This window comes from Sphingopyxis sp., from assembly GCF_016463645.1.
Lineage (GTDB): Bacteria > Pseudomonadota > Alphaproteobacteria > Sphingomonadales > Sphingomonadaceae > Sphingopyxis.
The window spans coordinates 1-49,802 of sequence record NZ_JAEMQX010000017.1 but is presented as its reverse complement, the minus strand read 5'-3'; the positions used below and the strand labels follow the sequence as shown (position 1 = coordinate 49,802).

The 49,802-nt window shown below is 64.1% G+C and carries 49 protein-coding genes and 1 pseudogene; 16 read left to right on the top strand and 34 right to left on the bottom strand.

What is annotated here, in order from left to right; genetic code table 11:
- A partial coding sequence (locus JHC57_RS06340; protein ID WP_294029161.1) for a hypothetical protein occupies window positions 1-190 on the top strand: 190 nt, incomplete at its 5' end.
- Between the two features lie 74 nt (window positions 191-264).
- Here the strand turns inward: JHC57_RS06340 and JHC57_RS06335 are convergent.
- From JHC57_RS06335 to JHC57_RS06325, 3 genes are all read right to left on the bottom strand, one after another.
- Window positions 265-1,467 (bottom strand): CoA transferase, encoded by a 1,203-nt coding sequence (locus JHC57_RS06335; RefSeq protein ID WP_294029160.1) that lies wholly within the window; start codon window positions 1,465-1,467, stop codon window positions 265-267.
- Window positions 1,468-1,541: 74 nt separating this feature from the next.
- Window positions 1,542-3,059, bottom strand: coding sequence for an aldehyde dehydrogenase family protein (locus tag JHC57_RS06330; protein WP_294029159.1), 1,518 nt, complete (start codon window positions 3,057-3,059; stop codon window positions 1,542-1,544).
- The gene (locus JHC57_RS06325; protein ID WP_294029158.1) at window positions 3,029-4,621 is read right to left on the bottom strand and encodes a GMC family oxidoreductase N-terminal domain-containing protein; all 1,593 of its coding nucleotides are present in this window, start codon (window positions 4,619-4,621) and stop codon (window positions 3,029-3,031) included. Before JHC57_RS06325 ends, JHC57_RS06330 begins: the two co-directional genes overlap by 31 nt.
- A gap of 237 nt (window positions 4,622-4,858) precedes the next feature.
- Here JHC57_RS06325 and JHC57_RS06320 point away from each other — a divergent pair.
- A pseudogene (locus JHC57_RS06320) lies at window positions 4,859-7,210 on the top strand (TonB-dependent receptor).
- A gap of 141 nt (window positions 7,211-7,351) precedes the next feature.
- The gene (locus JHC57_RS06310; protein WP_294029155.1) at window positions 7,352-8,920 is read left to right on the top strand and encodes a class I adenylate-forming enzyme family protein; all 1,569 of its coding nucleotides are present in this window, start codon (window positions 7,352-7,354) and stop codon (window positions 8,918-8,920) included.
- 96 nt (window positions 8,921-9,016) lie between these two features.
- Here JHC57_RS06310 and JHC57_RS06305 read toward each other — a convergent pair whose 3' ends face one another.
- Window positions 9,017-9,805: an aldolase/citrate lyase family protein gene (locus JHC57_RS06305; protein ID WP_294029154.1), complete on the bottom strand. Its 789-nt coding sequence runs from the start codon at window positions 9,803-9,805 to the stop codon at window positions 9,017-9,019.
- A 220-nt stretch (window positions 9,806-10,025) separates the two neighbouring features.
- Here JHC57_RS06305 and JHC57_RS06300 point away from each other — a divergent pair, with 220 nt between their 5' ends.
- Genes JHC57_RS06300 through JHC57_RS06275 form a run of 6 tightly spaced genes read left to right on the top strand, consistent with a single transcriptional unit; the run spans window position 10,026 to window position 15,359 of the window.
- Window positions 10,026-11,594 (top strand): AMP-binding protein, encoded by a 1,569-nt coding sequence (locus JHC57_RS06300; protein ID WP_294029153.1) that lies wholly within the window; start codon window positions 10,026-10,028, stop codon window positions 11,592-11,594.
- Window positions 11,591-12,889 (top strand): Rieske 2Fe-2S domain-containing protein, encoded by a 1,299-nt coding sequence (locus JHC57_RS06295; protein ID WP_294029152.1) that lies wholly within the window; start codon window positions 11,591-11,593, stop codon window positions 12,887-12,889. The genes JHC57_RS06300 and JHC57_RS06295 overlap by 4 nt, the downstream gene beginning before the upstream one ends.
- Window positions 12,886-13,389 (top strand): aromatic-ring-hydroxylating dioxygenase subunit beta, encoded by a 504-nt coding sequence (locus tag JHC57_RS06290; protein WP_294029151.1) that lies wholly within the window; start codon window positions 12,886-12,888, stop codon window positions 13,387-13,389. The genes JHC57_RS06295 and JHC57_RS06290 overlap by 4 nt, the downstream gene beginning before the upstream one ends.
- Before the next feature lie 4 nt (window positions 13,390-13,393).
- The gene (locus JHC57_RS06285) at window positions 13,394-14,575 is read left to right on the top strand and encodes a thiolase family protein (RefSeq protein WP_294029150.1); all 1,182 of its coding nucleotides are present in this window, start codon (window positions 13,394-13,396) and stop codon (window positions 14,573-14,575) included.
- The gene (locus JHC57_RS06280) at window positions 14,572-14,970 is read left to right on the top strand and encodes an OB-fold domain-containing protein (protein WP_294029149.1); all 399 of its coding nucleotides are present in this window, start codon (window positions 14,572-14,574) and stop codon (window positions 14,968-14,970) included. Before JHC57_RS06285 ends, JHC57_RS06280 begins: the two co-directional genes overlap by 4 nt.
- Complete coding sequence (locus JHC57_RS06275; RefSeq protein ID WP_294029148.1) at window positions 14,967-15,359, top strand: VOC family protein; 393 nt, start codon at window positions 14,967-14,969, stop codon at window positions 15,357-15,359. Before JHC57_RS06280 ends, JHC57_RS06275 begins: the two co-directional genes overlap by 4 nt.
- Here the strand turns inward: JHC57_RS06275 and JHC57_RS06270 are convergent.
- Both JHC57_RS06270 and JHC57_RS06265 read right to left on the bottom strand, forming a co-directional pair.
- Window positions 15,356-16,474 carry a phosphotransferase family protein gene (locus tag JHC57_RS06270; RefSeq protein ID WP_294029147.1) on the bottom strand — a complete coding sequence of 373 codons (1,119 nt, stop codon included), beginning with the start codon at window positions 16,472-16,474 and terminating at the stop codon, window positions 15,356-15,358. The two genes, JHC57_RS06275 and JHC57_RS06270, sit on opposite strands and share 4 nt — an antisense overlap.
- 128 nt (window positions 16,475-16,602) lie before the next feature.
- A protein-coding gene (locus JHC57_RS06265; RefSeq protein WP_294029146.1) for an IS3 family transposase occupies window positions 16,603-17,774 on the bottom strand; the annotation gives its coding sequence in 2 pieces (ribosomal slippage) (window positions 16,603-17,510 and window positions 17,510-17,774; 1,173 coding nt in all).
- A 267-nt stretch (window positions 17,775-18,041) separates the two neighbouring features.
- Here JHC57_RS06265 and JHC57_RS06260 point away from each other — a divergent pair.
- Window positions 18,042-18,827, top strand: a complete 786-nt coding sequence (locus JHC57_RS06260) for a helix-turn-helix transcriptional regulator (RefSeq protein WP_294029145.1) — start codon at window positions 18,042-18,044, stop codon at window positions 18,825-18,827.
- A gap of 31 nt (window positions 18,828-18,858) precedes the next feature.
- Entirely contained in the window at window positions 18,859-19,854 is a 996-nt protein-coding gene (locus tag JHC57_RS06255; RefSeq protein ID WP_294029144.1) for a LysR family transcriptional regulator, read from the top strand.
- Between the two features lie 131 nt (window positions 19,855-19,985).
- Here JHC57_RS06255 and JHC57_RS06250 read toward each other — a convergent pair whose 3' ends face one another.
- Genes JHC57_RS06250 through trbL form a run of 5 tightly spaced genes read right to left on the bottom strand, consistent with a single transcriptional unit; the run spans window position 19,986 to window position 24,249 of the window.
- Complete coding sequence (locus JHC57_RS06250; RefSeq protein ID WP_294029143.1) at window positions 19,986-20,207, bottom strand: DUF2274 domain-containing protein; 222 nt, start codon at window positions 20,205-20,207, stop codon at window positions 19,986-19,988.
- Window positions 20,207-21,394, bottom strand: a complete 1,188-nt coding sequence (locus JHC57_RS06245; RefSeq protein WP_294029163.1) for a TrbI/VirB10 family protein — start codon at window positions 21,392-21,394, stop codon at window positions 20,207-20,209. The genes JHC57_RS06250 and JHC57_RS06245 overlap by 1 nt, the downstream gene beginning before the upstream one ends.
- Before the next feature lie 35 nt (window positions 21,395-21,429).
- Entirely contained in the window at window positions 21,430-22,284 is an 855-nt protein-coding gene (gene trbG / locus JHC57_RS06240; protein ID WP_294029142.1) for a P-type conjugative transfer protein TrbG, read from the bottom strand.
- On the bottom strand, window positions 22,281-22,964 hold the full coding sequence (gene trbF, locus JHC57_RS06235; protein ID WP_294029141.1) for a conjugal transfer protein TrbF: 684 nt from the start codon (window positions 22,962-22,964) through the stop codon (window positions 22,281-22,283). Before trbF ends, trbG begins: the two co-directional genes overlap by 4 nt.
- Window positions 22,965-22,968: 4 nt before the next feature.
- Entirely contained in the window at window positions 22,969-24,249 is a 1,281-nt protein-coding gene (trbL, locus tag JHC57_RS06230) for a P-type conjugative transfer protein TrbL (RefSeq protein ID WP_294029140.1), read from the bottom strand.
- A 638-nt stretch (window positions 24,250-24,887) separates the two neighbouring features.
- Between trbL and ltrA the strand changes: the two genes are divergently transcribed.
- Window positions 24,888-26,414: a group II intron reverse transcriptase/maturase gene (gene ltrA / locus JHC57_RS06225; RefSeq protein WP_294029139.1), complete on the top strand. Its 1,527-nt coding sequence runs from the start codon at window positions 24,888-24,890 to the stop codon at window positions 26,412-26,414.
- Between the two features lie 136 nt (window positions 26,415-26,550).
- Here the strand turns inward: ltrA and trbK-alt are convergent, their stop codons facing one another.
- The 6 genes from trbK-alt to trbB are packed head-to-tail and all read right to left on the bottom strand — an operon-like array spanning window position 26,551 to window position 31,527.
- Window positions 26,551-26,793, bottom strand: a complete 243-nt coding sequence (gene trbK-alt, locus JHC57_RS06220; RefSeq protein WP_294029138.1) for a putative entry exclusion protein TrbK-alt — start codon at window positions 26,791-26,793, stop codon at window positions 26,551-26,553.
- A 1-nt stretch (window position 26,794) separates the two neighbouring features.
- On the bottom strand, window positions 26,795-27,511 hold the full coding sequence (gene trbJ / locus JHC57_RS06215; RefSeq protein ID WP_294029137.1) for a P-type conjugative transfer protein TrbJ: 717 nt from the start codon (window positions 27,509-27,511) through the stop codon (window positions 26,795-26,797).
- A 5-nt stretch (window positions 27,512-27,516) separates the two neighbouring features.
- On the bottom strand, window positions 27,517-29,961 hold the full coding sequence (gene trbE, locus JHC57_RS06210; RefSeq protein WP_294029136.1) for a conjugal transfer protein TrbE: 2,445 nt from the start codon (window positions 29,959-29,961) through the stop codon (window positions 27,517-27,519).
- Window positions 29,958-30,227, bottom strand: coding sequence for a VirB3 family type IV secretion system protein (locus JHC57_RS06205; RefSeq protein WP_294029135.1), 270 nt, complete (start codon window positions 30,225-30,227; stop codon window positions 29,958-29,960). Before JHC57_RS06205 ends, trbE begins: the two co-directional genes overlap by 4 nt.
- A complete protein-coding gene (locus JHC57_RS06200; protein ID WP_366928529.1) occupies window positions 30,227-30,550 on the bottom strand; it encodes a TrbC/VirB2 family protein in 324 nt (107 codons plus the stop codon). The genes JHC57_RS06205 and JHC57_RS06200 overlap by 1 nt, the downstream gene beginning before the upstream one ends.
- The gene (trbB, locus tag JHC57_RS06195) at window positions 30,547-31,527 is read right to left on the bottom strand and encodes a P-type conjugative transfer ATPase TrbB (RefSeq protein ID WP_294029134.1); all 981 of its coding nucleotides are present in this window, start codon (window positions 31,525-31,527) and stop codon (window positions 30,547-30,549) included. The genes JHC57_RS06200 and trbB overlap by 4 nt, the downstream gene beginning before the upstream one ends.
- A 218-nt stretch (window positions 31,528-31,745) precedes the next feature.
- Between trbB and JHC57_RS06190 the strand changes: the two genes are divergently transcribed.
- The 4 genes from JHC57_RS06190 to JHC57_RS06175 all read left to right on the top strand — a co-directional run bounded on the left by JHC57_RS06190 (window position 31,746) and on the right by JHC57_RS06175 (window position 34,106).
- On the top strand, window positions 31,746-32,264 hold the full coding sequence (locus JHC57_RS06190; protein WP_294029133.1) for a helix-turn-helix transcriptional regulator: 519 nt from the start codon (window positions 31,746-31,748) through the stop codon (window positions 32,262-32,264).
- Window positions 32,265-32,324: 60 nt separating this feature from the next.
- Window positions 32,325-32,654, top strand: a complete 330-nt coding sequence (locus JHC57_RS06185; RefSeq protein ID WP_294029132.1) for a hypothetical protein — start codon at window positions 32,325-32,327, stop codon at window positions 32,652-32,654.
- A complete protein-coding gene (locus tag JHC57_RS06180) occupies window positions 32,638-33,171 on the top strand; it encodes a hypothetical protein (RefSeq protein WP_294029131.1) in 534 nt (177 codons plus the stop codon). Before JHC57_RS06185 ends, JHC57_RS06180 begins: the two co-directional genes overlap by 17 nt.
- Before the next feature lie 95 nt (window positions 33,172-33,266).
- A complete protein-coding gene (locus JHC57_RS06175; RefSeq protein ID WP_294029130.1) occupies window positions 33,267-34,106 on the top strand; it encodes a JAB domain-containing protein in 840 nt (279 codons plus the stop codon).
- A 54-nt stretch (window positions 34,107-34,160) separates the two neighbouring features.
- On the opposite strand, the gene JHC57_RS06170 is transcribed toward JHC57_RS06175, so the two are convergent.
- From JHC57_RS06170 to JHC57_RS06090, 17 genes are all read right to left on the bottom strand, one after another.
- Window positions 34,161-34,586 carry a ribbon-helix-helix protein, CopG family gene (locus JHC57_RS06170; RefSeq protein ID WP_294029129.1) on the bottom strand — a complete coding sequence of 142 codons (426 nt, stop codon included), beginning with the start codon at window positions 34,584-34,586 and terminating at the stop codon, window positions 34,161-34,163.
- Window positions 34,583-36,568, bottom strand: a complete 1,986-nt coding sequence (locus tag JHC57_RS06165) for a conjugal transfer protein TraG (RefSeq protein WP_294029128.1) — start codon at window positions 36,566-36,568, stop codon at window positions 34,583-34,585. The genes JHC57_RS06170 and JHC57_RS06165 overlap by 4 nt, the downstream gene beginning before the upstream one ends.
- Window positions 36,569-36,584: 16 nt before the next feature.
- Window positions 36,585-38,330, bottom strand: coding sequence for a DUF3363 domain-containing protein (locus JHC57_RS06160; RefSeq protein ID WP_294029127.1), 1,746 nt, complete (start codon window positions 38,328-38,330; stop codon window positions 36,585-36,587).
- A gap of 223 nt (window positions 38,331-38,553) precedes the next feature.
- Window positions 38,554-39,291: a lytic transglycosylase domain-containing protein gene (locus tag JHC57_RS06155; RefSeq protein ID WP_294029126.1), complete on the bottom strand. Its 738-nt coding sequence runs from the start codon at window positions 39,289-39,291 to the stop codon at window positions 38,554-38,556.
- A gap of 3 nt (window positions 39,292-39,294) precedes the next feature.
- A complete protein-coding gene (locus JHC57_RS06150) occupies window positions 39,295-39,624 on the bottom strand; it encodes a DUF736 domain-containing protein (protein WP_294029125.1) in 330 nt (109 codons plus the stop codon).
- A 10-nt stretch (window positions 39,625-39,634) separates the two neighbouring features.
- Window positions 39,635-40,210 (bottom strand): S26 family signal peptidase, encoded by a 576-nt coding sequence (locus JHC57_RS06145; RefSeq protein WP_294029124.1) that lies wholly within the window; start codon window positions 40,208-40,210, stop codon window positions 39,635-39,637.
- Window positions 40,207-40,734: a DUF2840 domain-containing protein gene (locus JHC57_RS06140; protein ID WP_294029123.1), complete on the bottom strand. Its 528-nt coding sequence runs from the start codon at window positions 40,732-40,734 to the stop codon at window positions 40,207-40,209. The genes JHC57_RS06145 and JHC57_RS06140 overlap by 4 nt, the downstream gene beginning before the upstream one ends.
- Window positions 40,734-40,985 (bottom strand): helix-turn-helix domain-containing protein, encoded by a 252-nt coding sequence (locus tag JHC57_RS06135; protein ID WP_105999327.1) that lies wholly within the window; start codon window positions 40,983-40,985, stop codon window positions 40,734-40,736. The genes JHC57_RS06140 and JHC57_RS06135 overlap by 1 nt, the downstream gene beginning before the upstream one ends.
- A 119-nt stretch (window positions 40,986-41,104) precedes the next feature.
- Window positions 41,105-41,572 carry a DUF2285 domain-containing protein gene (locus JHC57_RS06130; RefSeq protein WP_294029122.1) on the bottom strand — a complete coding sequence of 156 codons (468 nt, stop codon included), beginning with the start codon at window positions 41,570-41,572 and terminating at the stop codon, window positions 41,105-41,107.
- A gap of 103 nt (window positions 41,573-41,675) precedes the next feature.
- Window positions 41,676-41,873 carry a DUF6499 domain-containing protein gene (locus JHC57_RS06125; RefSeq protein ID WP_294029121.1) on the bottom strand — a complete coding sequence of 66 codons (198 nt, stop codon included), beginning with the start codon at window positions 41,871-41,873 and terminating at the stop codon, window positions 41,676-41,678.
- A gap of 186 nt (window positions 41,874-42,059) precedes the next feature.
- Window positions 42,060-42,377 carry a DUF736 family protein gene (locus JHC57_RS06120; protein WP_294029120.1) on the bottom strand — a complete coding sequence of 106 codons (318 nt, stop codon included), beginning with the start codon at window positions 42,375-42,377 and terminating at the stop codon, window positions 42,060-42,062.
- A gap of 293 nt (window positions 42,378-42,670) precedes the next feature.
- Window positions 42,671-43,129 carry a hypothetical protein gene (locus JHC57_RS06115; protein ID WP_294029119.1) on the bottom strand — a complete coding sequence of 153 codons (459 nt, stop codon included), beginning with the start codon at window positions 43,127-43,129 and terminating at the stop codon, window positions 42,671-42,673.
- 132 nt (window positions 43,130-43,261) lie between these two features.
- Window positions 43,262-43,426, bottom strand: coding sequence for a hypothetical protein (locus JHC57_RS06110; protein WP_192878823.1), 165 nt, complete (start codon window positions 43,424-43,426; stop codon window positions 43,262-43,264).
- 238 nt (window positions 43,427-43,664) lie between these two features.
- Window positions 43,665-44,981, bottom strand: a complete 1,317-nt coding sequence (gene mauJ / locus JHC57_RS06105) for a methylamine utilization protein MauJ (protein WP_294029118.1) — start codon at window positions 44,979-44,981, stop codon at window positions 43,665-43,667.
- A 92-nt stretch (window positions 44,982-45,073) separates the two neighbouring features.
- Window positions 45,074-45,391, bottom strand: coding sequence for a DUF736 family protein (locus JHC57_RS06100; RefSeq protein ID WP_294029117.1), 318 nt, complete (start codon window positions 45,389-45,391; stop codon window positions 45,074-45,076).
- Window positions 45,392-45,576: 185 nt separating this feature from the next.
- The gene (locus tag JHC57_RS06095) at window positions 45,577-48,786 is read right to left on the bottom strand and encodes an error-prone DNA polymerase (protein WP_294029116.1); all 3,210 of its coding nucleotides are present in this window, start codon (window positions 48,784-48,786) and stop codon (window positions 45,577-45,579) included.
- On the bottom strand, window positions 48,783-49,802 hold a 1,020-nt coding region (locus JHC57_RS06090; protein ID WP_294029115.1), incomplete at its 5' end, for a DUF6504 family protein. The genes JHC57_RS06095 and JHC57_RS06090, both read right to left, overlap by 4 nt.

The window sequence follows — 49,802 nt, the reverse complement described above, 5'->3', positions numbered from 1 at the left end:
TGCCATGGCCGCTCAAATCCTCAATGGATTTTGCAGAACTCTCCGCACACTACCCGATCTTCCCGCTGGCGGGAGCAGGCTTCTGCAGCACGTTGACGGCTATACGGCGACTATCAAAGCCGGTGCAATCAGCTATCGTGACGGTATCCCAACTGGCGAACTTCGCGGAAAGCTGCTGCGGCGTAGCTAGGGAATATTGGCCTCAGCCGGCGTGTCATGCCGAGCGCTCAAGCCCGCGCTGGCACGGCAGCTGGCAATGCACAGTCAGAGCGTCGGCTGCTTGATAACCTTACTCGCGCGCAAATCCGCAATTTCCTCAGTGGTCAGCCCGTGTTCGCGCAAGATCGCTTCGGTATGTTCACCTGCGAGCGGCGCCCGTGCGAGCTCGGTCCCGTCCTCGAAGCCGGGGAGACCTGGAATGCGCGGGATGGGAAGCGGCGTGGCGATGCCGGGCTGACTCAACCGTTCGAAAATGCCGGACGCGACAACGGCCGGGTCGTCGAGGAACTCGGCGGACGTCTTCACTTCCGAATTCAGAATGTTGAACTCGGTTAGGCGGTCGCACCAATATGAATTGGACCTGGCCTTGAATGCGTCGCGGACCTGGCTCAACAGTTCGTCGCCATTCTCGGTGCGGGAGGCTGGTGTCCCGAAGCGCGGATCATCGCCCAGTTCGGGTCGCTCGATCGCGTTGCAGAATTCCTGCCATGGCCGATGTTCGAGTATGCTGATCACGACCCAGCCATCGCTAGTCTGGAAGACGTCGTTCGGCGGCCGTCGCGCTGGCGGACGACCATCGTTGAGCAAGCCTTGCAACATGGAGTAAAGATTGAGCCACGCGGCACATTCGATAAGCGAGATTTCGATGTAGCGACCGTGCGGCTGATCGAGCCGGCTATACAGCGCGGTGGCAATCGCCTGGAACGCGAACAGCGCGGTCATTACATCGACCGGTATCGAGCGGACGTTCTGAGGCTTTCCGCCCGGCCCGGCGTTGTTCGCCATGACGCCGGTGAATGCCTGCAAGATCGGATCGGTGGCGGGGCGGTCGCGCATCGGGCCCGACTGTCCAAAGCCCGACAACGAGACATAGATGGCACGCGGGTTTCGCTTCGCCACGGCCGCATATCCAAAGCCCAGGCGTTCGATGACCTTTGGCCGGAACCCCTCCATCACGACGTCCGCATCCTCAATGAGCTTCCACAGCAATTCCCGGCCGCGCGCGCTCTTGAGATCAAGCGAGATGCTGCGCTTTCCGAGGTTTCCCATTATCGACAACGCGGAATGGCCGCCGGGCGATGCGCCCTTGCCCCCGCCGGTCGTACGCGCCCAGTCGCCCGCTTCCGTGTTCTCGATCTTGATGACCTGGGCACCGTGTTGCGCGAGCAACATGCCCGCGAGCGGCCCGGCGATGCCCTGACTGATGTCAATCACCTTTAGCCCCGCAAACGCCGGTTTGATCTCCATCTTCACTTCTTCCCTCATCTTTCGCACGCTAAAGCCACTGCAGCCTGCAACTTATCCGTCGACGAAAATCCTCGTCACGCCAAGCGATAGGCAATGGTCTTCACATAGGTGAACTCATGAAGGCCAAGTTCGCCGAATTCGCGCCCGTAGCCGGATCGCTTGATCCCTCCGAACGGGTGATATGAACTCATCTTGCCGGAGCCGCCGTTGATGTTGACTTTCCCGGTACGCAACGCTTGCGCTATTTCATAGGCGAGACCGACATTCTTGGAGTAGACCGCGCCGGTCAGGCCAAATTCGCTATCGTTAGCAATCGCAACCGCCTCGTCGCTGGTGTCAAACCCGATCACCACGCCGACTGGCCCGAAAGCTTCCTCGCGAGCGATCAGCGAGCGGTTATCCACATCATCGAACAAGGTCGGTTCATAGAAAAACCCCTTGTCTCGGCCGGCTGGAATCCTGCCCCCCGTGACCAGCTTGACGCCCTCGCCGATCGCTGCTTGCACCATATGATCCACCCGTCGACGCGCCGCTTCACGGATCAGCGGACCCATGCTGGTTGCGGGATCGGCGGGATCGCCGATCACCACCGCCTCGAACATCTCGCGCAACCGCGCGACGAAGGCCGGCCTGACCGAGTTGTGGACCACAAGTCGAGTCATCGAGGCGCATGCTTGGCCAGCATGCTGGGTCAAGCTCGCCAGCGCGTTCTGCGCCGCCGCCTCGACATCACCGTCGGCGCAAACGATCATCGCGGACTTGCCGCCCAACTCCATCAAGCAACGTTTGAGCGTGGGCGCGGCTTGCGCCTGTATCGCCGCTCCGACCGTGTCGGACCCGGTGAAGCTGACCAGATCCACACGTGGATCGGTGGTAAGCGCGTTTCCGATGTCGGGTCCGCCATTCACGATGTTGAAGACGCCGGCGGGTACGCCCGCCGCTTCGGCTGCCTCACCCAAGATGAGCGCCGAAAAGGGCGTGTAGGGCGAAGGCTTGAGAACGACGCTGTTGCCCATCACCAGCGCGGGAATGACCTTCCCGATGTTGAGCATGAACGGCACGTTGTACGGCGTAATCGCGGCACAGACCCCGACGGGCTCGCGTACGGCCACGCCGCCACCGACGATTGCTGTACCGTCGGGCCGTTGTACCGTCTCGAGCGGAAAAGACTGGCTGGAGATTTGGGGCGCGATCTTGAGGAAGTGACGCGCATGGCTGATGCCTGTGCCGAACTGCATCGATCGCGCGAAGCTTTGGAGCGAGCCAGTCTCGATCCGGACCAGCGCGCACAGTTCCTCGTCGCGCGCCTCGAGCCAATCGACCATCCTGCCAAGGACCGCGGCGCGCTCTGCAATGTTCATGCGCCGCCACGGCCCATGATCGAAGGACGTGCGCGCCGCATCCAGGGCGGCCTCTGCATCCGCCGTGCTGGCCAGGGCCGCATAGCCAAGAACCTCTTCGGTCGCGGGATTCAACACCGGCTCGATCTCGCACTGGCCCGGGGATGTCCACGCACCGCCAATGTATAACTGGCCTTCCCTACATTTATGCACGTTCGTTCCTATGCCTGATTGAGGATGAAATTGGCGCATCGCTCACCGATCATGATGGCGGGTGCATTGGTGTTCCCACTGACAAGTGTCGGCATAATCGAAGCATCGGCGACCCGCAGGCGTGGTACGCCGTGGACTCGCAGCTTGGTATCGACAACGGCGTTGGGATCGTCAGCGCGTCCCATCCGGCAGGTGCCGGCGGGATGATAGTTGGTCTTCAACACGCGCCGGATATGCTCTTCGATCACCGCATCACTGAGGTCGACCTCACCCCGTCCCGGCTGCAGCTCATGCGACAAGAGCCGGGCGAGCGATGGCGAGTGAAGAATTCGGCGAGCAAGTCTGACCCCGCGCACCAGGGTCGCCATGTCTTCCGCGTCCCCGAGCGCGTTGGCGTCGATCAGCGGCGGCACCGCCACATCCTTGCTGGCAATCTGCACCGATCCGCGCGCGCGCGGCCGCAGGTCACACACGCCGATGCTGATACCATGGCCGGGCAACGCCGTTCGATCGGCATCGCCGGTCAGGACCGGCAGGACGGTGAACTGCACATCGGGTCGGGCAGTGCCGCGCGTGGATGCAAATCCGCCGCTTTCGACGATGTTCGACGTCAACAGGCCGGACTTGAATAACAGCCACTGCAAACCGTGCCCCGCCGCGCGCAGGCCCTTGTCCGCACCGTGCAGACTGATCGCACGCTTCGTCTGCCCATAGACCGACGCCTGGAAATGATCGTGAAAATTGGCCCCCACGCCGTCCAATACCCTTACCGGATCGATATCGTGCCGGGAAAGCAAGGCGCCGGGTCCGATACCGGAAAGCTGAAGAAGCTGCGGAGAGCCAAATGCGCCCGCGGCTATGATCACTTCCTGTCGAGCGGCGGATTCGTGTACACTGTTGTCCGATGCACGATAACGAACGCCGCTAGCGGCGCCATCCGCAGTCAATATCCGTTCAACGTGCGTGGAACTGCGAATGGTCAGCTGAGGATTCTTTTCGACCGACCTTAGAAAAGCTGATGCCGCGGATCGACGTAGCCCATCCGCGCAGGTTACCTGATAGAAGCCCACACCGGCTTGTGACGATCCGTTGAAATCGTCATTGTACGGCAAGCCGGCTTCCTGAGCTGCGCGAACGAAAGCGTAGCTCAATGGGTGCCGATAGTTCGCGTCCGATACGTTCAGCTCACCTTCCGTGCCATGATATGGCTCGGAATATCTTTGGTTCGCCTCGAGCTTCTTGAAAACGGGGAGCACGTTCTGCCAGCCCCAGCCTTCGCAGCCATCGCGCTCCCAATCGTCATAATCTTCGGCCTGGCCCCTGATATAGACCATGCCGTTAATGGATGATCCGCCGCCAACGACGCGACCCTGTTTCATGAAAATGCGACGGTCGTTTACGAACGGCTGCGGCTCCGTCGAAAATGACCATGAATGGGAGGCCGATATTTTCTGCAGGCCGCCGGGGATCTTCATGAAATAGTCTTGATCGTTCTTGCCGGACTCAAGCAACAATACAATATGCCCGGCGCGCACCAGCCGGTTTGCGATAACGCATCCCGCTGAGCCGGCGCCGACGATGATGTAATCATAGCTGTCCATGATCGCTAATAGCTGGGCTGGCGCCACTCGCGTCACGTCCCTCTCGGGGGACGCATACTAGCGGTCGCGCGCGAAGGGCCGACAGCGGCGTTTTCGCGTCATGCGGATGTGGCGCTGGCCACCGCACCCCTTCGCAATCCGAACCGGAGCGCGTCACGTTGGCCGATTGCGGGGTTCCATCGGCCTCGAGCCACAGCGACGGGCACCAATTCGCGCATATTGCACGCGGTGCCCCCGATGCCGAAAATCCGCCCCAAAACGTTGCTGCGGTATCAGTATGCGCATGCCGCTCGGGACATACTCGCTATTGGACCGACCTTTGGCGGCCCGCGCCGGAACCTCCTTGCTGTGAACAATCAGAAGCTGCTCATGCGAGGCTGCGGACACGCACCGGAACTCGCGACAACGAACGCGTCAGTGCCGTTCAGCACAAAAAAGGAGGGGGATGACATGTCCATCAACAGCACGGCCCGCAAAATCGCGCTCGCGGCTGCCCTGATCGTATCGCACGGGGCATCTGCTCAAGATGCAGACGCACAGGCCGAAACCGGCCTTGAGGACATCGTCGTGACCGCGCAACGGCGAGAAGAGCGGTTGCAGGATGTACCGATCTCGGTGACCGCGGTCACCGGCGACAGCCTTGCACGGTCCGGCGTGACTGATACGCGCCAGCTCACGCAGTCGATCCCTTCGGTTGTGTTCTCGCGAGTCAATGGGAGCTTTCAGCCGTACATTCGTGGCGTCGGCACGCGCAACGCGAATATCGGGGATGAATCGAACGTCTCGCTATACATCGATGGCGTCTATCAGCCAGTCATGTCATCGCTTGGCTTTGATCTAGTCAATGTCGACAGGATCGAGGTGCTGCGCGGGCCGCAAGGCACCCTCTTTGGCCGCAACTCGACCGGTGGGCTCATCAACATCATCACGCCGGACCCAACCGAGACCTTGTCCGGCAGGATCGTGGCGCGAGCAGGAAGCTATGGCGAGAAGTCGCTTCAAGGCTACATCTCGACCGGCATCGTTCCCGGAATCAGCATCGATCTGACCGGCAGCGCGGCCGGCGACACGGGTTTCGTAAAAGATCTGGTCAATGGCGGATACCGGGGCGACCGTTCGTCCGAAGTCGCGCGCCTGAAGGTTCTGATCGAACCCAGCAATATGTTTCGCGCCGTTCTGACCGGCAACTACGTCCGTTTTGAGGATGGCTCGTCACTGAGCGAGCAACCGTTCCTTGGCAATTCGACCGGCGTCCGACCGCCGGTGCCGATCATCGCACGCGAGCCGTGGCAGACCGCCATCGATGCCGCCAGCAATGCCAAGTCCAAGACATATTCTGCTTCGCTGCAGACTCGCTGGCGGCTCGGCGGCATCGATCTGGAAACCACTTCGGCCTATATCGATAGCACCTCCCTCACGGTCACCGATAACGATGCGACGCCCAAGCCGATCGGTTCGGTCCGCGCGCCGCAAAGCTCATATTACGTCGAGAACGAGATCCGGGCTCTGTCCACCGGTGGGGACAGCTTTTCATGGATCGTGGGCGCGTTTCAATTTGCGGGCCGGGGCTCTTTCGACGGCCTTGAAAGCTATGCAAACGGCTCGCTGGTCAGCCGCACATTCACACGGCAGGAAGTCGTTTCCTACGCCGGCTTTGGAGAGGGCACATTGCGGCTCGGCGAGAACCTCTCGCTGATCGCGGGCGCTCGGTACAGTTGGGAAAAGCGCAATTACGAGGCCGGGAATGGCACCTTGACGCTCGTGCCATTTCGCGAATCGAGCAATGACAAGGTGACTTATCGCGTTTCGACCCAATACAAGTTCGGTCCCAGCGCGAACGTCTATGCAAGCTACAGCCGCGGCTTCAAGAGCGGTGTGTATAACGGGTTCGCTTCGACAGCAGCGGCTGCCGTTCCCACCCGACCCGAAACGTTGGACTCGCTCGAGATCGGGTTCAAGAGCGATCCCTTCAACTGGCTCCGCGTCAACGGTTCGCTTTTCCATTACGACTATACCGACATTCAGTAGTCGGCGCGGGATCCGGTCACGACGCTAGTGCTGCTGTTCAACGCAGCGTCCGCCAAGGTGGATGGCGGCGAACTCGAGGTTACCGCACGGCCTGCCCGCAACTTCAATATCCGCGCCTATGCCACGGTGCTGCGGGCCAAATACGACAGCTTCCCGACCGCGCAGATCTTTCGTCCGCTGCCAAACGGTGGCAACGGATCGGTTTCCCCCTTCGATGTATCGGGCCGAGATATGATTCGGGCACCGCGGTTCACGCTGGGCGTCAACTTCGATTGGTCGCACGAGACGAGCGCGGGCGTGTTCGGCATCGCGGGCAACATCTTCCATTCGGACAGGTACTTTTGGGATTTCGAGAACCGGCTGACTCAACCAGCCTATACCATGATCAACGGCGACATATCGTGGTCTCCCGGCCCGGGCTCACAGTTGCGGCTGAGCATCTACGCACGCAACCTAGCCAACACCGTCGTATATTCGCAGATGACCTCCAGCGCAACGGCTGACAAGGCCGGATTTGACCGACCGCGCAGCTGGGGGGGATCGGCCTCGTTCAGTTTTTGACCCCGGAAATCGGTGCGGATTTCGCCAATAGGACCCCAAGACCCGGCCACTCCCGGAAAAGAGATCGAGAGAACGAATGAAGCAGCAACGCGCAAACGCACCGGGAGTCATCGCGCCAGTTGGCGAAGGACCCACGCGCCGATGACCCAGCCAGCCGACCCGCGATCCGCACCGTCATCCACGGCTATGTCACAGGAGGGACGGGCCGTCCTGAACGCGGACGTTCCAACGTTCGGCGATCTCCTCGGCGCCGCCGCTGAAACGTTCCCCGAGCAAGAAGCGTTTGTCCACGGCGATGATCGACTCAGCTATGCCGACTGGCTCGATCAATCGCTGCGCGTCGCTGCCGCATTTGCAGACAAGGGCGCGAAGCCTGGCGACATCATTCTGATCGGCTTGGATAACTCAATCGACTTCGCAGTCTGCTTTGCCGGTGCCCAACTGCTCGGTGCGATCGCCAGTGGCGTGAACACGCGGCTTGGCCGACGCGAAATCGATAGCATCGTCGCACGCTCGAACGCCGCCCTCTTAATCCTGGAGGACGCAGCCAATGCGCCCGCAGCCAGCCCGCAAATAATTCGCCGCCGCGACCTTGCTGCGTTGCGGCAATACCCTCGCAAGGCAGCATATTATTCAGGACAATCCAAAGAGATTGCGGTGATTATCTGGACGAGCGGCACTACCGGTCAGCCGAAGGGTGTGTGCTTCACGCACGACAACCTGCGAAGCGCCGTGCGCACCGCGGGCCTTCTCGCGGGCCCATTCTCTCGCAAGCTCGGTTCAGTTCCGTTCGCACATGCTGGCTTCATGGGCAAAGGTTGGGAACAGGTCGCGTTCGGCATGACGCTGGTTATCGCTCCCATACCGTGGACGGCCGACGCCATGTTGCGACTGCTGGTTGAAGAGCGGATCAACATCGCTGGCGCGGTGCCTACCCAATGGACCAAGCTGCTCGCGCATCCCGGTCTCAAAGCGGCCGATCTATCGCATATCCAGGTCGGGGTAACCGCCACGGCACCGGCGTCACCGGAATTGATCGAGCAAGTCTCGTTGGCATTGGGCGCTCCCCTTATCGTGCGCTACTCGATGACGGAATGTCCATCAGTCACCGGCACGCGGATCGGAGATAGCGCCGAGGTGCAGTATCGTACCGTAGGTCGCCCTCAGGATGGGGTCGAGCTCAAGCTCATCGACGAGGATCTCAAGATAGTGCCGCACGGTTCGGTGGGAAGGGTTGCGGTGCGCTCCCCAGCAGTCATGGTCGGCTATTGGCAAGATCCAGAAAAAACCGCCGAAGCCCTTACCCCCGATGGCTGGCTGATCAGCGGCGATTACGGCCGACTTGATGAAAACGGGAACCTGGTCCTCGCTGGCCGGTCCAGCGAAATGTACATCCGCGGTGGTTATAACGTCTATCCGATCGAGGTTGAACGCGTGATCGGCGAACTGCCCGGCGTAGCCGCCGCAGCGGTGGTCGGCACGCCGGCTCCGGCGATCGGCGAGATCGGCATCGCCTTTATCGTTGCGACCGATCCGGATCATCCCCCGACCCTCGCCGATATTCGGGCAAAGGTGTTGGCAGAACTGGCCGACTATAAGGCGCCCGACTGGCTCATATTGCTCGATACGCTTCCACTTACGCCGATGATGAAAGTGGACAAGCAGGCGCTCAAACAGCACGCCGCCTCACTGGAATCAACTCGGGGCTGATTTCAATCCGCCGGATGCAGGCAGCACTGGTCGCTGAACGGCGGGCCGTCACGGCGCCAGAGGTAAAATGGCGTGCCGGTCTGGCGTCACGCCGGATTAATAGGTCGTGGCGGACTGAACTGGTTCGCCAGTCCCGCGGCCGAACTGCGCCGCCAACGCATCTGTCGCCCGAACCATCAAGCCCATGTCCGTTCCAACCGCAACGAACAGGCAGCCGAGTTCGAGGTATCGACGTGCTGCAGCGACATCCGCGCTGAGAATTCCGGGCGCCTTTCCTGCGGCGAGAATGGCGCCGATAGCCGCTTCGATGCGCATCGTCACGTCCGGATGACCCGCGTTCCCGCGATGGCCGAGTGAGGCGGACAAATCGCTCGGGCCGATGAATACGCCGTCGACTCCATCGACCGCAGCAATGGCCGCGACCTCGTCGATCGCCTCACGCGTCTCAACTTGCACGAGCAGGCAAATTTCGTCGTCCGCCTCCGCCAGATAGCCGCCATCTCGGCCCCAGCGCGAAGCGCGACTCGTGGCCACTCCCCTGACGCCGATCGGCGGATAGCGGCAGGCCCGCACCAACTCGGCGGCTTCGTCCGCGCTGTTCACCATCGGGATCAGTAGCGTCTGAAAGCCGAGGTCAAGATATTGCTTGATGAGCCAGGGCGTGCCGACCGGAGGCCGTCCCACCGCGTGCGCGCCGGTTCCGCTTACCGCATGCAGCTGAGACAATAATATCGGGATGTCGGTCGGGCTATGCTCGCCGTCGAACAGCAGCCAATCGAACCCGGCGCCTGCGCAGATCTCGGCTGTGTAGGCGCTACCGAGCCCCTGCCAGAAGCCGATCTGTGCTTGCTCGGCGCGAAGCGCGTGCTTGAAACGGTTGTTCATCGGCTTCTAATCCCCCAGCAGCCAGTCCTGCGCCAGCACGGATTGCTATTCGACGCGATAGTGAAATGCCATTGCTCGACTTCGAAGCAGCGTTCATGTTCCAGCGCGCGCCCATTGGAAACGCCAATGACTTGCAAAGCATCTCGGAGCTAGCAGGATAGGCGGCGAGCCGCCTAGTTGCATCGGTAAATCACATGCGTTCATGCCAGAGAGGGCCTATATGTTTCTCCGTGACTTCGTACGACGCTGCGCCGAGAAGTTTCCCGAAGATATCGGCTATATCGATGCAGATCGCCGCAGCGACTGGGCAGAGATGCACCGCAGGTCGAATGGGGTGGCTCGCGCGTTGCAGGATCTTGGCATCGGCAAAGGCGTGAGCACAGCAATGCTGTCGCACAATCGTATCGAGGTCGCCGAACACTGGTTCGCTTGCATGAAGACCGGCGCTGTCCGCGCAGGATTGAACTGGCGTTATTCTTCGCGCGAAATGATGCATGTCATTCGTGATTGTGACGCGCGTGCCATCTTTATCGAAGCGCAATGCGCCGCAGCTTTGTCTGAGCATTTCGAGGAACTCGCGGCCGAAGGTCGCATCCTGATCGGCTTTGGCGGGGCGCATGACCTGCCAATCGATTACGAGAAGCTGATTGCGGGATCCGAGCGCAGTCCCGACCTGCCGGAGCTCGAGGAGGATTCGGTCGGCGCGATCGGCTATACGTCGGGCACCACCGGCAACCCTAAGGGAGTGCTGCTCAGCCATCGCAATTTGCTCACCTCGCTCGTGTTCAACAACATGGTGAACGGGTATACCAAGCAGGACCGCCGCATTTATGTGACCAACCCGGCGGGTATCAACATCAACACGATGTGCATGAACATCATCACTGGAATGACGACCGTGCTGGAGAATTTCCAGGCGGAGCGCTTCCTCGATCTGATCGAGGAGCATCGCGTCACCACCGTCACAGTCGTGCCGACGATGTTGCGCCGGATCATCGACGACGTGAAGGCCGGGCATTGGGATCTCTCGACGTTGCGCCAGGTTTGCTACGGCACAATGCCCGCCACGCCGGCGTTGATCCGCGATGCCTATGCAACGCTCGATTGCGAATTTCTCAATCGCTACGGCGTCTCCGAAACGACCGGTTCGATCGCGCTGCTGGACGATGTCGGACACCGGCAGGCCCTGGATGGCGATGTCGCCCTTCTCCGGTCCGTCGGCAAGGCGATGCCGCATGCCGACATTCAGATTCGCGACGAGGATGGCAACGAAATGCCCCGTGGCGAGCTTGGGCTGGTATGGGTCGGTGGTGATACCGTGATGCAGGGCTATCTCAACATGCCCGAGCTTAATGCAAAGACAGTCTTCGGCAAGTGGCTCAAAACAGGCGATTTTGGCCGGATGGACGAGCGTGGCTATATATTTCTGGGCGACCGCCAGCACAACATGATCGTGACAGGCGGCTTCAACGTCTATCCCAACGCAGTTGAGAATGCCCTCGCCGAGTTCAAGGGCGTGGGTGAGGTCGCGGTGTTCGGCATGCCGCATCCGCAATGGGGCGAGGCGGTCGTCGCCGCGGTCACCGTGGCGAACGGCGCCGATGTGACGCCAGAGGCGCTTGATCGTCATTGCCGCGAGAATGTGTCGAAGTTCGAGGTGCCCAAGCACATCGCGATCTTGCCCGCACTGCCGCGCGGCAACACCGACAAGGTCGACAAGCGCGCAATCCAGGCGATGTTCGCCGCGCCCGGCAAGCTGCCTTGGGCGATCAAACGAGAGACCGCATGATGGCCACCGCACCGCTCAGTCCCGCCCCGATCGACTACCGCCATCTGGTTCAGGACGGGCGGCTCCACGGCTCGCTCTACACCGATCCGGCGATCTTCGCCCAGGAGATGGATACGATCTTCCATCGCGGATGGAGCTTCGTCGCGCATGACAGCGAGATTCCCAATCAGGGCGACTTCGTGGTACGCCGCGTCGGCAGCCAGTCGCTTGTCGCGCTGCGCGGCAAGGATGGCGAGGTGCGCGTCTTCTACAATCGCTGCCCGCATCGCGGCGCGACCTTGTGCCAGACCGCATCGGGCAATCGCCCGCGCATCACCTGTCCCTATCATGCCTGGACGTTCGCGCTCGACGGCCGCTTGATCGGCCTGCCCGACGAAGGCGCCTACCCGGCCGATTTCAGCAAGGCCGATGCCGGCCTGACCCCGGTCGCGCGGATGGACAGCTACGGCGGGTTCATCTTCGTCAACCTGATCCCCAACAAGCTGACGCTGCGCGAGCATCTTGGCCACGCGACCGAGCTGATCGACGCGCTGCTTGGCCTGTCGCCAACCGGGCGAATCCAGCTGAGCGCCGGCTGGATGAAGCACAAGATGCGGTCGAACTGGAAGATGATCGTCGAAAATCAGGTCGACGGCTATCACGCGCCGATGGTGCACGGCTCGCTGATCGCCGCCAACCGGACCTTCGCGACCGTTCGCGACCGCAAGCCGACCTCGCCGACGCGCGTGCGCGATTTCGGCATGGGTCATAGCGATATCGATCATGCCAGCGACTATCGCGCCGCCAACGACAAGCTGTTCCGCTGGACCGGCGGGATTGATCCTGCGCGGCTGCCGCAATATGTCGGCGCAATGAATGACGCCTATGGCCCGGAAGATGCGCGCCGTCGCCTGATCGAGGGGCCGCCGCACTCGATGCTGTTCCCCAACCTCTCGCTGGCGGAGATGAACATCATGGTAATCGAGCCGATCAGCGCCGACACCGCGGTTCAATATACCTGCCCGGTGTTCCTGGAAGGCGCTGAGGACCTCAACGCACGCACCCTCCGGCGGTGCGAAGGCGCAATGGGGCCGGCGGGCATGCTGATCGCAGACGATGCAGAGATTGGCGAACTCACGCAGATGGGCGTCACCAATCTCGAGCCGGAATGGATCATCCTGTCGCGTGGCATGGGCAAGGAAGAAGTGCTGCCCAACGGCGTCAAGCTGGCCGGGCTAATGGACGAAACCAGCCAGCGCGGATTCTGGAGCCATTATCGCGATGTGATGGCCGGATCGCAGGAGAATGTGCGTTGACTGTCACCCTTCTTGAACCTGCTCCAGCGTCAGGCATCGATACGAAAGCGGTGGAGCAATTCCTGTTCCATGAAGCGAGGCTGCAGGACGAGCATCGCTACGACCAATGGGAGGCGCTGTGGACCGGAGAGGACGCCCTTTACTGGGTGCCGATGCGCGAGGGCGCGGACCCGACCCGCGAGGTCTCGTATATCTATGACAACCGCCCGCGCCTCGCGAGCCGGATCCGTCAGCTGAATACCGGCGTCCGGCACTCGCAGGCGCCACAGTCGCGGTTGCGGCGTCTGATCTCGAACATCGAGGTGAGCGAGACCGACGAAGGCGTCGCGGTTGAATCCAACTTCTCGCTGATCGAGTCGCGCCGTGGGCTGATGACCATTTGGGCTGGACGCACGACGCATTTGCTGGAGCGCGTCGAGGACGGCTTCAGAATTAAGCGCAAGATCGTCAACCTCGTCAATTGCGAGGAAGCCATCGGCAATCTCGCATTCCTCGTCTGACATCTTGAGCGCCCGACTCGACGCTGCGATCGTCGGCCTCGGCCGGGCCGGTCTCACGCGCACGGACACGCGCGCTGCCGCTGAGCTCGCCCGCCTGGCGGTGATTGCCGCTGCGGACGATGCCGGGGTTATCGCGACAGCAGTCGATGGGCTGGTGATATGCCGCTCGGGCGGCGCCACCGACGCCACGCTGGGTCTGGACCTGCAGCGCGCGCTCGGCTTGCGCGATCTCAAGCTCAATCGCATCGCCTTGTGCGAAGGCGCGAGCGCGCTGGCCGCCATTCACACCGCCGCGCTCGCGGTGGCGACGGGGATGGCAAACCATGTCGCGTGCGTCTTTGCCGACGCGCCGATCACCCCCGGCACCCGGATGCGCACCGCGTTCGGCCGACAAAAGACCGGAATCGGCATGGAGGGGCTGCGCTACACCGCCGGACTGTTCGGCGGCGCGGCGGTGCATGCGCTGAGCGCTCAGCGCTATCTGGCGCTTCATAAATTGGGAGAAGATGTGCTCGCGGAGGTCGCGATCACGACGCGCGCCTGGGCGGGGCTCAACCCGGACGCCTCATATCGCAAGCATCTCACGCATGAGGACTATTGGGCGGCGCGTTATGTAGCCGAGCCGTTGAGGCTGTTTGATTGCGCCGCTCCGGTAAACGGCGCCATCGCAGTGATCGTGACGACCCGCAACCGCGCGGCCGACGGCGCACAGCCGGCCGTCTCGATCCTCGCATATGCGGAGGGGCATCCAGGCGCGCCCGATCGGTCTGGCTTCGACCGCACGCTCACGCACGGCGGCGCTATTGCCGGGCGGGCGATGTTTGCGGCGACCGGACTGTCGCCAGCCGATATCGACATCTGCGAGCTATATGACGCATTCAGCATCATGCCGCTGCTTGCCCTGGAGGCCTATGGTTTCCATCCGCCAGGTCAAGCACGAGACGCCTATGCCGATGGGGCAGCGCAACCAGGCGGGAGCGGCCGGCCCATCAACACAGGTGGCGGCCATCTTTCTGGCTACTACCTGCAGGGAATGACGCCGGTGGCCGAAGCCGTTCTTCAGGCGCGCGGCACCGCCGGCGAACGTCAGTGCGAGCGCAACGCAACGATCCTGGTCACCAACGAAGGCGGGCGGCTGGATTATCATGCCGGGATGATCTTGGGTTCGGCGGAGCAATGGCCATGACGTCACAACCTGTGCCCGAATCGGACCCGGCATCGGCACAGTTCTTCGCTGCGCTGGATGAAGGGCGGCTCGATCTGCTGCGGTGCAGGCAATGCGGCACAGCGCATCTCGCGGCGCTGGTCTGCGATGCCTGCAACGGCACCGTCTTCGCGCCCGAACCGGCGAGCGGAGCCGGCACCATTTTCAGCTTTACCCGCACATATATCGCGCACCATCCGGCCTTCGCCGATCGGCTGCCCTATTGCGGGGGGATCGTCGAACTGGCCGAGGGGCCGCGCCTGTTCGCGCCGTTGCTGGGTGACGTGCCCTTTGCGGTCGGCGCAGCGGTGGCGTTCGAGCCGCAGCGCGCGGAAGGCCGCGGCATCGCCGCTTTCCGCCTCGCGACCTCAGGGTGAAGATCGACCGGCTCGATCATTTCGTGCTCACCGTCGCTTCGATCGACGTGACTTGCGAATTCTATCGACGCGTGCTGGGCTTTGAACGGCAGTCGCTCGACGGCAAGCCGATTTCGCTCGGTTTCGGCCGCCAAAAGATCAACGTGCATCAGGCCGACCGGACTTTCGAACCCAAAGCGCGCGTACCGACCCCGGGTGCGGCCGACTTCTGCCTCGTCACGCTCGACCCAATCGATGCCATTGTCGCACATCTCGGGCGTTGCGGCGTCGCGATCGAGAAAGGGCCGGTCGAACGCACTGGCGCGGTCGGACCGATGACCTCGGTCTATTTCCGCGATCCCGACGGTAATCTAATCGAAGTCAGCCGCTATCAATCCGACAAAAGCTAGCTGCGCCCGGTGAAACCCGGCGGCAGCGCGCGATGGGCGACGAAATCAGGCGAAAGCGGCGGCACATTCAGTCCGAGCCGCTCGGCGATGATCTGAGTCGTGGTGTTGGCATGCGCCATCTGCGTAGCAGCCGGCAACCTGCCCGCTGCGATGGCGATGTCGGTCGCGCGGATCAGGGTCGTCGCCATGAACAGGGCGCCGAGCACGATGTAATAGTCGAGGTCATTCAATTCGTACCCGCTAATCGTTCTGTAGCGCTCGACCACTTCGGCTGTGCTGGGCCATCCTGGCAAGCGTTGAATGCCAATCATCTCCGAATGAAAGCTGTCCATCATGATCCAATAGCCGACGTCCAGCCCCCGCGGTCCGATGAGCGCTCCCTCCCAATCGAGAACTGCCGCGACCGCCTGGTCCTCAGCAAACAAAATGTTACCCGGACGCGCATCGCCCCACAGCAGCACGTCGCGGTCGTCGCGAAGCGAGCCTCGCGTTCGCAGCAGATAGTCCAGCGCCTGGTCGGTCAACGGGAACGTCCGCCCATCCGCTGCCCACGCATACCAGTCTGCGATCTGCTGCAAGTGCCGGTCGATGCCCCGTTTACGCTCGCCCTCGATATTCAGGAAAGCGTGCGACCGACGCCAGTCGATGGCATGAATGCCGGCCATTGCATCAAGCCCGTTAAAGGCCAGCGTCCGCCGCTGTTGCGCCGTGAGCTCGGTCAGAAGCCCTTGCGAGTGCATCGATGGACGACCAAGCGGCGAACGCCCCCCGACCAGCCGCATGACGAGGAACGGCGTTCCCAGGACGACGCCGCTCGCTTCCACCGCCATCATCGGAGCCACCGGCACGTCGCTGTGCCGCGCGACGCCGTCGATCACGCGAAATTCGCGAACGATGTCGGGCGTGAGGAACAACTGCTTGCCGCGTTGCTCGAAGCGGATGACATAGGCGGCGTCAGCCTGGTCGAGCGGCGTCCGGCAGACGAGCTTGAACAATTCGCTCGACTGCCCGCCCGCCAATGGCGCGAGCGAACGGACTTCGCACTGCGTGCCGAACGCCGGCTGTTCACGCAGCCAGGCCCCGAGGCGGGCGCGCTTGTCAGCCGCGTCGTTCATCGGCGACCTTGATGATGATCTTGGCATGCGGGCTGCCGCATTGCGCCGTCCATGCCGCCTGAACGTCCTCCAGATCGAAGATGATCGTGTCGATTGACCGGCCCCCACCGAGTGGTCCGCGTGGACTGTTAGTGCATTGACGCCTCCATCGCCAGTGTTGGCCGTAGGTGGAGCGAAGCGGAACCGGAGGGCGACACTGGCGATGGAACGGCCTCCGGCGCGGGTGGCCGATATCCCAGCGAGCTGTGCGGCCGGACGGTGTTGTAATGGCGCCGCCAAGCTTCGATCAGGATCTGGGCCTCGGTTAGTGAGTAGAAGATCTCGCCATTGAGCAGTTCATCGCGCAGCGACCCGTTGAAGCTCTCGCAGTATCCATTCTCCCATGGCGATCCGGGGGCGATGTAGAGCGTCTTCACGCCGACCTTCGCCAGCCATTCCTGCACCGCCGTCGCGATAAATTCCGGGCCATTGTCGGACCGGATATGCGCGGGCGGACCGCGCGTGACGAACAGTTCGGCCAGCACCGCCAGCACATCGTCGCTCTTCAGCTTACGCGCCACGGGCAACGCCATGCACTCCCGGCTCGCCTCGTCGATGATCGACAGGATGCGGTATTTGCGACCATCGTGGGTGCGACCCTCGACGAAGTCATAGGACCAGACGTGCCCGGGATATTCCGGCCGAAGCCGGATGCACGATCCGTCGTTCAACCAGAGCCGCCCGCGCTTCGGCTGCCTTTGCGGCACCTTGAGCCCCTCGCGTCGCCAGATGCGCTCGACCCGCTTGCGGTTCACATGCCACCCCGCATCGCGCAGCAACGCCGTCACCCGGCGATAGCCATAGCGACCATATTGCCGGGCCAGCGCGATTATATCCTCGGTCAGAGCTGCTTCGTCATCCGCCCCGCGGGGCGCCTTGCGCTGTGTCGATCGGTGCTGCCCGAGCACGCGGCAGAGCCGCCGCTCGGACACCGGCATCATCATTCTGATGTGGTCGATACAGCGCCTTCGGCGCGCGGGGCTCAGAAGTTTCCCCGGGCAGCTTCCTGCAGGATCAGCTTGTCGAGCGTCAGGTCCGAGATCGCGCGTCGAAGCCGCACATTCTCCTTCTCCAGATCCTTCATCCGGCGCGCCTGGTCGGTCTTCAGGCCGCCATATTCCTTGCGCCACCGATAATAGGTCTGCTCGCTGACAGCGATCCGGCGACACGCCTCCGCGGTCGTCGCGCCCTGCGCCAGCACAACCTCCGCTTCACGCAGCTTGCCGATAATCTCTTCCGGGCGATGCTTCTTGCTCGGCATTCCATGTCTCCTTCGTAATCCAAAATATCATCAATTTTGGACCACTCAGAAGGGGGCAGATCAATTGCATATTCCAATGGTAGTCAGCACGACTAAAGACAGCGCGGCTCGACGCCGCATGCAATACCCTTGCGAAGGCGGCGCTGACGTCGCCCGCCTCGATAGGCCGATGGTCGTCGAGAACGGGTGATCATGCTTCTCGACTAGATCCAAGAATGCTGTCGCCTGTAACGACTAAGCCCGATAACGGGCTACAGGAGAGGCATCATGAACGCGATCGCTATCACTGCAGCACGCCAGCCCCTAACGCTGACCGGTGTGATCAGTTCGCTCGGCACGGATGAGTTCGAGCGTGAGACCCTGCAATATCTGAACGCGGTCTCGGGAGCAGAGCATTACTGCGTTTATCGAGTCCGTGAGGGGCGGCCGAAATTCCTGGGCGGCGCCAGCGTGAGGGGCAAACATGCCATCAGCGACCGCAGCGCCGAGACGCACTGGCCTGAACGGTCTTACATCGAGTTGCACGAAGTCGAGCAAGCCGTCCGATCGAGCGACAACGCATTAGTGTTTCACGAGGATGTCGAGCAGATCGCCGATCCCACGCTTCATGCCGGCCTGAAGCGCTTCCATATCGTGGACCGGGTTATGATGTGTGGTCGAGCGGTGGACGATCTCTATGCACTATCGGTGATGCGGTCCCGCGAGTCGGGACAGTTCGCGGAGCAGGAGTTGCACGATCTGGCGGAAAATGCCGACCTGCTGGTCGCCTTTTGTGCAAAACATGCTCAACTTCATTGGGATCGCGCCAAAACCATCGCTCATTTTGCCTCAGTCAATGTAATTGAGACCAATTTGCGTACCAGCGATTGGGGCCTGACGGAACGGGAATTACAGGTCAGCGCACGGATCCTGTTTGGAATATCGGCGTATGGTATCTCAATCGATCTCGGACTTGGTGAGGAGACAATCGCGACATATCGCAAGCGGCTGTATGCGCGATTGCATATCAGCGGTCGGCACGAACTCATGCAACGCTACCTGACGTTGCTGTGAAGCCATCATATTGACCTCAAGGACTTGAATTGTGGACGAAGGACAGCTTCGTGCTTTTCTCGCAATCGGAGAACTCAGCTCGATCACCAAGGCTGCGGACGAGCTTGGCTTGGCACAGCCGTCGCTTAGCCAACAGTTGCTTCGCCTGGAAGACGAATTGGGAGCTAAGCTGTTTGACCGAACGTCACGCGGCGTCTCGATCACCGCGGCAGGCCAAGTTTTCAAAACGCATGCTGAGGCGATTCTGCTGTCTACACGCCTTGCTCGTGAGGGGGTTCGGCGCTCCGTGACAGGCCTGGTGGGTGAAGTTTCCATCGGAATGCCGATCTCGCTTGGCGAAATGATCGCACCGGATATCGTCCGCGCCGTGCAGCAGGAACTGCCAGGGGTAAAGCTGCGTCTGCGCCTCGCCTTCGCGAGCGACCTTACCCGCTGGATCGAGAATGGGTCGCTGCATGCCGGGCTGATCTATTATTCCGACGACCTTTTCTATCTCCAGGCGGAGCATATCGCCGACGAAACGCTATTCGTTATCGGTCCACCACACGCGTTCGGATCGGTCGATGAACGAGGCATTGCCTTAGAATCCATACGAGCCGAGAGCCTGCGCCACGTCGATCTGCTGTTGCCGCCGATGACAAAGGGGCTGAAGCGCCGCATCAATCAGCAGCAACATGGCGAGGCGATTCGTCTGTCGGTGCGCAGTGAGATCGACTCACTACCGATTCTGAAGGCTTTGCTGCTGGATGGGGCGGGCTATTCTCTGCTGCCGCACTTAGCCGTCCGGCAGGAGTTGCATGACGGCCTGCTTTCTGCCGCGCAACTCAGCGACATGGATGTCAACTTGCCATTCGCACTCGTCAGGGCAGGAAGCCGCCCCCCCGCCGCCCTTCCCGCCGTCGAAGCCATCATACGCCGAAAGCTGCAAGAGCTTTTGCAGAATGGTGAGTGGGTGGTTAACCCACCGTCACTCGTCACGCCGCTGGAGGGTCAAAAACATCGCGAACTGGTGACCGCTCTTTGCTGAGCAGTGTCCCAGTGCGACCCCTCATGAAACGCTGGACCGGCTGAGCGCGTCCTTGCGGTATAACGCCGACAGTCCCAATTATAAATTGCCAGCCCCGACGCGTCCTGGCCGGCGCGCGTGATCCCCAAGCCTCAGCGCCGACGGCGCTCAGTCGCGAAGCCGCGGTCGGTCGCGATGAATCGCTCGATCATCGGAACGGCGATCTTCTCGGGCGGCAAGGGCTCGGCGAGGCCCGTAGCCTTCGCATGCACCTCAGCATAGGCCACCAGTTCGCGATAAAGGGCGCCCGGCAATTCGATTGCCATCTTCACAGGCTTGTCGTCGGCGATCGGACCGAGCCTGAGCTTGCTCATCACGCGCCCCCTTCGGGTTCGAGGATCAGATCACGAGTCACAAGGATCCGCAGCGCGAAGCCGGGGCGGATGGTGAGGGTCGGCGGGATATTCATCTGACGCTCGACCAGCCGCCGCCCCGCCTGGTTGATCGTGTCCTGCGACCCGTCGCGGAGCGCCCGCACGAACGCGTCATCGCCGTCCGAGCCAAGCTCGGCACCCACCCCGAGCAAAGTGGAGATCAGCGCCGCGCGCAGCATCGATCCCCAATGATGGTCGGTGCGGTCGGCGAGGCCTGCCATGCCGCGCGCATCGGCGCCGGGCTGGCGATCGAGCCGGATCGAGCGGCCGCCGGGCAAAATCAGCCGGTCCCAGGCGAGCAGCACGCGTTCCTGCCCCGCAGCGATTTCGCTGTCATAGTCGCCGACGAGCCGCGCGCCCTGCGGAATGAGCAGAATCTTGCCCGTCGGACTGTCATAGACATTTTGCGTCACCTGCGCGGTGACCTGCCCGGGCAAGTCGGAGCGGATGCCGGTGATCAGCGCCGCCGGAATGACGCTCCCGCTCTGGAGGATGTATGGCGAGCTGGGTCCGCGAACGCGTTCGGGACTTTCGTTCGATTTGCTGGCGCCGCCTTCGAGAAAGGCATCGCGCGCCGCCGCCGGGGTTCGTGCGGCAGGATCGGGCGTCGCTCCCGGAGCAGCGGGCAGTTCGCCCGATCCGCGCAGCGCATCGGCCACCATGGCGCCCGCAGACCCACCGCCCAGGAAGAGGCGACTGGTGGTAGCGGCTTCGCGCTCCTGCCGCGCCCGGTCGCGCGCCTCGTCGGCAGGTGAGCGCGTGCCAGCCGACGGACTGCCCATCGGTGGCACCGGAACGCTTTGACCATCGCGCTGCGCCGCGACGATCGGCCGGCCGAGGTCGCCGGGCAGCGGCGGCCCGAGCTTCGGCACCGTGCCATAATCGGAGGGCGCACCGGTCACGACGTCGGCCCGGTTCGCCGTGTCTGCCGAATAGAGATTATCGGGCGACTTGGGCCCTGAGGGTTGCAGCGCCCAGAGCAGGGCGCCGCCGATCGCAATCCCCCCGGCACCGCCGATGGTCGCCAGCGTCCAGCGCGACAGGCGCATGACCCGCGGGGAGTCGCCGCGCAAGCGAAAGGCGTTGGGATCGTGCAGCGGCGCGGCGTGATCGTCAGCGCCCGGCACGTCGGCGGGCGGCGGCGCCCGATCCTCGCGCTCGCTCACGACCGGCCCCGGCGGCGCGGCGTCTCGCGCTCGATCCGGACGCTACGCGCCTGTTTCCCGGCCCCCAAGCGAAGCTCGCCGCGCTCGAACAGGCGATCGACGATCATATACCGCCCCTGCACCCGGTAGTTGACGAGTTCGGCTTCGCCGCTGCCGCCGATGACGAACAGCGGCGGCATGTCGCCCGTGGCGATGTCCGCACCGAACTCGATGAAGATCTGGCGCGTGTCGTCGAAAGCGCGCACCGGGCGCCAATCGACCTTGTCGCCCGATATCCGGTAGCGGAAATTGAGCGCCGCCAGATCGATAGCACCGGCAACCGGCGCGGCGCGCGCCGCCTCGGCTGCGGCGACCTGCAAGGCGATGAGCTCGTCGGCCGGATAGGTCCAGGAGACTGATGCCATATAGGATGCGGCGGTCGCGCGCAGTTCGACATGATAGGTGCGCCGGTCGGTGTTGATGATCATGTTGGTCATGATGTCCGAGCGGGTTGGCTTCACGAGGATATGAACGCGGCGCCGCGCGCCAGCACCGCTGACGGTGTCGCCGATGATCCAGCGCACCGTGTCGCCCGAGGCGACCGGACCCGGGCCGACGAGCTGTTCGCCTTCCTGCAAGACGATGTCGGTGACCTGCCCCGGTGCGGCATAAACCTGGAAGAGCGCGCCTTCGGACCAGGCATATTGCTGGATGGCATTTCGATAGGCTTGGCGATCGGGCTGGACCCGCGCCTCGGCGTTGGCGCGACCGACGCGCTGGCGGGGATCGACGGAATCACTTGCCGCGGCGGGCACGGCGAGCAGGGCAAGGGCGACCCCGAGCGTGATCGGGAGAGAATGAGGCGTCGTCATTGGCTGAGTTCCTTCGACCAGTTGATGGCGGTGACAAAAAGCCCGAGCGGATTTTTCGTGATCGCGTCGGGGGTGCGCGGCGGCTGGAGCGTGACGGTGACGATCGCAGACCAGCGCGAACGCTCGATCAGGCTGCCATCCTGATAGCGGCGCTCGGTCCAGGCGATGCGGAAGCTGTCCTTCGAGGCGCGAATGACGCTCGAAACATCGACCGCGACCTGAAACTTTCCGACCTCGGCGAAGGGATCGTTGGTCCGCGCATAGTCATTGAGGGCCTGCGCCCCGGTCGCGCTTGCAAAATCATAGGCACTGAGCCAGTCGGCGCGCAGCACGACCGGATCGGCGGGGATCGCGCGGACATGCTCGATGAAGCGCGCGAGGTGGAACGCGATCTGCGGATCGGTCGGACGATAGTCGCCGTCTGCCGGCGCGACGGCGCGCGCGGCGCCAAGCTTGTCCACTTCGACGACCCAAGGCGTGATCGTTCCGCGCGCGGCCTGCCAGACGAGCCCGGCGGCCAACCCGCCCGAGATGAGGAGCGAGCCGAAGAAGGCGAAGCGCCAGCTGCGGGCCTGGACGCGCGCCGAACCGATCCGGTCGTCCCAGACCTGCGCGGCGCGCTGGTAGGGCGTGACCGGCTCGGGAGAGCGGCCATAATGATTGGAGGGCCTTTTGAACATGGGATCAGTCCTTTTCGCTGATGTCGGGCGCCGATCCGGCGCCATGGCTGTCGCCGCCCTTGAGGGTCTGAGCGCCGACGGTCGCGCCCTGCGTCATTGTCTGACGCCGCCGCATCGCGGCGGCCCAGGGCGGGGGACCATCCGCGCCGCGCGCGGGCGCGGCGCTTTCGGCTGCGCCATCGCGGCCAGCCGCGAAGTTCGACCGGATGCGCTCGGCCATGCTGCGAACCGGTGAGGCAGCGCCGCTGGCCGCGGTCCGCGCCACATTGGCCAGCCCCGCCCCAAAGGCCTGCGCCCCGCTCTTGCCGGCCGCTCCCGCTGCATAGGCAGCCGAGGCGCTGCCCGCGCCGCGCGCGCCAGCCGCCGCCGTACCGCGCGCTGCCGTCGCGGCTGCGCCGGTGGCCAAGGTCGCACCTGCGGCACCCGCGGCCAGCGTCGCGCCGGCCGCAACGGCGGTTCCGGCAGCAGCGCCCGCTCCGAGCTGCGGCCCGCCTGCGACGATACCATTGGCGATCGAGGGACCGAAGATGCCGAGGCCGAGCAGGGTCAATGCGCCGAGCGCGATGGCCATGACCTGCTCGATGTCGGGCTCGGGACCGAGCCCCGCCTGTATGAAGCGATCGAACAGGGTCACGCCGATGCCGGTGATGACCGCGAGGACCAGCACCTTGATGCCCGATGAGACGATATGCCCAAGCACGCGCTCGGCCATGAAGGCGGTGCGGCCGAAGAAGGCAAAAGGCAGCAACACGAAGCCGGCGAGAGTCACCAACTTGAATTCGAGGATGGTGACGAAAACCTGCACCGCGAGAATGAAGAAGGCGAGGACGACGATCACCCAGGCGATCAGCAGGATCATGATCTGCACGAAATTGGTGAACAGGCCGACCGGTCCCACAAGGTCGGCCGATGCATCGAGCAAAGGCTGCGCCGCGTCGATGCCGGTCGCCGCAACGACGCCGGGCCGCATGAAGTCGCCGATCGCCATCGCGCCCCCGCTCGCCTTCAATCCGAGGCCGGCGAAGCTTTCGAGCAGGATGACGGCGAGCGTCTGGAAATTGCCGATAATGGAGGCGAAGAAGCCGATGTAGAGCGTCTTCTTGACGAGGCGCTGGATGATGTCCTCGTCGGCGTCCCACGCCCAGAACAGCGCAGCGATCGTCACATCGATGACGATGAGGGTCGAGGAGAGGAAGCCGACCTCGCCGCCGAGCAGGCCGAAGCCACTGTCGATATAGGTCGAGAAGACCGCCAGAAACTGGTCGATCACGCCGGTATCTTCCATGTGCGTTAGGTCCTAATCAAAGAAAGGAGTGCTTTGATTTTATTGTCGTTTCTGATCTCGCGGGGTGAGAGACCCCGCGCACCGTGTGGCGCAACATGCGGTGACAAGCCGATGGGTGAGGCGAATCGGGTGCTTCCGAGGAGCCATAAATCAGCAGAACCCATCAAAGCCGGACGGGCGGGAACTTCCGATCCTGCACGTGGTCCGGCCAGCGAGCCTGCCATGGCGAGGGAAACCGAACCGATGGCGGACGCCTCGTTACATCTGGACACTCGCCAACTCGGAAGTGGGCGGGTCAGTCGGCGGTGCGAACCGCGGATTTGTGGAGCGTTGGTCCGGGCTATGGACACTCGGACTGGGGGCGTGCGGCGTGCCGCACGCCAGCCTCGATATGGGCTTGCGCGGTATCGGGACCCGATTCCACACGGGGTAAAGTCGGCGCCTACAGCAGGCCAGAGATCAGTTACGGAACCTAAGAACCTTGTCGTCGCTTCCGAAATTGTCGGACCACGGATGGCTGAAGCGACCAGCGAACGCGATGACGAGGGGCGGAGCCTCCGTAGTAGTCCGAGGACGGGAAAGCCGTCCACATGGCGAAGGGGGGCAGTGGATACAGCGAGAAGGCAGGAGGTGGGCCTATGTCCGACGAGGTGAATATCTCGTTCGTCCTCGACATGCAGCGCAAACTGTATCGGTGGAGCAACGAAGACCCTGATAAGGTCTTCGCTGATCTGTTCAATCTCGTATGCGACCGCCGATTCCTTGAGGAGTCGTGGCGAAGGTTGTCCGGCAATCGCGGCAGCCAGACACCCGGCACCGATGGGGTGACGCGGCGCATGGTCGAACAGCGCCCGGATGGCGCAGCGGGATTCCTCGACGAAATACGCGAGGCGCTTCGCAACGGAACCTATCGTCCCCAGCCCGTCAGGCAACGGCTCATCCCGAAGCCCGGCAAACCGGGGCAGTTCCGGCCACTCGGCATTCCAACGCTGGTCGACCGTCTGGTACAAATGGCTTTGAAGCTGGTCCTGGAACCCATCTTCGAGGCGGACTTCCATCCGACCTCCTACGGGTTCCGGCGCGGCCGAAGCACCCACGATGCTCTGGCGAGAATCCAGAGATTCCTTCACCCGACAAAGCGTGGACCCTCGGTCTATCGCTACGTCATCGAGGGCGACATCAAGGGCTGCTTCGACGCCATCGACCATCACGTCCTGATGGAGCGGGTCCGGAAACGCATCGGTGACCGAAAGGTGCTGACGCTGATCCTCTCGTTCCTGAAGGCCGGTGTTATGGTCGAAGGGACCGAACGTCACTCCGTTACCGGCTCGCCGCAGGGCGGGATCATATCGCCGATGCTGTCGAACATATATCTGACAGCCATCGACGAACGGTACGGAAGATGGTCTGGCCGCCCCCGCGAACCAAGTACGAACGTCGCTGCCCGACGGGTCAAAGACCACAAGAAGGGCCGGCTCGTGATGTACATGGTGCGATACGCGGACGACTTTGTCGTCCTCGTCGATGGCACGCGGGAGCAAGCCGAAGCGGAGAAGCTGGCGCTGGCGGAGTTCCTGAAGACGGAACTTCGCATGGAGCTGTCGATGGAAAAGACCCGGATCACCGATGTCAGGGAAGGCTTCGACTTCCTCGGCTATCGGATGGCGCAGACCAGAGCCTATCGGACACGCCGATGGGTCGGCAATCTCTTCATCCCGAAGGGAAAGCTGAACGACCTGCGCCACAAGATCAAGGCTCTGGTGAGGAGCATCCCGACGGGACGCGATCTTGCCCACGTCATCGAAAGGCTCAATCCGGTCATCATGGGCTGGAGAACCTATTATCGTTACGCCACTGGCGCATACGACCGGTTCAAACAGCTCGACTACTGGATATGGCAGCGCGTCGGGCGCTGGCTCAGGATGAAGCACGGCAAGGCGGGTTGGCCGACCCTGCGGCGCCGCTATCATCTCAGTGCCCCCGGCAAGCGACGGCAATGGACCGAAGGGTCCAAACGCCTGCGGTTCTTCTGCGAAGGAGGGACCATGCGTTACCCGGAACAGCGTATCGAGAAGCCGAACGGATGGAACGCGAAATGGGGGAAACGGCATAGGGAAACCTTGCTGAACTTCTGGGATGCGTTCGCTCGCCTCAGGCATGTCTGAGGCCCGCCCTCGGGCGAATAATCGCCCGTGCATGGAGAGCCGGATGCTTGGAAACTTGCACGTCCGGTTCGGAGGGAGGGATGGAGAAACTTGTCTCCGAAAGGGGACGTAGCGCTTCATCTCTACCCTACGGCGGCTAGTCCTTCTGTCCAAAGAAATGGCGGCGCTTCGCCTCCCAGGCGGCAGCGCATTCGGTGTCAGCCACCGTCACCGTGCGGCAGCGCTTCGAAACGGTCGAAGCGGCACGGTTTGCGTCGTCCTCGATGCTGTTCGGAGGCGACGCATCGGGCGCGGGCGGCGAAGAGAGGCGCAGGATCGCCAGCGTTATGAGCAGGCCGCCGAGCACCGCGACCGCCGCGATCTTCGCCGCCCTCCCCATCTCAATCGGCCTTGCGGAAGCGGCGGAAGCGTTCGCGGCCTTCGGACTCGGCGGCGGCGCTGCGCGCGGCGTCGAGCATCTGCGCCCGGCCCTGCGCGGCGATCGCGGCGGCGAGATCGGAGAGCTGTTGCGACTGGACCGCCAGGATCTGGTTGCCTGCCTGCGCCGCCTGCAAGGCGCCCGTCGCCGACTGGCTCGCCGAGACGAGGGTGCCGATCGACTGGCGTGTGGTCCCCAAGTTCGTGACGACGCCGGCCTGCACCTTCATCGCATCCTGAAAGGCACCGACACTGTCGTTCCAGCGCGCCTCGGCATTGGCGACCATCGCGGCCTGCGAGCCTGACAGGGCCGCGCCCTTGTAGCGCGCATCGAAGGCAGTCTGGATATCGCCGACGTCATAGGCGACGCGCTGCGCCTCACTCAGCAATTGGCGGGTGCGATCGACCTGGCCCTGCAATTCCTGCAGCATCGAGACGGGGAGGCTCGTCAGATTGCGCCCCTCGTTGACCAGCGAGGTGGCCTGATTCTGCAGCATGGAGATCTGGTTGTTGATCTGCTCGAGGGTGCGCGCGGCGGTCAGGATGTTCTGCGCATAGTTGCGCGGATCGTGGACGATGCCGCCGACCTGCGCCGCGGCGGTGGCGAATGTGCCGATCGCGGTCAGGGTCGATCCGGCGAGCAGGGCGGCGAGCAGCGCGCGGTTAATCACTGTCTTCATGGCAATCACTCCATCAGGTGGTCGGGGGTTTCGAGATTGGCGAGGAGATCGGCGGCCCAGTAGAGGCCGCGGTGGCGCAGCCAGAATTCGGCGAAATCGGCGCGGCCGCGCGTCTCGACCAACTCGCCGATCTCGATCTGGTCGGTTTTCGAGGAGGCGGCGGTGAAGGCGAACGCCACATCGCCAAGGCCCAGTTCGAACAGCCGGTTGCCGCGCCGCGACTGGCAATAATAATCGCGCTTCGGCGTGGCCCGGCTCAATATCTCGATCTGGCGATCGTTGAGCCCGAAGCGTTCATAGACCCGTGCGATCTGCGGTTCCGCGGCGCGTTCGTTCGGCAGGAATATCCGCGTCGGGCAGCTCTCGATAATCGCCGGTGCGATGCTCGAGGCTTCGATATCTGCGAGACTCTGGGTCGCGAAGATCACGCTCGCATTCTTCTTGCGCAGCGTCTTCAGCCACTCGCGCAGTTGGGCTGCGAAGGCCGGGCTGTCGAGGACGAGCCAGCCTTCGTCGATGATGATCAGCGTCGGCGAGCCGTCGAGACGTCCCTCGATACGGTGGAACAGATAAGCGAGCACCGATGCGGCTGCGGAGGCGCCGACCAGCCCCTCGGTTTCGAGCGCCTGCACGCGCGCCGTCCCAAGATGCTCGGCCTCGGCATCGAGCAACCGACCCCAGGGACCGCCGACCAGATAAGGCGCGAGCGCAAGTTTCAGCTCCTGCGACTGGAGAAGCACTGCGAGGCCGGTCAGCGTGCGCTCGGCGACCGGCGCGGTTGCGAGCGAAGTCAGCGCCGACCAGATATGCTCCTTGGCGGCCGGATCGACATCGACCCCTTCGCCCGCGAGCAGGGCGGCGAGCCATTCGGCGGCCCAGGCGCGCTCGGCCGCTTCGTCGATGCGCGCCAGCGGCTGCAGGGCGACCGATCCGGCGCTACCGGCATCGTGCAGCGCGCCGCCGAGATCCTGCCAGTCGCCGCCCATCGCGATCGCCGCGGCGCGGATCGAGCCGCCATAGTCGAAGGCGAAAATCTGGCTGGCTTCATAGCGGCGGAACTGGAGCGCCATCAGCGCGAGCAGCACCGATTTGCCGGCGCCGGTCGGCCCGACCACCAGCATATGGCCGACATCGCCGACGTGAAGAGTGAGGCGGAACGGGGTCGAGCCTTCGGTCTTGCCGTAGAGCAAGGGGGCTGCACCGAAATGCTCGTCCCGCTCCGCCCCCGCCCACACCGCCGACAGGGGAATGAGGTGGGCGAGATTGAGGGTCGAAACCGGGGGCTGGCGGACATTGGCATAGACATGGCCGGGGAGGCTCCCGAACCAGGCTTCGAGCGCGTTCACGCCTTCGATCGTGCACGTGAAGTCGCGGCTCTGGACGATCTTCTCGACAAGCCTGAGCTTCTCGGCGGCGAGCGCCGGGTCGCGATCCCAGACAGTGATCGTCGCAGTGACATAGGCGATGCCCGCCTCGTCGGCGCCAAGTTCCTGGAGCGCCATGTCGGCATCGGCCGCCTTGTTCGAGGCGTCGCTGTCCATGAGGACCGAGGCCTCGTTGGTCATCACCTCCTTGAGGATCGCGGCAATCGACTTGCGCTTGGCGAACCATTGACGCCGGATCTTGGTGAGCAATTTGGTGGCGTCGGTCTTGTCGAGCATGATCGCGCGCGACGACCAGCGATAGGCGAAGGCCTGCCGGTTGAGTTCGTCGAGCAGCCCGGGAAAGGTGACGCTCGGAAAGCCGGTGATGGTGAGCGTGCGGAGATGATGATCACCAAGCCGCGGCTCGAGGCCGCCGACCAACGCCTCGTCGGCAAGCAGCGCGTCGAGATAGGCGGGGGTTTCGGGAACGCGGACGCGCTGGACCTTGGTCGAGATGCAGCTGTGGAGATAGGTCAGCGTGTCGCTATCATCCAGCCATTCGGCCTCGGGCATGAAGCCTTCGATGAGGTGGAGCATGCGCCCGGTGCGGTCGACAAAGCTTTTCAGCAATTCCTTCGGGTCGACACCGGTCTTCGAGCGCCCCTCATAGAGCCATGCCTCGGCGCGCGCGGCGTCTTCCGTGGGCGGCATCCACAAGAGCGTCAGATAATAGAAGCTCTCAAAATGCGCGCCTTCCTCGCGGAATTGCTCGCGGCGTTCGACATCGACCAGCTCGGACACCACATCGGGGAAATCCGACACGGGATAGGACAGTGCGGGCACGCGCTGCGCCTCGACAAACACCGCCCATCCCGAGCCGAGGCGGCGAAGCGTGCTGTTGAGCCGCGCGGTCACTGCGACGAGCTCGGCGGGCGTGGCGCTGTCGAGATCGGGCCCGCGGAAGCGCGCGGTGCGCTGGAACGAGCCGTCCTTGTTGAGGACGATCCCCTCGGCGACGAGCGCCACCCAGGGCAGGAAATCGGCGAGGCACGAGGATTTGGTGCGATATTCGGAGAGGTTCATCATGGCTGCATCCAGACGGGATATTTGAGGTGACGGCGGGCGACGTCGACGAACTGCGGGTCGTGGCGCGCGGCCCAGACCGAGAGGGCGTGCCCGATCGCCCAGATGGCGAGGCCGGCGAGCCAGAGCCGAAGGCCCAGGCCGATCGCACCAGCGAGCGTGCCATTGACGATCGCGAGGCTGCGCGGCGCGCCGCCGAGCAGGATCGGTTCGGCCAACGCTCGATGCACCGGCGCGAAGAAGCCCGGCACCTCGCCGTCCCGGCCCATCAGACGAGCGCCCCGCCGCCGAAGGAGAAGAAGGACAGGAAGAAGCTCGACGCGGCGAAGGCGATCGACAGGCCGAACACGATCTGCACGAGCCGGCGAAAGCCGCCCGACGTGTCGCCGAAAGCGAGGCTGAGCCCGGTCACGATGATGATGATCACCGCGACAATCTTGGCGACGGGGCCTTCGATGCTCTCGAGGATCGACTGGAGCGGCGCCTCCCAGGGCATCGACGAGCCGCCGGCCTGAGCCGGCGCCGACAGGGCGAAGGTGATGGCGAAGGCGGCAGCGCCCAACATCGCGCGATCGGGACGGGCAAATTTCATGATAGCTCTCCTGCGGGAACAGAGGGAATGAGGCGGTATTCACCGGTCGCGGGATCGAGCCCGTCGACGCGCGTGAGTTCGGACAGGCGGCGACCCGTGCCGTCGCGGACGAGCACGGCCACGAGATCGATCGTCTCGGCGAGCAAGGCGCGCGGGACGGTGACCACCGCTTCCTGGATCAGCTGCTCCATGCGGCGGAGCGCGCCGAGCGCGCTTCCCGCGTGGATCGTCCCGACGCCGCCCGGATGACCGGTGCCCCACGCCTTGAGCAGGTCGAGCGCCTCGGCGCCGCGCACCTCGCCGATCGGAATGCGGTCGGGGCGCAGCCGCAGGGACGAACGGACAAGGTCGGCGAGCGAAGCGACTCCGTCCTTGGTGCGCATCGCGACGAGATTGGGCGCGGCGCATTGCAGTTCGCGCGTGTCTTCGATGAGGACGATGCGGTCGCTGCTCCCGGCGATCTCTGCGAGCAATGCATTGGTCAGCGTCGTCTTGCCGGTTCCGGTCCCGCCCGCGACAAGGATATTGAGGCGGTCGTGCACCGCGGCGCGGAGCAACATGACCTCGCCGGCGCGCATGATGCCGGCCGCGACATAGTCTTCGAGCGAGAAGACCGCGATCGCGGGTTTGCGGATCGCGAAGGTCGGCGCCGTCACGACGGGCGGCAGCAGGCCTTCGAAGCGTTCACCGCCCTCGGGCAACTCGGCCGAGACGCGCGGGGCAGCCGCATGGACCTCGGCGCCGACATGATGGGCGACGAGCCGGATGATGCGCTCGCCATCCGCAGGGGTCATCATCTGACCGCTATCCGCAATGCCCTCGCCCAGCCGATCGACCCAAAGCCGCCCGTCCGGATTGAGCATGATTTCGATGATCTGGGGATCGGCGAGCCACGCAGCGATCGCATCGCCCAGCGCCGTGCGCAGCATCCGCGCGCTGCGATGACGTGCCTCCAGCCGGTTCGGTTCTGCGCCCATTGGGAACCCCGTTTCTCGGAGCAGGGCACCGCGCCCGGCTCGACGGGGACGAGTAAGAGGCGCAGAAAAGCCGGCAGTTCAACAAGCTTTTATCGGCGTCGTACAATGGGATAGAAAGACAGGGTGTGGCGTAGCCGCCGCACAGGCAACAAGGAGCAATCAACCGCGAATCGCATCGGGCAGCTTGTGCTCGGCGCATTTTTGACAAGAGTGTCAGGATGAGTGATTCGGGGTCGCACCCATCCGATGAGGCGGCGCGCTGGGCGCGCCTGACCGACAAGCAGCGCGCTTGTCTCGATTTGCTGCTCGAGCGGCAAACGTCGAAACAGATTGCGCGGCACCTCGATATTTCCAAGCAGGCCGTTGATCTCAGGCTGACCGCGGCGCGCGATATCCTGGGCGCCTCGGGCCGCGACGAGACCGCTCTCATCTACGCGCGCCTCAAACAGACCTATGATCGGATACTATGTGATTCGATCATACTTCCCCAACCGCCCCGGTTGGTGCCATCCCACTTTCCAGACGGGCGTTCGGCCGACGACCCGGAGCTGCTAGCCAGCCTCGGGACCGACGTCGAACGATCGCGCAGCAGCCCGCCGTCCGGGACTATCTGGAGGCGCGATTACAAACCAGCAAAGAGGATGGCGATTGTGGCAGCGATATTCCTGTTCCTGCTCCTCATCATCCTTGCCGGTCTTGCCATCGGGCAGACGCTGACGCGGCTGCTCTCCAGCTAATCCCTCCACCCTTTGTGTTCATCGAACCGAGACGCATCGCGTCTTCGGAAAGGAGAAGTTATGACCCAGCCGATCAATCTGAATGCAGCGCGGCTCCAAAAGGCGGTGCCCGCCGCCGAAACCCAGATCGACGACGCTTTGATCGCCGTGTCGTCGCTGATGGCGACCGTGGTCACGGCGCGCCGAGATACGATTGGCGTCCCTGCTGCCAGAGGTCACGCGACGATCCAGCGGCTGGCCAAGGCACAAGTCGCGCTTGTCGGCGTCAGCGGCGACATATTGCGCGTTCATGGCGAGCTTGCCGAAATCGGCCGCGAGACCGCGGGGCTCGATCTCCATGAGTGCCCGGAGATCGCGCCCAATTCGGCAGCGCTTGTCGCTGCCCTTTGATGAGATTGACCAGGAGCCATCGGCATGGTCTGTGATCACGATGCTGCGGATCGCTTTCTTCGTGACAATCCTGCTGGTGGCCCTTGCCTATGCGATGCGCAAGGGCGGCGGACCCGAACGGGCGATGGCGGCCGTGCTGCTCGCCATGCTTGTGACGGATCAAGCGCTGCACCTGTTCGTTCCAGTGCAATATCTCGCCGTGGATACAGGACACCTGCTGATCGATCTCGCAGCGGCGGCAGCGACGCTGGCCATCGCGCTGATGGCGCACCGCTTCTGGCCGATGATCGCGGCGGCGCTACAATTCCTGCCCCTGCTCGCGCATTCGACACGCGCGATCGAGATGGATCTGCACTCGGCAGCCTATCTGACGATGCAGGTAGCTGGTTCCTGGCCTCTGGCGCCGCTCCTCGTCGTGGCAACCTGGCGGCATCAACGACGGCTGGCACGGAACGGCAGCGATCCGTCCTGGGTGCCTTTATTTCGGCGATCGACCCCGACGGCAGCGAAGCCATAGCGTCAGCGCTGCTGGCCGAATTCCGCAGTCTCGCGAATATCTGGTCGCAGCCCCCCGAAACCCTTGCCCGGGTTCTCGGGACGAATTCGAACGTCGTGCTTCTGTTCATCCGCGCGCACGATATGTTTCTCGAAGCGATGCGGGCTGATCTGGAATCGGTGGCGATCGATCCGCTGGACCCCAACCTTCGCCGCTATCTCATTGCATCGATGGGGTCGCTCAGGGACGAGACGCTTCGGATCCTATTCCTCGACGCGCGCCAACGGCTGATCGCCGACGAATGCCTGCAAAATGGAACGCTCGCCCACCTGGCCGTTTATCCGCGCACGATCTTCCGCCGCGCGCTTGAACTGAACGCGGCGGGCATCATCCTCATCCACAATCATCCGAGCGGCGATCCGACCCCGAGCAAGGAGGACGAGCAAGCGACGCAGCACATCGACGCTGTTGCGCGTTCGCTCGACATCACTCTGGTCGACCATATTGTCGTCGGCGCTGGCCACACCCGTCACATTACCAGCCGCGACCAGATCGCCCGCCAGCGATCACGAACAGCCCGCGTGACGCTCAGATCGCCGAGGCAGGGAACCGATAAGAGTAACGGCGCCGCGCTTGAGAACGCGCGGGCGACGCTTCGCCGCCGACTGCTGCGCCGCCAGCTCATCGGGGCAGAGGAATTGTTTGGCGAACCCGCTTGGGAAATGCTTATCGACCTCTTCATTCATGAGGGAGAGGGCAAGCCATTGTCGACCAGCGACCTGTGCGTAACCTCGACCATTCCGATGAGCAGCGCCCTCCGCCTTGTCCAGAAGCTCTGCGATGCGGGCCTCGTCGATCGGACGCCTGATTTGATGGATGCCCGCCGCAGCTTCGTCCGGCTGCGGCCAGACACTGCTCATCGCTTGCGCGCCTTTTTCTCGGATGCTCCGGAATAATGTGCTCGCCCGTGCAAATTTTCCGCACCAGATAGACCACTGCGATCTTCTAATTCACCCCGGACGGTTGCCGCCCATGTCTTTCGATAGTTCGTCGGCCAGCTTCGAGCCGGTTTCCATTCGCCGACTGAGCGATTCCACAAATCCTTCCCACCGCTTCTTTCCCGTCGCCTGAGCCGCCGGCAGCGCCGTGTCGGGGAGCGGCGCGGTACTTGTCAGCCAGAAGCGGACAAAGAGCGCGAAGGCCTCGTTCGACAGGTCGAGATTCCATTCGAGCCGATCGAGCCCACGCGCCAACTTATCGATCCGCTTGGTGAGCGCCGCCTCCAATCGTTCCTCATGATCGGCCGAGAGCAGCGAAGCGAGCGCAGCCTCGACAACCTCGGTGCGGGTCACCCGGCGCTGCCGCGCCCGCTCCGCCACAAGGCGAACAAGCTCTGCATCGAGGCGGAAAGTCTGCTTGATGCTAGCCTTGGTCATAGGTCGATCCCATCATCCGGATCGAGCGATGCAGTGCGGGCATTTCGCACCATGCGGCGATCGGCCGCCTGACGGAGGCGGGCGGCGTCGGCCTGGCTATCCTCCTCGCCGAAATCAAACTCGCCCGCGGGTGGCGGTGGTACAGGCGCTATATCCTCATGAAGTGGAAGTTCGGGTTCCTGCCGGATGCCGGCATTCTCGGTGTCGCTCCCATCGATTTCCACGTCGTCAGCTGCCCGCTCCCCCGGTGCGGGAGTTTGCGGCTCCGGCAACTGCGACCAATCGTCGCTGCGCGGTTTCGGCGTTCCGCCGACGGTCGGCGGCGGAAGGACCCGAGCCATCAATCGGCGATCGCGAAAATAGCGTGCCTTGCGCGCCCGGATCGGCGCCACACCGGCCGCCATGACAATCTCGTCGTTGGGCGGTAGCTGCATGACCTCTCCGGGCGTCAACAGCGCACGCGCCGTCTCGGTTCGCGAGATCATGAGATGGCCAAGCCAGGGCGAGAGGCGATGGCCGGCGTAGTTTTTCATCGCACGCATTTCGGTGGCGGTGCCGAGCGCGTCCGAGATGCGCTTGGCGGTCCGCTCGTCATTGGTCGCGAAACTGACCCGGACGTGACAATTATCGAGGATCGCATTGTTGAGGCCATAGGCCTTCTCGATCTGGTTGAGCGACTGGGCGATCAGGAAAGCCTTGATGCCATAGCCCGCCATGAAGGCGAGCGCGCTCTCGAAGAAATCCAACCGACCGAGTGCAGGAAATTCGTCGAGCATCAAGAGCAGGCGTCGTGACCGATCGCGCGGCCCGAGTTCTTCGGTGAGACGGCGGCCGATTTGGTTGAGGATGAGCCGGACCAGCGGCTTCGTCCGGCTGATGTCGCCGGGCGGCACGACCAGATAGAGCGACACGGGTCCGGGCCCGCCCAAAAGATCGGCGATCCGCCATTCGGATGATCCGGTGACCGCCGCAATCACCGGGTCGCGGTAGAGACCGAGGAAGGACATGGCCGTCGACAACACGCCCGACCGTTCATTCTCGCTCTTGTTGAGCAATTCCTGCGCCGCCGCGGCGACGACCGGGTGCGGCCGATCGCCGAGATGGCGGGTCGCCTTCATTCGATGCAGCGTCGCCGCGATCGGCCGGCGCGGATCGGACAGAAAGGCCGCGACCCCGGCGAGGCTCTTGTCGGGTTCGGCGTAAAGAACATGGAGGATCGCGCCAACGAGCAGTGCGTGGCTTGTTTTTTCCCAGTGATTACGCTTCTCGAGGCTGCCTTCCGGATCGACAAGCACGTCGGCGACGTTCTGCACGTCGCGCACTTCCCATTCGCCGCGCCGGACTTCGAGCAACGGATTATAAGCGGCAGAGGCGCGGTTGGTGGGATCGAAGAGCAGGACGCGGCCGTGCTGCGCGCGAAAGCCCGCGGTGAGCTGCCAATTCTCGCCCTTGATGTCGTGGACGATGCAACTCCCCGGCCAGGTGAGCAAGGTCGGGACGACGAGCCCGACACCCTTGCCCGATCTTGTGGGCGCGAAGCAGAGAATATGCTCGGCGCCATCATGGCGGAGATAGGCGCCGCCCATGCGACCGAGAATGACGCCATCGGACCCGAGCATGCCGGCCTTGCGGATTTCGCGCTCGCTCGCCCAACGCGCCGAGCCATAGGTTTCGGCGCGGCGCCGCTCGCGGGCGCGCCAGACCGACATGGCAATCGCGACTATGATCGAGAGGAAGCCCCCCGACGCCGCAATGCCGGCGCCCTTGAGGAAGATGGCCGGCGCATAGGCGTCGAAGGCAAACCACCACCAGAAGAAGGCGGGGGGCGGATAGACCGGATATCCTTCGATCCGAAACCAGGGCGCGCCAAGCTCGGGCTGAAAGCCCAGCGAGGCCGCCGTCCACTGCGTCGCGGTCCAGATCGCGGCGGTCACGATCGCCCCGACCGCAGCGATCTGGCCCCAGAGGATACGATCGTTCATTGCGCCCATCCTTTCATCAAATACCGATCCCGCGACCGCGCCCGAGCGACCAGTCGATCGAACCGCCCGTTGCCATGGTGCCGACGACATGCTGTCCGAGGTGACGATCGAGCGCGGGGCGCCAAGGAACGAGCTGGAAGCCAAGCCCGTCGTCGATCATCGCGAAGCGGCCCGAGGCGAGCGACACACGCTCGCGATAGGTGCCGCTCACTTGCTCGCCGTTTGCCGACGGCTGGTGCACGAGCCCCGTGCGCGCCGCGATGGCGGTTTGCGCCGCGTCGAGGTCGCGCTGCTTCAGCGTGTCGATGAGACCGCTCGCCATGACGAGCCTTTGGCCTTGCCGCCGGGCAAGGCCCTCGCCTTCGAGAAACGTCGCGCGCGCGTCCATCGCATCGCGCACCGCCAGCCCAAATCCCGATCCCACGAGGACGGTGTCGCGCGCGACGAGCTGACGATCGAGCCAGGTCGCGCCATTCGCTGCAATCTGTTCGCCCAGCGGCAGGTCGGATCGCACCGCGAGCGACAGCCGTGCGGTCCCATCGCGCCCTTCCCAGCGGCGCAGTTCGACGATCGCGCCCAGCTTCGCATCGCCGGTCCATTCGATGTCGTCGAACCGTAGATGATGCGTGCGGCCATCAACGCCGTCGACGATCGCGAAGGCGCTGCCGGCGAGTTCGTCGTGGAGACCGCGCGCGACAAGGCGACCGACGATCGGGTCGCGCGGGGCCTCGCCGTGCAAGGCAAGCGCCGACGTGTCGAAAGCCATTCCGCTCCGCTGCATCGCGCGGTGCATCGTCTTGATGATGTCGCCGCGGTCGGCGAGATCGCGCAGCGCGCGTTCGGCGCCCGGATCGACCATCCACATAGCGGGGCCAACGCGCTCGGCCAGACCGAGCCGCTCGAGTGTCGTCGCGCGGCCGCGCAGCATCCGGTCCGACGCCTGATCGCCGGCAGCCGGAGGGCGGAGATCGAGAAGCCGGCCATTCTCGGCAGTCGCGCTTTCGATCTGCCGGTCGAGGCTGGTCCAGCGCTCGGCATCGACTTCGCGCTCGATCGCCTGGGTCATCTCGCGCTCGCTTCTCAGGCCGAGCTCGAGTGTCACGCGTTCCTCGGCGCGGAAGCGGATGCCTTCGCTCACATAGGCGCGATCGATGACAAGATCGGTCCCGTAGTCGGCGACGCCGCGAACCATGATGTGGATGTGCGGATTGTCGGTGTTCCAATGGTCGATCGCGACCCAATCGAGGCCGGTTTCGAGATCGCGCGACATGTCCTTCATCAGGTCGCGGGTGAAGCTGCGAAGATCGTCCATCGCGCCGGCGTCTTCGGGGCTGACGATGAAGCGGAAATGGTGCCGGTCGCCGTCACAGCGCTCGGCGAAAGCGCTGCGGTCTGCCGCGTCGCCCTGGGCGTCGAACAAGGATGCATCGAGCCCGTCGCGCGTCACTCCGTCGCGTTCGAGATACGATATATGTTTGGCGAGCGGCGCGGCGCGAAAACGCATGCCCTTGTGCCGCACGATGCGCGCCTTGACGACGACGCGGCGGCCATTCGCGCGGAAGCGCGCCATTGCTACGGCGCGCCGTCCGCGTCCGAGGCGTTGCGTGCCGCCACCGCCACCCTTGCGCAAAGGCGTGAGACCCTGCCGCGCGGCGGCGCGGCGAACCTGCGCCGCGAGCCGCTGCCCCTTGCCGCCCGACCCCCGGCCGGCGTCACGCCCTCTTCCCGGCCGGATCCGAAAATCGCTGTCGCCGGAGCTCAAAGGACGGTTGCCATACAGCAAGCCTTTGCGGGGAAAGGATTTTCATGCGCATTGTATGGCAGGGGGACGCCGGGGCCATATGCGATTGTCGCACAAAAACAACCACATACGCGCCAGAAGCTGGCACGTCTTTTATCTCGCCCTCCCGAATTCTCCCTCCAGCAACCCCAAAACGCCCCGAACAGGCCGACGATCACTGCGCCCGGGCGGATAGCGACCCGCGTCATTCGGCTGGTCCAGACAGCGGAACGAACAACGGATTCGACGGAGCAACGGGCATGGTCCGTACAGGCGGCGGGGCGGCTTCGTCGCGCAATGTCGGTGCAGCGACCGTGCGCGTTTCGGCCGTGTCGGTGACCTGTGGACGCGCGGCGAACAGCGAAGCGTCGCGCCAGCCGGGCGCAGCGAGTGTAGGCGCGGGGACGGACGAAGGCCCGTCCGAGGCGCCGAGTTCGGGCGCGATCTGGCGGACATAGGCAAGCGTCTCGGCGGGCAGGCCGCGCCGCCCCGCCGCATAGGCATCCGCGCGTCCCGGCCCGGCATTATAGGCTGCAAGCATCAGCCGCACATCGCGATAGCGGTCCCACATTGCGCGCAGATAGGCCGCGCCAGCGAGTATGTTCGCGCGCACATCAAACGGATCGTTGCCGAGGCGATGGCGTGCCGACAGCATTGCCCAGGTTGGCGGCATGATCTGCATCAGCCCCATCGCGCCGGCGCGCGAGACCGCGCGCTGATTGCCCCGACTTTCGGCGTGCATGACGCGCCATATCCAGCGTTCCGGTATGCCGAAGCGCTGCGATGCTTCGGCGACGGACGCTGCATAAGGGTGGCTGGGTTCAGCTATCGCCGGTGTCGCGGCTGTGCAGTTCGTGGGCACGCTGAGCGCTGCCAGCAGGGCACCGCATGGACATGCCCAGCGGAGCACGAAGCCGGTACGAGCGCGAAGAGTGCGCGCCATGGTTCAGCCCTTCTCGCTCGCGTCGGCACGCGACCAGAAGAGCAGATGCGGGCCGTCAAGCTGACGCGAATCGAACAAATTGGCGCTGATCGGTGCGGCGAACAGTGGATCGTCGATCTGCAACGCGACATAGATTCCGCGCGATCCGCAGCGCGTCCAGCCCGTTCCGATCTCGATGCCGGCCTCGGCGTCGCCGAGATAGACGCGCCACGTCGGCGCGTTCTCGGTCTCCGATATCTGCGCGCGCGCGATGTTGATCTCCGCATCAAAAGCGAGCGTGCGGATGTGGCCAGCGTAGCCATCGTCTTGCCGACGGAATGTTCCGATAATCATGCATGATCTCCTATTCAGCTTGGGATGAAGTCTGGTCCGGGGAGGGCCGGTGGGCGCTAAGCGGCGCACCGGAAGCCGGGCGGGTCATGACGGGATGTGCGACGCCGAGCAGCCCGGCGGCGGGCAGCGGTCCGAAATATCGCCCGTCGAGGCTGTCCGGCGCGGCGTTGAGGAGGAAGAGCTCGCTTGGGCCAACGACGCGGCATCCGAACCAGCGTGGCAATTGCCTGCCGAGGCGATCGCGCGCCATGGCGCGCGAGGCGGCAAGGCCGTCGATCGTCACGAAGACGCCCGAGCGGCAAATGCGCGCGCCGGGAAGCGCGGCAACGCGCTTCAAAAGCGGCACCCCAGCAGGGAGATAGTGGCGCTCGGCGAGCCAGCCGCCGAGCGGCGCTGGCGGTCGGATCGCGACCAGCTCGCCCGCACGGACCGGCGCACCCGGGTCGATCCAATAAAGACCGATCGGCGCACTCGCGCTGGCGTTCCACAGCAGGCGCGGCGCCGGCGCCAGCCAGGCGACCGCGACAAAGAGAGTGCCGAAGAGCGACGCGGCTGCGACCGTCGCACGGAGATAGCGGCGGTTCATGCCTCGATCGCCCGGCGGCGAAGCCATGCCGCATGGCGATCGGGCCCATAGGGGCGGAACGGCATTCCGGCCGCAATGCGGTTGCCGACATGACGCCAATGATCGGGCGCCGCATCGCAAGCATCGACGCCGGTCGCCTCGACCGCATCGATCGCTTGCAGGACCTGTTGAACCTTCGGCCAACCGTCGATGCGGAGCAGGAGATCGGCACCGGGGCGAACGAATGGCAGCGTCGAATAGGGCGACCCCGTTGCAACCGCGGACGCGATCACAATGCTCGAATGCACCGTGCCATAGTCGTTCGACGTCCAGCGGACGAAGGCGAAGGTCGCGCCCGGACGGAAGGCGACCCGCTTGGTGCTGCGGCTCTGGATATGCTCGGCGGCGACGCGGCCGAAGCGAATCCACTGCTCGAGGCGTCCTTCGATCCAGGTCAGTTCGACCTCGGTCAGGCTGTCCTGCGGCCCGCCGGGCGGCGGCGCAGCGCAGCCAGCCGTCCCGCTCGAAGCCTGCGCGCTGCACATCAGCGCTGCACCGGGCGCGCGGGGAGGATGGTGCCTTTGCCCGGATCGGAGGTCGAATGACGCCGGCCAATTTCGGCCCAGGCGTTGAGATCCTCCATCGCATAAACGATGCGGCCACCGAGCTTGCGATAGACCGGGCCGGTTCCGTAGCAGCGATGCTTTTCGAGCGTGCGGGCGGACAAGCCGAGGTGGACGGCGGCGTCGGGTGTTTTCAGAAATCGCGGGACAATGGGGGCGGCGAAATCGCTCATCGAGGGTCTCCTGATGCCGCGCCGGACACCCGGGAGGGCGGCGGCGGGCAGGCGGCGACCATCGGAAATCGGGACGCGATTCAGGAACGGACAAAGTGACGCGCTGCGGAATGTCCCGATCAGCCGCCCGCGAGCAGGGTGAGATAGCCGCCATCGCGCATCGCGATCGCGCTACGCTGCCAGCGCGCGAGGCGGCGGCGCTCGCTCGACGCATCCCATTCGGCAGCGGTATAGGAGCCGGCGTCGGGCAGGATGAGGGTCGCGGCGAGGTCGCGCGGGGCTATGTTTTCGTCGAGCGCGTCGAGCAAACGCAACCACTGCACCAGCCGCCAGCGCTCGGTGGGACCGGGCTGACCCGGCGGGACCGAAGCGGAGCACGCCATGATCCATCCGTGGAGTGCCCCGGTCGCCGCCTGGCGTTCAGCGATATGATCGTCGGCCGGCACGACATAGGCGAGCGCCTCATTGTGCAGGCAATCGGCGATCCAGAGCCGGTAGCGGCGGCCGTCGATGGCGAGCACGAGATGCCATTCACGGTATGCGAGCCATTCGGCGGCAATGCCGCCCGAAGCAGCGACGTCGGACAAGGCGGGTCCCGGGAAACCGGACGGGGCGGGCGCCGCTATGGCGATCGAAGGACAGAGTTCGGGGCGCCAAAGGGCGGGCGCCTGCTCGGCCCGGGTATCGGGATCAAAGGCGAAAGACCAACCCCCAGTGGCGGGCGAGCCTGCGAAGCGCGGTCCGCGACCGCCCGGGCGCGGAGCCGGCACGATAAGCGGCGCGATAGCGCGGATTGCGGCGCAGGAATTCCTGCGCGAAGTCCGCGCGATCATATCGTTCAAATATCTTCAGAAAATCTGGCGACCGCCAGTCGACTATGGGCTGCATGCGCACCTCCCGAAGCTAAGCGAGTGCAAAGCAAAGACAATCTGCCGATGCCCGCAGCGACCCCGCTTCTGGTTATCGGCGCAAAAGCACCGACACTTAACCCATCGCTTCCCGATTTCGCCGGGAAAAGGCCCCAAATTGAGACTATCGCCGCTCGGCGGGTGCCGGGCGGCGATGGCCTGCGGATCAGTTGCCGCGCCGGGTCGGACGGCTCCACACCAGGTCATGCGCTTCACCTTCGCCCGCGAAGAGCTGCGCGAAGATCGGACCGGAGAAGGTCGGGTCGTCGAGCTTGACCGAGAGATAGGGACGGTCGTCCTGGGTGGTCTTCGGCCAGGCGGCGCCAACTTCGGCTTCGCCGATGAGGACGCGGTGGCTCGGCGCGTTGCCGCTGGCATTGGCATCGGGGACGATGCGAACCTTCTTCGCCTGCACCGAGAGGGTGACGATCTCGCCCTGATATTCGCCGGAGGCGGCCTTCGTGAAGCTGCCGATCTTGGTCATGATGCTATCCTTTCCTTGCTCTCGGCCGCACCAGCGCGGCCTCGATGCGCATCGGTGGGCAGCAAGGGGACGGCGCCGCAGCCCGAAGGGCCCGCAGCAAAGCGAAGGACGGCGCGACCCGGCTTTCTTGGCTCGCGAGGAACGGCGGCACGCCGGGGGAAGAAAGTCGAAGGCGCGCCGTTGCGGCAAGCTGGCCCAGCGTCAGCGGCTTGCTGCCAGATCGCGCATGTCGAGAGGCCGTGCTGGTGCCCGGAAGAAAGGATAGGGTTGCCGGGACGGGAAGGAAATGAAGCCTAGGCCTGCGGCGTCGAAGGGTTGAGTTCCTTTGATTGGGGGTCCGGTGCCGAGAGTCCCGATGCCAGCGCAGCGCCCGCGAGACTGCGCCATGCGGCGGAGGCAGTGGCAAGACCCGCGAAAAAGGCCAGGCAGTTTGTCCAGATGCTGTCATCGATCATTAGCCCGAGCAGCCCGGTCATCGCCTGATATCCCGCAAAGCCCGCGGGCACGGCGAACAGCAGGGCGACAAGGAATCGGAGGAGGGGAGACCTGACCGACACGAAGACCGCCTGACCCGTCAGATAGACGATCAGACCGGTGGTGAAGCCGGCCAACAGCATGGCGGCTGCTCCATAGCCTTGGGTATGCAGAAAGAGGCCGGCGCCGACCGCGGAATAGACCGGCAGCGCAAAGGCCGCGAGCCGGAACAGGATCCAGATGAGATAGAGGGCAGCCACGCCGCCGAGGATGATCATCAAGGTCTCAAGCGTCCTCCCGTCGGACGCGCTCGCCACCTCCACCACAGCGCATTCTGCCTCTCGATTATAGCAGCGGCGCCCCGAAGGCGGAACCGCAACTGGAACCACCTTGGGGGTTTTTCGCCGATGTCAGCGCGCGAAGGGATCATATTCGCAGACGATGCAGCTGGGATCGCCGTCGAATTCATCGAGCGGCATCACAGAATATCCTTGGGCGGTTTCGATCAGGACGATGATGGTCATCATCGTGCGGGCGAGGTTCCAGCCGAGCGATTGGGCGGTGGAAAGCGGCATATCGAGGCTCCTGTCCGGGAGCGGGTCCATTCCCGCTCGACAGTCGCCCCGCCGGACGGGGACGGGCCGCAATCACCGCAGCGCAGCGGAGGCCCAAGCGCAGCGCAGGGACCCCTTGCGGGTTGATTGAAGGAGGCATGGCCTCGGCCTAGGGATCAGCGGCAATCGAGAGCGGGCATGGTGCCGCTCGGTATGGATCGCGCTTCTCGCGGACCTGCTTTATCGCGAAACCACGACGCTAGTGACCGGCGGCTCGCCGTTTCTCAGCTTCGGCCTGCCAAGCTTCTATGCGCGCATTCATCCCGTCGTGATCGGCGAAATAATTGTTAGGGAGAAAGGCTTCGACGCGGCCAAGCAATGCGCGTGTTTCGCTTTCATAAACGTGCAGTTCGCCGTTCCCGATATATTCGAGCAAGAACCGCGAGATCGTAGCGGCGTGCTCCGCAGCAATCGAAGACCCATCGTCGTGGCCATCTAGATCCTTGCCCCATTCGAAGCGAAGCCGTTCTTCAGCGAAGTCCAATGTCAGGGTGAGCTCGACAATCTCATCCTGAGACTTGAAGACGATTATTAGGGAGGAGCCCACTTGCTGGGCATGTATCGGCGTCATCGCGTGGAGCGGTGGATAAGGATCCTTGCGGCGCAGTTCGACATCGATTGATGGAATGTCGATTTGAGCGCCATCGGCTGGGGGTGTTCCTGCGGCAATTGCGGCAACAACGGCAGCGCCGAGCTGCGCCTTAAAGCCATGAAGCTCGTATAGATGTTCGCGGTAGATCGTTGATCTCGTCTTCACTCCCAATACCCGCTCGATCGCGAGTTCAGCCAATCCTCGCATGATCGGGAGCTCGCCCGCTATTCGATCATAATCCGATGCGTCGTCGGGATTGATGATGGGGTCCGACTGCGCGTGCGCGATGGCCATGCGTCCCGATTTGTAAAGATGGGCGCCGGGATCTTCGACACCGGACGCCCGCAGTCTTTCCAGCGCACTGCGGCCGCCATGATCCATCATCTCGTCGATATTTTCGTCGATCCAGGTTTGCCGTTGCTTGCCTGCGGGTATGGCCGCTTCGAGAACCCGATAGAAGGACAGGAACGCATAAGCCGGGTGATTGAGACCTCGGCCTTCACGCATGAGGGCGAGAGCAAGCGCCGATCTTGGTTCATCGGGCTCCGGGAGATAGGTCAGATTCAGGTCAGCAGTTATGCTCAGTCCCCAATCGCTTCCCCGGCGCTGGGGCCGCGGCAGTCCGCCGCCGGAAAAGGACTGAACGATCGCGCCGGCGCTTTGCGTCCACGACATGGCGCTGAGGAAACGGAGCAGGCTTGACCGGCCCGCTTGTAGCGTTTCGTCGCCGCGACGAATGGCAACCGCAGGACAATGGTCCGTGGTGAGCGGGATGATGAAATAGGTTCGGCCAGCATATTCCTGCCGTTGATATGCGACGGGCCAGCTTATCGACGTCTCAAGATTGGCGATGATCCAATCGCCCGTCTCGGCAATTTCTCCTACCAAAGCATCTGTTAGCTGGGAAATCTCGAGCGTGAGCATATTATCGAACTACCATAGCCACCGTCCTGTCGCTCTATTTTTGACGACAAAGCTCCGGCTCCGTCGAGGCGCAGCCGGAGCCCGCGTGGCGATCAGTTCGGCGCGTTCCAGATCAGCACCTTTTTGGATGGATCGTCGCCCGGTGCGTTCGCGACGTTGCAGAAGATCTGGCCGAGTTCGGGGGCCGAAAGCGACACCGAGATATATTCGGCTCCAGCCTGCGAGGTCTTCACCCAGCCTGCGCCGAGTTCGAAGCCATTCTTGCGGCTGATGACGCGATAGTCGGGCTCGCTGTCCTTCACCTTGCGGCCGTTCGGGACGATCGCGATCGGCGCGGTCACCATTAGGGTCGCCAGGTTGCCTTCGAGGCTGCCGTCGTCCTTGACGGTAAGATTTGCGATGCTTGCCATTTGAAGTCTCCTTTGTTGCTCGGGGACCGTCCCCGATGGCGCCAGAAGGAGGGCCCGCGAGCCGCCGTCACCGAGCGAATGCGAGGGCGAACCCCCGCAGGGGGTTGACGGCACGAGGCGAGCCGAGGCCCGCAATCAGGCAGCCAATGAGGGAAAGGTTCAACGAGCCAGGAGACCAATGGCTGTCAGTGAAAGTCATGGCTCCGGATGCGCAGCGGCGCGTCGCGGGAGTCCGGTCCGCCTCCGTTCCGCGCCCCATCCCCGCGTCCGGGCGCAATGGAGACGTCGCCCTGCGCGATCGACCGCAACATTGCGTCATGATCGGTAATCCTGTCGCAGATGATGTGAATGACTTCGCCTTCCTTCTGAAGCCGACCGCGCATCGCGATCATCGAGGCCGACATGACTTGGCGCCGGTAGATATCGAAGCGATCGGGCCACAGGATGCCGTTGGCGATCCCCGTCTCGTCCTCGATCGTGACGAAGAGCACCCCCTTCGCGGAGCCGGGCCGCTGCCGCACGAGGATAACGCCGGCGACCTCGATATTGCGCCCGTCGCGAATCTGTCCGAGATCGGCGCAGCGCACGATACCCATCGTATCAAGCTCATCCCGCAAGAAACTCAGCGGATGCGCGCGCAGCGATAGCTGCAGCGTGCGATAATCCTCCACCACCTCGCGCCCCTCGGTCATTGGCCGAAGCGAGGTCACGGGTTCGAGCCCCTCGGGCGAGAAACTGGACTCGCGAGCGTCTGCCGCCGCAAACAAGGGGAGTGGCGCCTCGCCAAGACCTCGCACCTTCCACAAGCCCTGCCGCCGGTCTTCGGCGAGGCAGGCGAAGCCATCGGCTTCGGCGATCCGTTCGATTGCGGCGCGCGGGACCCCGGCGCGCCGCCACACATCTTCGACGCAATCGAAAGCCATATCGCCGCGCGCGCCGACGATGGCTGCGCCATGGACATTGGCGAGGCTGCGCACCTGCCGGAAACCGAGCCGCACAGCGAGATAGCGGCCACTGCTCTCCTCCAGCGTGCAATCCCAATGGCTGTCGTTGATCGAGACCGGGCGCACTTCGACGCCATGCTTGCGCGCATCGCTGACGATCTGCGCGGGCGCATAAAAGCCCATCGGCTGCGCGTTGAGCAACGCAGCGCAGAAGACGTCGGGATGATGATGCTTCATCCAGCAAGAGGCATAAGCGATCTTCGCAAAGCTCGCGGCATGGCTTTCAGGAAAGCCGTAGCTCCCGAAGCCCTCGATCTGCTTGAAGGTCCGCTCGGCAAAATCCTTCGGATAGCCGCGCTCGATCATTCCGCCGACGAGCTTGTCGTAGAAATGGCTGACACCGCCGGTGAGCTTGAACGTCGCCATTGCGCGGCGAAGCTGATCGGCTTCGGCCGGGGTGAAGCCGGCGCCGACGATCGCGACCTTCATCGCCTGTTCCTGGAAGAGCGGCACGCCGAGCGTTTTCTCGAGCACCGCGCGAAGCTCGGGCTTGGGATATTCGGGCTTCTCCTTGCCTTCGCGGCGGCGAAGATAGGGATGGACCATGTCACCCTGGATCGGTCCGGGCCGCACGATCGCGACCTCGATCACCAGATCGTAGAAGCACTTCGGCTTGATCCGCGGCAGCATCGACATTTGCGCGCGGCTTTCGATCTGGAAGACCCCCAAGGTGTCGGCCTTCTGGATCATGCCATAAACGGCGGGATCATCGTCCTGCAGGTCGGCCATGCCAACTTCGATGCCCTTATGCTCGCGCAGCAGGTTGAAGGCGCGGTTCATGCAGCCGAGCATGCCCAGACCAAGGACATCGACCTTCATGAATTTGAGGACATCGATATCGTCCTTATCCCATTCGATGATCTGCCGGTCTTCCATGCGCGCGGGCTCGATCGGGACGAGATCGTCAAGCCGCTCCTGCGTCAGCACGAAGCCGCCGGGATGCTGCGACAGATGCCGCGGCGTGCCAATCAGCTGTTGCGCAAGATCGAGCGTCAACCGCAGCCGATGATCGTCGGCGTTGAGGTTGAGGCTCGCGATCTGCTCGTCGGGGATGCCGTCGACCGACCAGCCCCAGACGAGGCCGGTGAGCATCTTGGTGAGGTCGCGCGGCAGGCCAAGCGCCTTCCCCACCTCGGCGACCGCGCCGCGGGTGCGATAGCGGGTGACGACGGCGGTCAGCGCGGAGCGGTGCCGACCATAGGTCTCATAGATCCACTGGATGATTTCTTCACGCCGCTCATGCTCGAAGTCGACGTCGATATCGGGCGGCTCCTTGCGCTCGCCCGAGACGAAGCGCTCGAAGAGCAATTCGTGCTTGATCGGGTCGATCGACGTCACGCCGAGCAGGAAGCAGACGCAGCTGTTCGCCGCGCTCCCGCGCCCTTGGCACAATATCCCGCGCCGCCGGCTCTCGGCGACGATCGAATTGACGGTCAGGAAATAGGGCGCGTAACCAAGCTCGCCGATCAGGCGGAGCTCATGATCGATCTGCTGCCGATAGGCGGGCGGCACGCCATCGGGGAACATGCGCGCGGCGCCTTCCTCGGTGAGCGCGGCAAGCGCCTCCTGCGCGGTGCGCCCCGCCATCACCTCCTCATAGGGATATTGGTAGCGGATCTCGCCGAGGTCGAAGCGGCATACCGACCCGATGTCGGCGGTTGCCGCGATCGCGTCGGGAAAAAGCGCAAAGCGCCGTTCCATCTCGGCCGGGGACTTCAGAGCCCGGTCCATGAAACGCTCGCGTTTGAAGCCGAGCGCATCGACGGTCGTTTTCTCGCGGATCGCGGTCAGCACATCCTGCAGCGGGCGGCGCTCGGGGGCGTGATAGAGGATGTCGCCACAAGCGACGCTGCGCACGCCGATGCTGCGGCCCAGCGCGTCGAGCGCGTGCAGCCGCGCGAAGTCGCCGGGCCGGCGGCGGAGCGAGAGCGCAAGATAGGCGTCCGGGCCGAACAGTTCACGCAGTTCGCCGAGATCGAGGCGGGTCCGCTCCTCGGCGGCATCGGGGAGCAGCACCGCGACCAAGCCATCGGCCCATGCCGCGACATCGGGCCAGTCGAGCCAGCAATTGCCCTTCCCGCCGCGCGCCTTGCCGAGCGACAAGAGCCGGGTCAGCCGCGACCAAGCGGCGCGGTCCTTGGGGTAAAGCAGCAGCGATCGGCCGTCGCGCAGATCAATGCGCGATCCGGGGATCAGGCGCACGCCGGTCGCTTCCTGCCCCGACAGCCCCCGCACCATTCCCGCAACGCTGCCCCGATCGCAGAGGCCGAGGGCCGAGTGGCCCAGCAGCGCGGCGGACGCGAACAGTTCCTCGGGGGCCGAAGCCCCTCGCAGGAAGGAGAAATGGCTCGTTACCTGAAGTTCGACGTAGGTCGTGGCAGGGGCCGTCATCCGAAGACGCCGTGCATATACCAGGTCAAATCGCCGGTGCGCTCTTCTTGTCCATCGCCGCGGCGGAACAGCCAGAAACGCTCGCCCGTCTCCGCCTCGACCCGGAAATAGTCGCGCACCGCCCACATCTCGCGGGTCGTTCGCCACCATTCACCATGGATGCGCTCGGGTCCGTCGCCCGCGACGACGCGGTAGGACCGTCCGCGCCACGCGAAGCGGCGCGGCGGATGGTCGGGAAGCAGCGCGACGACGCCCGACAGGGCTTCGGGCCGCGCGAGCATGCGGATCGGCCGCGGCCAAGCCGGCCAGCCGGAAGGCTGGGCGAGCGGGTCGGTACGGCCGATCGCGCGTTCGGGCACATCGCTTTCGCGGCCCTCGAGGCGGAACAGCGCGCCCTCTCCAGCGCGCCCCGCGAGCTGATCGACGAGCGGCGCAAGATCGGGGGCGCGCGGTCCGCTATCGAACCCCGTGCCGATCACCTCGGCGCCGAGGGGTTCGACCTGCGGCGCGGCAAGCGCCATCGCCTCGATCCCGAGCCCAGGCTCGATCCGGTCGATACGCAGCCTGAAGAGGCGCACGAGATGCTTCGCGTCGCGGGTCGCGCGCGCGGTGCCGACCGTGACGAGCTGCTCGTGCGCATCGACACGCTCGCAGCGGAGCACCACCGCGCGAAGGCCGAGTCCGCGCTCCCGAAGGTCGGCGACGAGATCGGCGACCAAATCCGAAATTACCTGTTCGATCGCCTCGGCGGTGGCGATCGGTTCGAGAAGCCGGCGCTCGGCGCACGGCATTTCGAAAGGGATGACGGGCACAATCGGCTCGGGCAGAAAGCCCCGCGCCTGGTCGAGCCGATCGACCGCGCCGCGCCCGAGGCGCCGCGCGAACGGCCCGCGCGGCATCGGGTAAAGGTCAGCGATCCGCTCGATTCCGAAACGCGCCGCCGACGCCAGCGCCTCGGGCGCGAGCCGGAGCGCGCGAAGCGGCAGCCCGGCCAGCGCCTCCCCCTCCCGCCCTTC

Coding starts and splice junctions, on each gene's coding strand:
- JHC57_RS06335 (WP_294029160.1), bottom strand. CDS start 1,467: ATGGAGATCAAACCGGCGTTTGCGGGGCTAAAGGTGATTGACATCAGT.
- JHC57_RS06330 (WP_294029159.1), bottom strand. CDS start 3,059: ATGCGCCAATTTCATCCTCAATCAGGCATAGGAACGAACGTGCATAAA.
- JHC57_RS06325 (WP_294029158.1), bottom strand. CDS start 4,621: ATGGACAGCTATGATTACATCATCGTCGGCGCCGGCTCAGCGGGATGC.
- JHC57_RS06310 (WP_294029155.1), top strand. CDS start 7,352: ATGACCCAGCCAGCCGACCCGCGATCCGCACCGTCATCCACGGCTATG.
- JHC57_RS06305 (WP_294029154.1), bottom strand. CDS start 9,805: ATGAACAACCGTTTCAAGCACGCGCTTCGCGCCGAGCAAGCACAGATC.
- JHC57_RS06300 (WP_294029153.1), top strand. CDS start 10,026: ATGTTTCTCCGTGACTTCGTACGACGCTGCGCCGAGAAGTTTCCCGAA.
- JHC57_RS06295 (WP_294029152.1), top strand. CDS start 11,591: ATGATGGCCACCGCACCGCTCAGTCCCGCCCCGATCGACTACCGCCAT.
- JHC57_RS06280 (WP_294029149.1), top strand. CDS start 14,572: ATGACGTCACAACCTGTGCCCGAATCGGACCCGGCATCGGCACAGTTC.
- JHC57_RS06270 (WP_294029147.1), bottom strand. CDS start 16,474: ATGAACGACGCGGCTGACAAGCGCGCCCGCCTCGGGGCCTGGCTGCGT.
- JHC57_RS06260 (WP_294029145.1), top strand. CDS start 18,042: ATGAACGCGATCGCTATCACTGCAGCACGCCAGCCCCTAACGCTGACC.
- JHC57_RS06250 (WP_294029143.1), bottom strand. CDS start 20,207: ATGAGCAAGCTCAGGCTCGGTCCGATCGCCGACGACAAGCCTGTGAAG.
- trbG (WP_294029142.1), bottom strand. CDS start 22,284: ATGACGACGCCTCATTCTCTCCCGATCACGCTCGGGGTCGCCCTTGCC.
- trbF (WP_294029141.1), bottom strand. CDS start 22,964: ATGTTCAAAAGGCCCTCCAATCATTATGGCCGCTCTCCCGAGCCGGTC.
- trbL (WP_294029140.1), bottom strand. CDS start 24,249: ATGGAAGATACCGGCGTGATCGACCAGTTTCTGGCGGTCTTCTCGACC.
- ltrA (WP_294029139.1), top strand. CDS start 24,888: ATGTCCGACGAGGTGAATATCTCGTTCGTCCTCGACATGCAGCGCAAA.
- trbK-alt (WP_294029138.1), bottom strand. CDS start 26,793: ATGGGGAGGGCGGCGAAGATCGCGGCGGTCGCGGTGCTCGGCGGCCTG.
- trbJ (WP_294029137.1), bottom strand. CDS start 27,511: ATGAAGACAGTGATTAACCGCGCGCTGCTCGCCGCCCTGCTCGCCGGA.
- trbE (WP_294029136.1), bottom strand. CDS start 29,961: ATGATGAACCTCTCCGAATATCGCACCAAATCCTCGTGCCTCGCCGAT.
- JHC57_RS06205 (WP_294029135.1), bottom strand. CDS start 30,227: ATGGGCCGGGACGGCGAGGTGCCGGGCTTCTTCGCGCCGGTGCATCGA.
- JHC57_RS06200 (WP_366928529.1), bottom strand. CDS start 30,550: ATGAAATTTGCCCGTCCCGATCGCGCGATGTTGGGCGCTGCCGCCTTC.
- trbB (WP_294029134.1), bottom strand. CDS start 31,527: ATGGGCGCAGAACCGAACCGGCTGGAGGCACGTCATCGCAGCGCGCGG.
- JHC57_RS06190 (WP_294029133.1), top strand. CDS start 31,746: ATGAGTGATTCGGGGTCGCACCCATCCGATGAGGCGGCGCGCTGGGCG.
- JHC57_RS06185 (WP_294029132.1), top strand. CDS start 32,325: ATGACCCAGCCGATCAATCTGAATGCAGCGCGGCTCCAAAAGGCGGTG.
- JHC57_RS06170 (WP_294029129.1), bottom strand. CDS start 34,586: ATGACCAAGGCTAGCATCAAGCAGACTTTCCGCCTCGATGCAGAGCTT.
- JHC57_RS06165 (WP_294029128.1), bottom strand. CDS start 36,568: ATGAACGATCGTATCCTCTGGGGCCAGATCGCTGCGGTCGGGGCGATC.
- JHC57_RS06155 (WP_294029126.1), bottom strand. CDS start 39,291: ATGGCGCGCACTCTTCGCGCTCGTACCGGCTTCGTGCTCCGCTGGGCA.
- JHC57_RS06150 (WP_294029125.1), bottom strand. CDS start 39,624: ATGATTATCGGAACATTCCGTCGGCAAGACGATGGCTACGCTGGCCAC.
- JHC57_RS06145 (WP_294029124.1), bottom strand. CDS start 40,210: ATGAACCGCCGCTATCTCCGTGCGACGGTCGCAGCCGCGTCGCTCTTC.
- JHC57_RS06140 (WP_294029123.1), bottom strand. CDS start 40,734: ATGTGCAGCGCGCAGGCTTCGAGCGGGACGGCTGGCTGCGCTGCGCCG.
- JHC57_RS06135 (WP_105999327.1), bottom strand. CDS start 40,985: ATGAGCGATTTCGCCGCCCCCATTGTCCCGCGATTTCTGAAAACACCC.
- JHC57_RS06125 (WP_294029121.1), bottom strand. CDS start 41,873: ATGCAGCCCATAGTCGACTGGCGGTCGCCAGATTTTCTGAAGATATTT.
- JHC57_RS06120 (WP_294029120.1), bottom strand. CDS start 42,377: ATGACCAAGATCGGCAGCTTCACGAAGGCCGCCTCCGGCGAATATCAG.
- JHC57_RS06115 (WP_294029119.1), bottom strand. CDS start 43,129: ATGATCATCCTCGGCGGCGTGGCTGCCCTCTATCTCATCTGGATCCTG.
- JHC57_RS06110 (WP_192878823.1), bottom strand. CDS start 43,426: ATGCCGCTTTCCACCGCCCAATCGCTCGGCTGGAACCTCGCCCGCACG.
- mauJ (WP_294029118.1), bottom strand. CDS start 44,981: ATGCTCACGCTCGAGATTTCCCAGCTAACAGATGCTTTGGTAGGAGAA.
- JHC57_RS06100 (WP_294029117.1), bottom strand. CDS start 45,391: ATGGCAAGCATCGCAAATCTTACCGTCAAGGACGACGGCAGCCTCGAA.
- JHC57_RS06095 (WP_294029116.1), bottom strand. CDS start 48,786: ATGACGGCCCCTGCCACGACCTACGTCGAACTTCAGGTAACGAGCCAT.